The organism is Streptomyces olivaceus, assembly GCF_000721235.1.
Classification (GTDB): Bacteria; Actinomycetota; Actinomycetes; order Streptomycetales; family Streptomycetaceae; genus Streptomyces; species Streptomyces olivaceus.
On record NZ_JOFH01000012.1, the window covers coordinates 113,933 to 171,603 of the forward strand.

Consider the following 57,671-nt stretch of genomic DNA (forward strand, 5'->3'; position numbering starts at 1 on the left):
ACGTGCGCGTCGCCGACTGGGCGGACGCCGCGCAGGCGCTGCACGCGCCACTGGTCGTCGCCACGACCCCGGCCGGCACCACCGACGCACTCGCCGCCGCCGTCCCCGAGCGCCCCGCCACCCTCTTCGACGTGCTCTACGAACCCTGGCCCACCGCGCTGGCGGCCCGCTGGTCGGCGTACGGCGGCGCCGTCGTCAGCGGCCTCGACCTGCTGCTCCACCAGGCGGTGCTCCAGGTGGAGCAGATGACCGGCCGCGCCCCGGCCCCGCTCGCCGCGATGCGCACGGCGGGCGAGCACGCCCTCGCGAACCGCACCTAGACCGGCGCCCCCCCCGAGTCCCACCGCCCGTCCGTCTGATGGACCGGCGGCCGGGTCCGGCCCGCGGACGTGGGAGGATCGAAGGCGGCGGACCGGGGCCCGCGCACCCGGTCGGGCCGTCGCCGTACGCGGAGAAGGCGCGTACGGGCCTACCGGGGCGCGAGTACTGAGGAGCACCGTTGAGCAGGTTGCGCTGGCTGACCGCGGGGGAGTCCCACGGTCCCGCACTCGTCGCGACGCTGGAGGGTCTGCCCGCCGGCGTGCCGATCACGACGGACATGGTGGCGGACCATCTGGCGAGGCGGCGGCTCGGCTACGGACGCGGTGCCCGGATGAAGTTCGAGCGCGACGAGGTCACCTTCCTCGGCGGTGTCCGCCACGGCCGCACCCTCGGCTCCCCGGTCGCGGTGATGGTCGGCAACACCGAGTGGCCCAAGTGGGAGCAGGTCATGGCGGCCGACCCGGTGGACCCGGAGGTGCTGGCGGACCTGGCGCGCAACGCCCCGCTGACCCGGCCGCGTCCCGGCCACGCCGACCTCGCCGGCATGCAGAAGTACGGCTTCGACGAGGCCCGGCCCGTCCTGGAGCGCGCCTCGGCCCGTGAGACGGCGGCCCGGGTGGCGCTGGGGGCGGTGGCCCGGTCGTACCTGAAGGAGACGACCGGCGTCGAGATCGTCAGCCACGTCGTCGAGCTGTGCTCCGTGAAGGCCCCGGCGGGTGTGTACCCCACGCCGGCCGACGTCGAGAAGCTGGACGCCGACCCGCTGCGCTGCCTGGACGCACAGGCGTCGGAGGCGATGGTCGCCGAGGTCGACCAGGCCCACAAGGACGGCGACACCCTCGGCGGCGTCGTCGAGGTCCTCGCCCACGGCGTGCCGGTGGGCCTCGGCTCGCACGTCCACTGGGACCGGCGGCTCGACGCGCGGCTCGCGGGTGCGCTCATGGGCATCCAGGCGATCAAGGGCGTCGAACTGGGCGACGGCTTCGAGCTGGCCCGCGTGCCCGGTTCCCGGGCCCACGACGAGATCGTCGGCACGCCCGACGGCATCCGCCGGACCTCCGGCCGCTCCGGCGGCACCGAGGGCGGCCTGACCACCGGCGAGCTGCTGAGGGTGCGCGCCGCCATGAAGCCGATCGCCACCGTGCCGCGCGCCCTGCAGACGGTGGACGTGGCCACCGGCGAGGCGACGCAGGCGCACCACCAGCGCTCCGACGTCTCCGCCGTGCCGGCCGCGGGAATCGTCGCGGAGGCCATGGTGGCCCTCGTGCTCGCGGACGCCGTCGCGGAGAAGTTCGGCGGCGACAGCGTGGCCGAGACCCGCCGCAACGTGACCTCGTACCTCGACCACCTGGCCATCCGGTGAACGGGGCACCGCTGGTCGTCCTCGTCGGCCCGATGGGCGTCGGCAAGTCCACCGTCGGGCAGCTGCTCGCCGAGCGGCTCGGCGTCGGCTACCGCGACACGGACGAGGACATCGTCGCCGCGCAGGGACGGAGCATCGCCGAGATCTTCGTGGACGAGGGCGAGCCCGCCTTCCGCGAGCTGGAGAAGAACGCCGTGCGCACCGCGCTCGCCGGCCACGACGGCGTCCTCGCCCTCGGCGGCGGCGCGGTCCTGGACGCGGACACGCGTGCGCTGCTCGCCGGGCGGCGGGTCGTCTACCTCTCGATGGACGTCGAGGAGGCGGTCAGGCGCACCGGCCTGAACACGGCGCGTCCGCTGCTCGCGGTCAACCCGCGCAAGCAGTGGCGCGAGCTGATGGACGCGCGCCGGCACCTGTACGAGGGGGTGGCCGCGTCCGTCGTGGCCACGGACGGCCGTACACCCGAAGAAGTGGCCCAGGCCGCTTTGGACGCACTGGAGTTGAAGGAAGCATGAGCGAGGCAGTCACCCGGATCCAGGTCGGCGGCACCGCGGGGACCGACCCCTACGAGGTCCTGGTGGGCCGTCAGCTCCTGGGCGAGCTCGGCGGCCTGATCGGCACGGGGGCCAAGCGGGTCGCGGTGATCCACCCCGAGGCGCTCGCCGAGACCGGTGACGCCCTGCGCGCCGACCTCGCCGGCCAGGGCTACGAGGCGATCGCCATCCAGGTCCCCAACGCCGAGGAGGCCAAGACCGCCGAGGTCGCCGCCTACTGCTGGAAGGCGCTGGGCCAGTCCGGCTTCACCCGCACCGACGTCGTCGTCGGCGTCGGCGGCGGGGCCAGCACCGACCTGGCCGGATTCGTGGCCGCGACCTGGCTGCGCGGGGTGCGCTGGATCGCCGTCCCCACCACGGTCCTCGCCATGGTGGACGCGGCCGTCGGCGGCAAGACCGGTATCAACACCGCCGAGGGCAAGAACCTCGTCGGCTCCTTCCACCCGCCCGCCGGGGTCCTGTGCGACCTGGCCGCCCTGGACTCGCTCGCGGTCAACGACTACGTCTCCGGGCTGGCCGAGGTCATCAAGGCCGGCTTCATCGCCGACCCGGCGATCCTGGACCTGATCGAGTCCGACCCGCAGGCCGCGCGCACTCCGGCCGGTCGGCACACCGCCGAGCTGATCGTGCGCTCCATCAAGGTGAAGGCCGAGGTCGTCTCGTCCGACCTGAAGGAGGCGGGCCTGCGGGAGATGCTCAACTACGGCCACACGCTCGGTCACGCCATCGAGAAGAACGAGCGCTACAAGTGGCGGCACGGCGCCGCCGTCTCCGTCGGCATGCACTTCGCCGCCGAACTGGGCCGGCTCGCCGGGCGGCTCGACGACGCCACCGCCGACCGCCACCGCAGCATCCTGGAGGCCGTCGGGCTGCCGCTGCACTACCGGCACGACCAGTGGCCCAAGCTGGTCGAGAACATGAAGGTCGACAAGAAGTCCCGCGGCGACGTGCTGCGCTTCGTCGTCCTGGACGGCCTCGCCAAGCCCACCGTCCTGGAGGGCCCCGACCCGGCCGTCCTCCTCGCCGCCTACGGCGAGGTGGGCGAGTAGTACCCCGGCGCACCTTGCGCCCGATTCGCCCTGCCGGACGGGCACTCCGTACCGCCTCCGACCGTTCACCAAAGGACGGCCGGGGGCGGTACCGTTCGGTAGCGCGGGGAGGTCCCCCTCCCGCAGTCAGCGCCCATCGCCTGTACGAGACGGAGTGGCACCGGATGCAGCACGCAGTGGGTTCTCCGCTGCCGCCGCCCCATCAGCCGGGGCACGGACCGGCCGTCGGCTGGTCCCCGGCCGCACACCAACCGGGTCCGCCGCAGGGGCCCGTTCCCGTGCCACCGCCACCGCCTCCGGCGCCGGGGTACCCGACGGCACCGCTGCGTGCCCCGGCCCCGCACCCGGGTCCGGCCCCGGGCCAGGGGCCGCAGCAGCCGCACGCGGCTCCGGGGCAGGGAACGCAGCAGCCGTCCGCGGCTCCGCGCCAGGCTCCGGGGCCGCAGCAGCCGCCTGTCGCCCCGTCCGCCCCGTCCGCGCCGCCCGTGCCGGAGACCACCGGCCATGTGCCGCTGCCGCCCGGCGGGCCCGTGGCCGTGCCCAGCGTCCCCCCGGCCACCGCCGCCCCCGACCCCACCACGACCACCCTCGCGGTGCTGCTCATCGGCCCCGCGGGCGCCGGCAAGACCAGCGTCGCCAAGTACTGGGCCGACCACCGCCGGGTCCCCACCGCGCACATCAGTCTCGACGACGTCCGCGAATGGGTCCGCTCCGGCTTCGCCGACCCCCAGACCGGGTGGAACGAGCACAGCGAGGCGCAGTACCGCCTCGCCCGCCGCACCTGCGGCTTCTCCGCGCGCAACTTCCTCGCCAACGGCATCTCCTGCATCCTGGACGACGCGGTCTTCCCGGACCGTCCCGTCGTCGGCCTCGGCGGATGGAAACGCCACGTGGGTCCCGGCCTGCTCCCGGTCGTCCTGCTGCCGGGCCTGGACATCGTCCTGGAGCGGAACGCCGAACGGAGCGGCAACCGGCGCCTCACCGACGAGGAGGTCGCCCGCATCCACGGCCGCATGGCCGGCTGGTACGGCTCGGGCCTGCCCATCATCGACAACTCCCAACTCGACGTCCCGGAGACCGCCCACCTCCTCGACGAGGTCCTCTCCCGCTCGATAGCCAGCCCCCCGAACTGGTAGGTGGCCCGAGGGGCGCGCGGGGCCGCGTCGAGCGGCGGCCCCCCCGGCGGCGCGAGAGGCCCCGCCGGCGTGCAGACGCCACCCCGGGGCCCCCGCCCCGACTGGCGCACCCGGCATTCTCCGGCCCCGCCCACTCGGCCCACCCGAGCGGCGCACCCCCGGCGCAGCTCATACGCTCGGTCCATGTCAGAGGTCTACGCGGCCCGCCGGACACGCCTACGGGAACGCTGCAACGCGGGCGGCAGCGCGGCGGCGCTCGTCTCCCGGCCCGCCAACGTGCGCTATCTCGCGGGCGCCGCCCCGCACGGCGCCGTACTGCTGCTCGGCAGGACCGGCGACCTGCTCGTCTGCTCCGGCCCGCCGGACGACCGGCCGGACCGGGCCAGGCCCGACGAGTCACTGCCGGTACGGTCCCTCCCCGGACCCGGCGGCGACGCGGCCGTCGCCGCCACCGGCCTCGCCGAGGCCCAGGGCGCCGAGTCCCTCGCCACGGAGGACCACCACCTCACCGTGGTCCGGCACCGCGCCATGCGCTCGGTCGCGCCCCGACTGCGCCTGACCGACCTCGGCCAGGCCGTCGAGCAGTTGCGGGTGGTCAAGGACGAGGAGGAGATCTCCTGCCTGCGCATCGGCGCCGAGATCGCCGACCAGGCCCTCGGCGAGCTCCTGGAGTCCATCCTGGTGGGCCGCACCGAGCGGCACCTCGCCCTGGAACTGGAACGCCGGCTGGTCGACCACGGTGCCGACGGACCCGCCTTCGCCACCTCCGTCGGCACCGGCCCGAACTCCGGGTGCCGCGGCCACCGGCCCACCGACCGGCGCGTGGAGGAGGGCGACTTCCTCTCCGTCTGCCTCGGTGCGACCTACCGCGGCTACCGGTGCGAGATCGGCCGTACGTTCGTCATCGGCACCTCGCCGGCCGACTGGCAGATCGAGCTGTACGACCTCGTCTTCGCCGCTCAGCGGGCCGGCCGGGAGGCCCTCGTACCCGGTGCGGTCTGCCGCGACGTGGACCGCGCGACCCGCCAGCCACTGGACTCGGCGGGGTACGCGGAGAACCTCCCGGCCCTCAGCGGACACGGTGTCGGACTGGAAATCGACGAGGACCCTCAGTTGGCCCCCGCGGCCATGGGTAAACTGGACGCTTGTGTGCCGGTCACCGTCGAACCGGGGGTCCACCTCCCGGGTAGGGGCGGGGTCCGGATCGATGACACGCTCGTCGTGCGCCCCGAGGCGGACGGCGGACCCGAGCTACTCACCATCACGACCAAGGAGCTGCTCGCGCTCTAGCCTCGCCAGTGCGCGCATCCCCGAGGTCGTCCACGTCAGTCCAGTCCAGGAGATTCCCCAACCGTGGCTTCCACGAACGACCTCAAGAACGGCCTGGTGCTCAAGCTCGAAGGCGGCCAGCTCTGGTCCGTCGTCGAGTTCCAGCACGTCAAGCCCGGCAAGGGCCCGGCCTTCGTGCGCACCAAGCTCAAGAACGTGCTGTCCGGCAAGACCGTCGACAAGACCTTCAACGCCGGCGTCAAGGTCGAGACGGCCACTGTCGACAAGCGTGACATGCAGTTCTCGTACATGGACGGCGACTACTTCGTCTTCATGGACATGCAGACCTACGACCAGCTGCACATCGAGCGCAAGGTCGTCGGCGATGCCGCCCACTTCCTCATCGAGGGCTTCGAGGCCACCGTCGCGCAGCACGAGGGCGAGGTGCTCTTCGTCGAGCTGCCGGCCGCCGTCGAGCTGACCATCAAGGAGACGGAGCCGGGTGTCCAGGGTGACCGCTCCACCGGCGGCACCAAGCCCGCCATCCTGGAGACCGGCCACCAGATCAGCGTGCCGCTCTTCATCACCACCGGTGAGAAGATCAAGGTCGACACCCGTACGAGCGACTACCTCGGCCGGGTGAACAGCTAACCGTGGCTGCTCGCAACACGGCCCGCAAGCGCGCCTTCCAGATCCTCTTCGAGGGCGACCAGCGCGGCGCCGACGTCCTGACGGTGCTCGCCGACTGGGTCCGGCACTCCCGGTCCGACACCCGGCAGCCGCCGGTGAGCGAGTACACGATGGAGCTGGTCGAGGGCTATGCCGCGCACGCCGAGCGCATCGACGAGCTGATCGCGCAGTACGCGGTCGACTGGACGCTCGACCGGATGCCGGTGGTCGACCGCAACATCCTGCGCCTGGGCGCGTACGAGCTGGTCTGGGTCGACGCGACCCCGGACGCCGTCGTGCTGGACGAGATGGTGCAGCTGGCGAAGGAGTTCTCCACGGACGAGTCGCCGGCGTTCGTCAACGGTCTGCTCGGCCGGCTGAAGGATCTCAAGCCCTCGCTGCGTCGCGAATAGGCGGCAGTCGCCGCGCTCCACGACACGGCAAAACGCCGGGGTGGCCGGAACCGTCTGGTTCCGGCCACCCCGGCGGCACGTTTCTGCTGGGGTGGGCGAGGTCAGAGCTCCTCGTGGGACGCCACCGCGCGGCGCGCGTCCGCGTCCAGGACGCCCCAGCTGATCAGCTGCTCGGTGAGGACCGAGGGCGACTGGTCGTAGATGACGGCGAGGGTGCGCAGGTCGTCCTGGCGGATCGAGAGCACCTTGCCGTTGTAGTCGCCGCGCTGCGACTGGATCGTGGCCGCGTACCGCTGGAGGGGGCCCGCCTTCTCGGCCGGCACCGTGGCCAGCCGGCCCAGGTCGAGGACCAGCTTCGGCGGCGGCTCGGCGGCGCCGCCCGGAGTGGTGCCCGGCAGCAGCTCCTGCACGGGAACGCCGTAGAAGTCCGCCAGCTCGGCGAGGCGCTGCACGGTCACGGCGCGGTCGCCGCGCTCGTACGAACCGACCACCACGGCCTTCCAGCGGCCCTGGGACTTCTCCTCGACACCGTGGAGGGAAAGGCCCTGCTGGGTGCGGATGGCCCGGAGCTTGGCCCCGAGCTGTTTGGCGTATTCGCTGGACATATGGCTCCCGGGACAAGGTGTCGACGCGGTCGGCTCTGTATGTCGGCCGCGCGGCTGGTAACTCACTGTGAGGTTACGCAGCGTTACTCTCCTGCGTCAAGCCGAATGGTCCGCGCCGACGCTTCCGTGATATTCGCCCGCCGTTGGTCCGGACGGGTGACGCGAGTGCGGCGGAAGAGTGACGTGCGGGGAGGAGGGGGAGACGCGAGGGGGTGTCGGGGCGACTCTGCGCGCCTGCTACGCTGGGTGGCGCAAATCCGACGTCCTTTAAGGTCCGTCCCGTGAGGCGGAGAAGGGGGTCCGTTTCGTATGGACAAGCACCACACCGCACACGACGGCGGGCAGCAGGGCGCACCGTCCGAGGCCCGGCCCGTTCTGGAGGGGCCCGACATCGCACGGGTCCTGACCCGCATCGCCCACGAGATCGTCGAACGCGCCAAGGGCGCCGACGACGTGGTGCTCCTCGGCATCCCGACCCGCGGCGTCTTCCTCGCTCGGCGCCTCGCCGACAAGCTGGAGCAGATCACCGAGCGCACGATGCCGGTCGGCTCGCTCGACATCACCATGTACCGCGACGACCTGCGCATGCACCCGCCGCGCGCCCTCGCCCGCACCGACATCCCCGGCGACGGCATCGACGGCCGCCTCGTGGTCCTCGTCGACGACGTGCTCTTCTCCGGCCGCACCATCCGCGCCGCCCTCGACTCGCTGAACGACATCGGCCGCCCGCGCGCGGTGCAGCTCGCCGTGCTCGTCGACCGCGGCCACCGGGAACTGCCCATCCGCGCCGACTACGTCGGCAAGAACCTCCCGACGTCGCTGCGGGAGACGGTCAAGGTCCAGCTCGCCGAGGAGGACGGCCGCGACACCGTGCTGCTCGGCGCCAAGCCGGCCGCCCCGGGCGCCCACCCGTAGCACCGCGTACGCGCCCACCCGTGCCGTACGCCTGCTCGGCGCGCCCACGCGCGCCCGGCCGCCCGAATTATCCCGCTCTTCCGCATGACTCGCCCTACGGAGCCTGACAGATGCAGCGTCATCTCATCTCGGCCGCCGACCTCACCCGCGACGACGCCGTCCTGATCCTCGACACCGCCGAGGAGATGGCCCGGGTCGCGGACCGGCCGATCAAGAAACTGCCCACCCTGCGCGGCCGTACCGTCGTCAACCTCTTCTTCGAGGACTCCACCCGGACCAGGATCTCCTTCGAGGCCGCCGAGAAGCGGCTGTCCGCGGACGTCATCAACTTCACCGCCAAGGGCTCCAGCGTCTCCAAGGGCGAGTCCCTCAAGGACACCGCCCAGACCCTGGAGGCCATGGGCGTCGACGCGGTCGTCATCCGGCACGGCGCCTCCGGCGCCCCCTACCGCCTGGCCACCTCCGGCTGGATCGACGCCGCCGTGGTCAACGCCGGGGACGGCACCCACCAGCACCCCACCCAGGCCCTGCTCGACGCCTTCACCGTGCGCCGCCGCCTGGTCGGCCGCGACACCGGGCTCGGCAAGGACCTGGACGGCCGCCGGATCACCCTCGTCGGCGACATCCTGCACAGCCGCGTCGCCCGCTCCAACGTCGACCTCCTGCACACCCTCGGCGCCGAGGTCACCCTCGTCGCCCCGCCCACCCTGCTGCCGGTCGGCGTCGAGACCTGGCCCTGCGAGGTCTCCTACGACCTCGACTCGACGCTCCCCAAGTCCGACGCGGTGATGCTGCTCCGCGTGCAGCGCGAGCGCATGAACGCCGCGTTCTTCCCGACCGAGCGCGAGTACTCGCGCCGCTACGGACTCGACGGCGACCGGATGGCGAAGATGCCCGACCACGCCGTCGTGATGCACCCGGGACCGATGGTCCGCGGCATGGAGATCACCGCAGAGGTCGCCGACTCCGACCGCTGCACCGCCGTCGAACAGGTCACCAACGGCGTCTCCATCCGGATGGCCGTCCTCTACCTGCTGCTCGGCGGCAACGAGCCGGCCGTGTCCCACGCCCGCACCACCGAGGAGAAGTAAGAACATGAGCAAGACCCTGATCCGCGGTGCGAAGGTGCTCGGCGGCGACCCGCAGGACGTCCTGATCGACGGCGCCGTCGTCGAGGCGGTCGGCCGGAACCTGCCCGCCGAGGGCGCCGAGGTCGTCGAGGCGGACGGCAAGGTGCTGCTCCCCGGCCTGGTCGACCTCCACACCCACCTGCGCGAGCCCGGCCGCGAGGACTCCGAGACCGTCCTGACCGGTACCCGCGCGGCGGCGAGCGGCGGCTACACCAACGTCTTCGCCATGGCCAACACCTTCCCGGTCGCCGACACCGCCGGCGTCGTCGAGCAGGTCTGGCGGCTCGGCCAGGAGTCCGGCTACTGCGACGTGCAGCCCATCGGCGCCGTCACCGTCGGCCTCGAGGGCGCCAAGCTCGCCGAGCTGGGCGCGATGCACGAGTCCGCGGCCGGCGTCACCGTCTTCTCCGACGACGGCAAGTGCGTCCACGACGCCGTGATCATGCGCCGCGCCCTGGAGTACGTGAAGGCCTTCGGCGGCGTCGTCGCCCAGCACGCCCAGGAGCCCCGGCTCACCGAGGGCGCCCAGATGAACGAGGGCGTCGTCTCCGCCGAGCTGGGCCTCGGCGGCTGGCCCGCCGTCGCCGAGGAGTCGGTGATCGCGCGCGACGTGCTGCTCGCCGAGCACGTCGGCTCCCGCGTCCACATCTGCCACCTGTCGACCGCCGGATCCGTCGAGATCGTCCGGTGGGCCAAGTCCCGCGGCATCGACGTCACCGCCGAGGTCACCCCGCACCACCTGCTCCTCACCGACGAGCTGGTCCGGTCGTACAACCCGGTCTACAAGGTCAACCCGCCGCTGCGCACCGAGCGCGACGTCATGGCCCTGCGCGAGGCGCTCGCCGACGGCACCATCGACATCGTCGCCACCGACCACGCCCCGCACCCGCACGAGGACAAGGACTGCGAGTGGGCCGCCGCCGCCATGGGCATGGTCGGCCTGGAGACCGCGCTGTCGGTGGTCCAGGAGACCATGGTGGACACGGGCCTGCTGGACTGGGCCGGCGTCGCCGACCGGATGTCCTTCAAGCCCGCGCAGATCGGACAGGCCACCGGGCACGGCCGTCCCGTCTCGGCTGGTGAGCCCGCCAACCTCACCCTCGTCGAGTCGGCATACCGTGGCCAGGTGGACCCCGCGGGCTTCGCCTCGCGCAGCCGCAACACCCCGTACGAGGGTCGTGAGCTGCCGGGCCGTGTGACGCACACGTGGCTGCGGGGCAAGGCCACGCTCGTCGACGGGAAGCTCACGTGACATCTGTAGCACCGGTAATCCTGCTGGCCGCCGAGAAGGAATCGGCGGAAGTGACCGACTGGGCCGCCCGCGTCGGCTGGGTCGTCGGCCTCGGCCTCTTCGTCGCGCTCGTCTACTGGCTGATGCGCGAGGGCTGGAAGTGGCGCGGCACGCTCCAGAGCGACCTGCCCGAGCTGCCCGGCGCACCCGAGGCCCCCGGCCCGGCGCGCCTGTCCCTGAGCGGCCGCTACCACGGCTCCACCACCGCAGGGCACTGGCTCGACCGCATCGTCGCGCACGGCCTGGGCACCCGCAGCCGGGTCGAGCTGACCCTGACGGACGCGGGCCTTGACGTCGTACGGCCCGGAGCCGCCGACTTCTTCGTCCCGCTCGCCGCGCTCCGCGAGGCCCGGCTCGACAAGGGGATCGCCGGCAAGGTCCTCACCGAGGGCGGCCTGCTCGTCGTCACCTGGGCACACGGCGGCAAGGAGATCGACTCCGGCTTCCGCTCCGACCACGCGGCCGAGCACAACGAGTGGGTCGACACCCTGAACGACATGATCAACAAGACGGAAACGGAAGGCGCACGATGACGACCTCCACCAGGGGAGCCCACCGGACTCCCGCCGTACTCGTCCTGGAGGACGGCCGGATCTTCCGCGGCCGTGCCTACGGGGCCGTGGGGGCCACCTTCGGCGAAGCCGTGTTCTCCACCGGCATGACCGGCTACCAGGAGACCCTCACCGACCCGTCGTACCACCGCCAGGTCGTCGTCATGACCGCCCCGCACATCGGGAACACCGGCATCAACGACGAGGACATGGAGTCCAGGAAGATCTGGGTCTCCGGATACGTCGTGCGCGACCCCGCGCGCGTGCCGTCCAACTGGCGCTCCACGCGCTCCCTCGACCAGGAGCTGGCCGCCCAGGGCGTCGTCGGCATCTCCGGCGTCGACACCCGCGCCCTCACCCGCCACCTGCGCGAACGCGGCGCCATGCGCGTCGGCGTCTTCAGCGGGGACGCGATCCAGGACGACGCCGCACTGCTGGCCCGCGTCCAGAAAGCCCCCGAGATGACCGGCGCCGACCTCTCCGCCGAGGTCGCCACCACCGAGGCGTACGTCGTTCCGGCGGTCGGTGAGAAGAAGTTCACCGTCGCCGCCGTCGACCTCGGCATCAAGGGCATGACCCCGCACCGCATGGCCGAGCGCGGCATCGAGGTGCACGTCCTGCCCGCCACGGCCGGCGTCGAGGACGTCTACGCCGTCAACCCCGACGGCGTGTTCTTCTCCAACGGCCCCGGCGACCCCGCCACCGCCGACCATCCGGTCTCGGTCATGCGGGGCGTCCTGGAGCGCGGCACCCCGCTCTTCGGCATCTGCTTCGGCAACCAGATCCTGGGCCGCGCGCTCGGGTTCGGCACCTTCAAGCTGAAGTACGGCCACCGCGGCATCAACCAGCCGGTGCAGGACCGTACGACCGGCAAGGTCGAGGTCACCGCGCACAACCACGGCTTCGCCGTCGACGCCCCGCTTGACCAGGTCTCCGACACCCCCTACGGCCGCGCCGAGGTCTCCCACGTCTGCCTCAACGACAACGTGGTGGAGGGCCTCCAGCTCCTCGACCGGCCCGCGTTCAGCGTCCAGTACCACCCCGAAGCGGCAGCGGGCCCGCACGACGCCGCCTACCTGTTCGACCGCTTCGTGAACCTCATGGAGGGCCAGCGTGCCTAAGCGCACCGATATCCAGTCCGTCCTGGTCATCGGCTCCGGCCCGATCGTCATCGGCCAGGCCGCCGAGTTCGACTACTCCGGCACCCAGGCGTGCCGTGTGCTCAAGGCCGAGGGCCTGCGCGTCGTCCTGGTGAACTCCAACCCGGCGACGATCATGACCGACCCGGAGATCGCCGACGCCACCTACGTCGAGCCGATCACCCCCGAGTTCGTCGAGAAGATCATCGCCAAGGAGCGGCCCGACGCCCTGCTGCCCACCCTGGGCGGCCAGACGGCCCTCAACACCGCCATCTCGCTGCACGGCAACGGCGTCCTCGACAAGTACGGCGTGGAACTGATCGGCGCCAACGTCGAGGCCATCAACAAGGGCGAGGACCGCGACCTGTTCAAGGAGGTCGTCGAGGAGGTCCGCAAGAAGACCGGCCACGGCGAGTCCGCCCGCTCCTACATCTGCCACTCCATGGACGACGTCCTCAGGGGCGTCGAGGAACTCGGCGGCTACCCCGTCGTCGTGCGCCCCTCCTTCACCATGGGAGGCGCCGGCTCCGGCTTCGCCCACGACGAGGAGGAGCTGCGCCGCATCGCCGGGCAGGGCCTCACCCTCTCGCCGACCACCGAGGTGCTCCTGGAGGAGTCCATCCTCGGCTGGAAGGAGTACGAGCTGGAGCTGATGCGCGACAAGAACGACAACGTCGTGGTCGTCTGCTCCATCGAGAACTTCGACCCCATGGGCGTGCACACCGGCGACTCGATCACCGTCGCGCCCGCCATGACGCTGACCGACCGCGAGTACCAGGTGCTGCGCGACGTCGGCATCGCCATCATCCGCGAGGTCGGTGTCGACACCGGCGGCTGCAACATCCAGTTCGCGGTCGACCCGGCCGACGGCCGCGTCATCGTCATCGAGATGAACCCGCGCGTGTCGCGCTCCTCCGCGCTGGCCTCCAAGGCGACCGGCTTCCCCATCGCCAAGATCGCCGCCAAGCTGGCCGTCGGCTACACCCTCGACGAGATCCCGAACGACATCACGCGGGAGACCCCGGCCTCCTTCGAGCCGACCCTCGACTACGTGGTCGTCAAGGCGCCGCGGTTCGCCTTCGAGAAGTTCCCGAGCGCCGACTCCACGCTGACCACCACCATGAAGTCGGTCGGCGAGGCCATGGCCATCGGCCGCAACTTCACCGAGGCGTTCCAGAAGGCGCTGCGCTCGCTGGAGAAGAAGGGCAGCCAGTTCACCTTCGTCGGCGCGGCCGGTGACAAGGTGGAGCTGCTCAAGGACGCGGTCCGGCCCACCGACGGGCGCGTCAACGCCGTCATGCAGGCCATCCGCGCGGGCGCCACGCCCGAGGAGGTCTTCGCGTACACGAAGATCGACCCCTGGTTCGTCGACCAGCTCTTCCTCATCAAGGAGACCGCCGACGAGCTGGCCGCGGCACCCGAGCTGACCGCCGAGCTGCTCGCCGAGGCCAAGCGCCACGGCTTCTCCGACCAGCAGATCGGCGAGATCCGCGGCCTGCGCGAGGACGTCGTCCGCGAGGTCCGGCACGCGCTCGGCATCCGCCCGGTCTACAAGACGGTCGACACCTGCGCCGCCGAGTTCGCCGCGCGGACCCCGTACTTCTACTCCTCCTACGACGAGGAGAGCGAGGTCGCGCCGCGCGAGAAGCCCGCCGTCATCATCCTGGGCTCCGGGCCGAACCGCATCGGCCAGGGCATCGAGTTCGACTACTCCTGCGTCCACGCCTCCTTCGCACTCTCCGACGCCGGGTACGAGACCGTCATGGTCAACTGCAACCCGGAGACCGTCTCCACCGACTACGACACCTCCGACCGGCTGTACTTCGAGCCGCTCACCCTGGAGGACGTCCTGGAGATCGTCCACGCCGAGCAGCAGGCGGGACCGGTCGCGGGCGTGGTCGTGCAGCTCGGCGGCCAGACCCCGCTGGGCCTGTCCCAGGCGCTCAAGGACAACGGGGTGCCGGTCGTCGGCACCCCGCCCGAGGCCATCCACGCCGCCGAGGACCGCGGCGCCTTCGGACAGGTCCTGGCGCAGGCCGGGCTCCCCGCCCCCAAGCACGGCACCGCCACCACCTTCGCCGAGGCCAAGTCCATCGCCGACGAGATCGGCTACCCGGTCCTCGTGCGGCCCTCCTACGTCCTCGGCGGACGCGGCATGGAGATCGTCTACGACGAGACCCGGCTGGAGGCCTACATCGAGGAGTCGACCGAGATCAGCGCGTCCCGGCCGGTCCTCGTCGACCGGTTCCTGGACGACGCGATCGAGATCGACGTCGACGCCCTGTACGACGGCGAGGAGCTGTACCTCGGCGGCGTCATGGAGCACATCGAGGAGGCCGGCATCCACTCCGGCGACTCGGCGTGCGCCCTGCCCCCGATCACGCTCGGCGGCTTCGACATCAAGCGGCTGCGCGCCTCCACCGAGGGCATCGCCAAGGGCGTCGGCGTGCGCGGCCTGATCAACATCCAGTTCGCGCTGGCCGGGGACATCCTCTACGTCCTGGAGGCCAACCCGCGCGCGTCGCGCACCGTCCCCTTCACCTCCAAGGCGACCGCGGTGCCGCTGGCCAAGGCCGCCGCCCGCATCTCGCTGGGCGCGACCGTCGCGGAGCTGCGCGCCGAGGGCCTGCTCCCGGCCCGGGGCGACGGCGGCGACCTGCCGCTGGACGCGCCGATCTCCGTCAAGGAGGCCGTCATGCCGTGGTCCCGCTTCCGGGACGTCCACGGCCGCGGCGTCGACACGGTCCTCGGCCCGGAGATGCGCTCCACCGGCGAGGTCATGGGCATCGACTCCCTCTTCGGCACGGCGTACGCCAAGTCGCAGGCGGGCGCGTACGGGCCGCTGCCGACCAAGGGGCGGGCGTTCATCTCGGTCGCCAACCGCGACAAGCGCTCGATGATCTTCCCGGCCCGCGAGCTGGTCGCCCACGGCTTCGAGCTGATGGCCACCTCCGGCACCGCCGAGGTGCTCAGGCGCAACGGCATCAACGCCACCGTGGTGCGCAAGCAGTCCGAGGGCACCGGGCCGAACGGTGAGAAGACCGTCGTCCAGCTCATCCACGACGGCGAGGTCGACCTCATCGTCAACACCCCGTACGGCACCGGCGGCCGCCTCGACGGCTACGACATCCGTACGGCCGCCGTGGCCCGCTCCGTGCCCTGCCTGACCACGGTCCAGGCGCTGGCGGCGGCCGTCCAGGGCATCGACGCCCTGGGCCGCGGCGAGGTCGGAGTGCGCTCGCTCCAGGAACACGCCGAGTTCTTGACCGCGGCCCGCGACTAGCGCCGCAGAAAGGGGGACACCGGAAACGGTGTCCCCCTCGTTCATGAGGCCCTGAGCGGCTCAGCGGCTTCGGGCTCACAGAGGCTTCCCGAGGACACATGTACAAGATCTTCTTCAAGCTCGTCTTCTCCCGCACGGACCCCGAGCGGGCCCACCACCTCGCCTTCCGCTGGATCCGCCTGGCCGCCCGCGTCCCCGTCCTGCGCACCTTCGTGGCCGCCGCGCTCGCGCCCCGCCACAAGGAACTGCGCACCGAGGCCCTGGGCCTGCGCATGCACGGGCCCTTCGGGCTCGCCGCCGGATTCGACAAGAACGCGGTCGCGATCGACGGCATGGCCATGCTCGGCTTCGACCACGTCGAGATCGGCACCGTGACCGGCGAGCCGCAACCCGGCAACCCCGGGAAGCGGCTGTTCCGGCTGGTCGGCGACCGCGCGCTGATCAACCGCATGGGCTTCAACAACGACGGCTCACTGGCCGTCGCGGCCCGCCTCGCCTCCCGCACGCCCGCCTTCCGGACCGTCGTCGGCGTCAACATCGGCAAGACCAAGGTCGTCCCGGAGGAGGAGGCCGTCGACGACTACGTGAAGTCCGCCGAGCGGCTCGCCCCGCACGCCGACTACCTGGTCGTCAACGTCTCCTCGCCCAACACGCCCGGGCTGCGCAACCTCCAGGCGACCGAGGCGCTGCGCCCGCTGCTGAGCGCCGTCCGCGAGGCCGCCGACCGCGCGGTGACCGCCCGGCGCGTCCCGCTGCTGGTCAAGATCGCGCCGGACCTCGCCGACGAGGACGTGGACGCGGTCGCCGACCTGGCCGTGGAGCTGGGCCTCGACGGCATCATCGCCACCAACACCACCATCGCGCGCGAGGAACTCGGCCTGACCTCTCCGCCGGCCCTCGTCCAGGAGACCGGCGGCCTGTCCGGAGCGCCGCTCAAGGCGCGCTCCCTGGAGGTTCTGCGGCGCCTGTACGCGCGCGTGGGGGACCGGATCACCCTGGTCGGCGTCGGCGGCGTGGGGAGCGCCGAGGACGCCTGGCAGCGCATCCTCGCCGGTGCCACCCTGGTCCAGGGCTACAGCGCGTTCATCTACGAGGGGCCGTTCTACGCTCGCGGTCTCCACAAGGGGCTCGCCGCACGGCTGCGGCAGAGCCCGTACGCCACCCTCGCCGACGCGGTCGGCGCCGACGTGAGGAAGACGGTATGACCGAGCCCTTCGGTGCGCGCCTGCGCCGCGCGATGGACGAGCGCGGCCCGCTGTGCGTCGGCATCGACCCGCACGCCTCCCTGCTCGCCGAGTGGGGCCTGAACGACGACGTGGCCGGCCTGGAGCGGTTCAGCCGCACCGTCGTCGAGGCGGTGGCCGGCCGGGTCGCCGTCCTCAAGCCGCAGAGCGCGTTCTTCGAGCGCTTCGGCTCGCGCGGCGTCGCGGTGCTGGAGGAGTCGGTGCGGGAGGCGCGGGCGGCCGGCGCCCTGGTCGTCATGGACGCCAAGCGCGGCGACATCGGCTCCACCATGGCCGCCTACGCCGAGTCGTTTCTGCACAAGGACGCGCCGCTGTTCTCGGACGCGCTGACCGTCTCCCCGTACCTCGGCTACGGCTCGCTGAGGCCCGCCGTCGACCTCGCGCGCGAGAGCGGAGCGGGCCTGTTCGTGCTGGCGCTCACCTCCAACCCGGAGGGCGCCGAGGTCCAGCACGCGGTGCGGGACGACGGGCGCAGCGTCGGGGCGACGATGCTGGCGCACCTGGCCGCCGAGAACGCGGGGGAGGAGCCCCTCGGTTCCTTCGGCGCGGTGGTCGGGGCGACCCTCGGCGACCTGTCCGCGTACGACCTGGGCGTCAACGGTCCGCTGCTGGCGCCCGGCATCGGCGCCCAGGGCGCCACGCCCGCGGATCTGCCGCGGGTCTTCGGGGCGGCGGTGCGCAACGTGGTGCCCAGCGCCAGCCGGGGTGTTCTGCGTCACGGGCCGGATGTGGGCGCCTTGCGGACGGCCGCAGGCCGTTTCGCGGAGGAGATCAGGACCGCGGTCACGGGGTCCTGACTCCGCCCTGACTCTGGATACATCCTCAAATCAGAGGCAGTATGTCCTAAATGTCTGGCCTGGCAGAGGCTGACCAGGACTTTTCCGCTGTTCTCGCTGACTCTGGCGGACTTGACCGCTAGTCTCCGTCGAGAGTCAACGGGCGAGCGTGTTGCTCGTGGCTCACCAGGTGTGGGGCGACTAGGTTCCTCACCGGTCCGTATCCGACAGTTCGACATCCGAGGTGACGTAGGCGTGGCTCTTCCGCCCCTTACCCCTGAACAGCGCGCAGCCGCGCTCGAAAAGGCCGCCGCGGCTCGCCGGGAGCGGGCCGAGGTCAAGAATCGACTCAAGCACTCCGGCGCCTCCCTCCACGAGGTCATCAAGCAGGGCCAGGAGAACGACGTCATCGGGAAGATGAAGGTCTCCGCCCTCCTCGAGTCCCTGCCGGGCGTGGGCAAGGTCCGCGCCAAGCAGATCATGGAGCGTCTGGGCATCTCCGAGAGCCGTCGCGTGCGCGGCCTCGGCTCCAACCAGATCGCCTCCCTGGAGCGTGAGTTCGGCAGCACCGGCAGCTGAGTCCGGACCACTCCGGGATTGCTGGAATAATCGCCGCATGGCTGCAACACCCCGGGGGACGTCCCCCGTACCCCCGGACGCACGTCCGCGACTGACCGTGCTCTCCGGCCCCTCGGGGGTCGGCAAGAGCACGGTCGTCGCCCATATGCGCAAGGAACACCCCGAGGTATGGCTGTCGGTCTCGGCGACGACCCGCCGGCCCCGGCCCGGCGAGCAGCACGGTGTGCACTACTTCTTCGTCACCGACGAGGAGATGGACAAGCTGATCGCCAACGGCGAGCTGCTCGAGTGGGCCGAGTTCGCCGGCAACCGCTACGGCACGCCGCGCGCGGCGGTGCTGGAGCGCCTCGGTGCCGGTGAGCCGGTGCTCCTGGAGATCGACCTCCAGGGCGCCCGTCAGGTCCGCGAGTCCATGCCCGAGGCCCGGCTGGTCTTCCTGGCCCCGCCCTCCTGGGAGGAGCTGGTGCGCAGGCTCACCGGGCGGGGCACGGAGTCGCCGGAGGTGATCGAGCGCCGCCTCACCGCGGCCAGGGTGGAGCTGGCGGCCGAGCCCGAGTTCGACCAGACCCTGGTCAACACCTCCGTCGAGGACGTGGCGCGCGAGCTGCTAGCCTTGACGAACGTCGTGTGATCGTGAGTGGTCTGCTGATCGCGACCGATCAGCCGGCCGATCACCTCGACCGGTCATCCCGACCGAAATCTTTCCCATCCATCGGAAGGTAGAGCGTGTCCTCTCCCATCTCCGCGCCCGAGGGCATCATCAACCCGCCGATCGACGAGCTCCTCGAGGCCACGGACTCGAAGTACAGCCTCGTGATCTACGCGGCCAAGCGGGCCCGCCAGATCAACGCGTACTACTCGCAGCTCGGCGAGGGCCTCCTGGAGTACGTCGGTCCGCTCGTCGACACCCACGTGCACGAGAAGCCGCTCTCGATCGCCCTGCGCGAGATCAACGCGGGACTGCTGACCTCCGAGGCCATCGAGGGTCCGGCGCAGTAGCGCCAGCGGTTCAGCGCCACATCGGCGGTAAGATCTTCAGCCTTACGCTGACTTTTCCACAGGCCCGGCGGCCCGTCCGCGGGGCCTGTGGTGTGTGATGGGTCCTGCGCGGCTGCCGGGCGCCACGGCCGAGCGGGAGAGCCGGGCGCCGCGGCCGAGCGGGAGCAGAGTCGGAGAGAGGGCGGGAGAGACGGTGGACAAGACCGAGGTCGTTCTGGGGGTCAGCGGCGGCATCGCCGCGTACAAGGCCTGTGAGCTGCTGCGCAGGTTCACGGAGTCGGGGCACGAGGTCCGCGTCGTCCCCACCGCCTCGGCGCTGCACTTCGTCGGCGCCGCCACCTGGTCGGCCCTGTCCGGCAACCCGGTGTCGACCGAGGTGTGGGACGACGTCCACGAGGTCCCGCACGTACGCATCGGCCGCCACGCCGACCTGGTCGTCGTCGCCCCGGCCACCGCCGACATGCTCGCCAAGGCCGCCCACGGCCTCGCCGACGACCTCCTGACCAACACGCTCCTCACGGCCCGCTGTCCGGTCGTCTTCGCCCCCGCCATGCACACCGAGATGTGGGAGCACCCGGCCACCCGGGAGAACGTGGCGACGCTGCGCCGCCGCGGCGCGGTCGTCCTGGAGCCGGCCGTCGGCCGCCTCACCGGCGCCGACACCGGCAAGGGGCGGCTGCCGGACCCGGGCGAGATCTTCGAGGCCTGCCGCCGGGTGCTGGCCCGCGGCGTGCGGGAGCCCGACCTCGCCGGCCGGCACGTCGTCGTCAGCGCCGGCGGCACCCGGGAGCCCCTCGACCCGGTCCGCTTCCTCGGCAACCGCTCCTCCGGCAAGCAGGGCTACGCCCTCGCCCGTACCGCCGCCGCCCGCGGTGCCCGCGTCACGCTGCTCGCGGCGAACGCGGCGCTGCCCGACCCGGCCGGCGTGGACGTGGTGCCGGTGGGCACCGCCGTGGAGCTGCGCGAGGCCGTGCTGCGCGCCGCGGCGGACGCCGACGCCGTCGTCATGGCCGCGGCGGTGGCGGACTTCCGGCCGGCGACGTACGCCGGCGGGAAGATCAAGAAGCAGGACGGCCAGGAACCCGCGCCGATCGCCCTGGTGCGCAATCCGGACATCCTGGCGGAGGTCTCGGGCAGCCGGGCCCGCTCAGGGCAGGTGGTCGTCGGCTTCGCCGCCGAGACCGACGACGTCCTCGCGAACGGCCGGACCAAGCTCAAGCGCAAGGGCTGCGACCTGCTCGTGGTCAACGAGGTGGGCGAGCGCAAGACCTTCGGCGCCGAGGAGAACGAGGCCGTGATCCTCGGCGCCGACGGCAGCGAGACCCCGGTGGCCCACGGACCCAAGGAAGCCCTGGCGGAAACGGTGTGGGACCTCGTGGCGGAACGGCTCGGCCGGACGGACCCTTCACTCCACTGAACGAACCGTTCACCCCGCGGACCTCGTGAACCCCGTGTTTCGAGCGTGGCGCCCCTGGCCAAGAACGCCTCGTTCCGGGCAGAATGCCCGTGCCGCAGGTCACAGCCCTCCCGAGAGCTGAGACAGGTGGGCCCGTGGCAGAGTGCGACCGATAAACTGTTCTCGGACGTCGCCGGGTGCAGCTCCCCGTGCCGTCCACAACTGATCAGCCAGCAGCCGCTGCAACCCCAGGGAGCGTTGTGTCCCGTCGCCTGTTCACCTCGGAGTCCGTGACCGAAGGTCACCCCGACAAGATCGCTGACCAGATCAGCGACACGATTCTCGACGCGCTCCTGCGCGAGGACCCGACCTCCCGGGTCGCCGTCGAAACCCTGATCACCACCGGTCTGGTGCACGTGGCCGGCGAGGTCACCACCAAGGCCTACGCCGACATCGCCAACCTGGTCCGCGGCAAGATCCTGGAGATCGGCTACGACTCCTCCAAGAAGGGCTTCGACGGCGCCTCCTGCGGCGTCTCGGTCTCCATCGGCGCCCAGTCCCCGGACATCGCGCAGGGTGTCGACTCGGCCTACGAGAACAGGGTGGAGGGCGACGAGGACGAGCTGGACCGGCAGGGCGCCGGCGACCAGGGCCTGATGTTCGGCTACGCGTCCGACGAGACGCCGACGCTGATGCCGCTGCCGGTCTTCCTGGCCCACCGCCTGTCCAAGCGCCTCTCCGAGGTCCGCAAGAACGGCACCATCCCCTACCTGCGCCCGGACGGCAAGACGCAGGTCACCATCGAGTACGACGGCGACAAGGCCGTCCGCCTCGACACCGTCGTCGTCTCCTCCCAGCACGCGAGCGACATCGACCTCGAGTCGCTGCTGGCGCCCGACATCAAGGAATTCGTCGTCGAGCCCGAGCTCAAGGCGCTCCTGGACGACGGCATCAAGCTCGACACGGAGAACTACCGCCTCCTGGTCAACCCGACCGGCCGCTTCGAGATCGGCGGCCCGATGGGCGACGCCGGCCTGACCGGCCGCAAGATCATCATCGACACGTACGGCGGCATGGCCCGCCACGGCGGCGGCGCGTTCTCCGGCAAGGACCCGTCGAAGGTCGACCGCTCCGCCGCCTACGCGATGCGCTGGGTCGCCAAGAACGTGGTGGCCGCCGGCCTCGCCGCCCGCTGCGAGGTCCAGGTCGCCTACGCCATCGGCAAGGCCGAGCCGGTCGGACTCTTCGTGGAGACCTTCGGCACCGCCAAGATCGACACCGAGAAGATCGAGAAGGCGATCGACGAGGTCTTCGACCTCCGTCCGGCCGCCATCATCCGCGACCTCGACCTGCTCCGCCCGATCTACGCCCAGACCGCCGCGTACGGCCACTTCGGCCGGGAGATCCCCGACTTCACCTGGGAGCGCACGGACCGCGTGGACGCGCTGCGCAAGGCCACGGGACTGTAAGACTCCGGGCACACGCCCGACGGCACACGGCGAGGCCCGGTGTCCCCGAGTGGGCGCCGGGCTTCGCCGTGCGCACTCCGACACCGGTGCCCTTGTCCGAGGGCTTCTTGTCAGGGCTTCTTGCCCGGGGTCCTTGTCAGTGCGGCCGTTGTCAGTGCGGCCGTTGTCAGTGGGCTTTGCGAGAATGCACGCGTGAGCAGCGAGAACGAACCGGCGGGGGGCGGCGCGGACGACGCGCCGCCCGAGCAGCTCGCGCTCATCCGGGAGACGGTGCGCCGCGCGAAGACCCCGCGGGCCAAGCCGCGCACCTGGCGCGGAGCCGCGCTCGCCAAGGAACGGCCGGTCGCCAGGGTCCTCGTCGACAAGGGTGTGCTCCACCTCGACCGGTACTTCGACTACGCCGTACCGGAGGAACTGGACGGCGAGGCACAGCCCGGTGTGCGGGTGCGGGTCCGCTTCGGGGCCGGACGGCACCGGGTGCGGGACGGGCGGCGCGAGGGCGGGGGGCTCATCGACGGGTTCCTGATCGAGCGGCTCGCCGAATCCGACTACTCGGGCCCCCTGGCCGCCCTGGCCCAGGTCGTCTCGCCCGAGCGGATCCTCGACGAGGAGCTGCTGGGCCTCGTCCGCGCGGTGGCCGACCGGTACGCGGGCAGCGTCGCCGACGTCCTCCAGCTCGCCGTACCCCCGCGCAACGCGCGCGCCGAGAAGCGGCCCTCGCCGCAGCCCCTGCCCCCGCCGGCCCCGCCCGAGCCGGGATCGTGGACGCGGTACGAGCAGGGTGCCGCCTTCGTCGCGGCCCTCGCCGCGGGAAGCGCGCCCCGTGCGGTGTGGAACGCGCTGCCCGGACCGCAGTGGGCCGACGAACTGGCCCGTGCCGTGACGGCGACCCTCGCCTCGGGCCGGGGAGCGCTCGTCGTCCTGCCCGACGGCCGGGCGGTGGCCCGCGTGGACGCCGCGCTGACCGCCCTGCTGGGCGAGGGGCGCCACGCGGTACTCACCGCCGACGCCGGGCCCGAGAAGCGGTACGCGCAGTGGCTCGCGGTGCGCCGAGGCGCCGTGCGGGCCGTCGTGGGGACCCGCGCCGCCATGTTCGCGCCGGTGCGGGACCTCGGCCTGGTCGCCCTCTGGGACGACGGCGACGACAGCCACAGCGAGCCGCACGCCCCCCAGCCGCACGCCCGCGAGGTCCTGCTGCTGCGCGCCGCCCAGGACCGGTGCGCCTTTCTGCTGGGCGCCTGGAACTGCACCGTGGACGCCGCCCAGCTCGTGGAGACCGGTTGGGCCCGGCCCCTGGTCGCCGCCCGCGAGCAGGTGCGGGCCGCGGCCCCGCTGGTGCGCACCGTGGGGGACCAGGACCTGGCCCGGGACGAGGCCGCCCGCGCCGCCCGGCTGCCGACCCTCGCCTGGCAGGTCGTCAGGGACGGACTGCGCCACGGTCCGGTACTCGTACAGGTGCCCCGGCGGGGTTACGTACCGCGGATGGCGTGTGCGGCCTGCCGGACGCCCGCGCGGTGCCGGCACTGTGCGGGTCCGCTGGAGGGGCAGGAGTCCGCGTCCGTCCTGCGGTGCGGCTGGTGCGGGCGCGAGGAGGGCGACTGGCACTGCCCGGAGTGCGGCGGCTTCCGGCTGCGGGCGCAGGTCGTGGGGGCCCGGCGCACCGCGGAGGAACTGGGCCGGGCCTTCCCGGCGGTGCCGGTGCGCACCTCCGGCCGGGAGCAGGTGCTGGACACCGTGTCGCAGGCGCCCGCACTGGTCGTCAGCACACCGGGGGCCGAACCCGTCGCCGAGGGCGGCTACACGGCGGCGCTGCTGCTCGACGGCTGGGCGATGCTCGGCCGGCCCGATCTGCGCGCCGGTGAGGACGCGCTGCGGCGCTGGCTGGCCGCCGCCTCCCTGGTCCGGCCGCAGAGCGCCGGGGGCACCGTCGTCGCGATCGCCGAGCCGACCCTGCGGCCGGTGCAGGCGCTGGTGCGCTGGGACCCGGTCGGCCACGCCGTACGGGAACTGGGGGAGCGGGCGGAGCTGGGCTTTCCGCCGGTGTCGCGGATGGCGGCCGTGACGGGGCCCCCGGAGGCCGTGGCCGGCTTTCTGCGCGCCGTCGAGCTGCCGGGCGAGGCGGAGGTGCTCGGCCCCGTGCCCCTGCCGGTCACGGCGGAGGGGCGGCCCCGGCGGGTGGGGGCGCCGCCGCCCGGTGAGCACTGGGAACGGGCGCTGGTCCGGGTGCCTCCCGGACGCGGGGCGGCGCTGGCCGGCGCGCTGAAGACCGCGCAGGCGGCGCGGACGGCACGGACGGCGCGCGGGAGTCGGGGGAGTGAAGAGGCGGTCTGGGTGCGTATCGATCCGCCCGACATCGGGTGAGGGGGTGGGCCGTGGCCCAGGGCCGAGTGCCTGGGGCGCGCCCGTTCGGCGTCCGGCGCGTCCGGCGCCGGGGGCGGGGCGCGGACACGCCGCGGCCCTCCCCGTTCGCGGATGCCCGAGAGTGGGGTGCCCGAGAGTGGGAGGGCCGACGTGTCGTCGCGGCTCGGCCGCCGGGGTTCAGCCGTTGCGCGGGCCGGGGAAGGCCGTCGGGCGGACCTCGTCGCGCAGGGCCGGACTGCCCGACGTCGGCTGGGTCGGCATGGAGCGGGCCGCCGGAACCGTGGGTGCGGGGGGAAGACCGACGTTGACCGGGCGGGTGCCGGGGGCTTCCGGCGCCTGCTCGTCGGGGGCCTCGGCGGCGGACGCCGTCGGCGCGGCGGCGCGGCGGGAGCCGTAGCGACGGTGCACCGCCTGCTTGGTGACGCCGAGCGCGGAGCCCACCGCGTCCCACGAGAAGCCGAGCGAGCGGTCGAAGTCCACGGCGGCCGTGACGAGGGTCTCGACACTGTCCCGCAGCTCCTGCGCGAGACGGACCGTCGGGGCGGGGGCGCGCCCGTAGACGACGAAGCCCGTGGAGGGGCCGGAGCGACGCGGGCGGTAGACGTTGCCCAGCTGGGCGGTGAGGGTGCGCAGTGCGTCCACCTGCCGGCGGACCCGCTCGATGTCCCGCACCAGCAAGTGCAGGCTGGCCCGAGCCTGGGCGTCGTGGGTTGCGTGGTCGGCCATGAACAAGCCTCTCGAACCGGCGTTGAAAGGAATCGGACCGCGCGGGCGGTCCGGTGTGTCAACTCTTTCTTGACCAACGTGCGGGTGCGTCGTTGGTCACGGGGTGGGGGCGCGGAAGCGTGTGCGTGCGCCTGCCTCCGGGGGCGGGTGCGCCTCGGGCCTGTCCGGTCCGTGTCCGGGCCCGTCGGTCCGTGCCCGGGCCCGTCGGTCCGCGTCCGGTCGCGCCGGTTCCCCGTCCGGCCCACCCTGGCCTCCGTCCGGTTCGCCGGTCCGGGTCCGGTCCACCCGGGGCCTCCGCCCGGCCCCCGGGCCTCCGTCCGGTCCACCGGTCCGCGTCCGGCCCCCGGTCCTCCGTCCGGTCCACCGGTCCGCGTCCGGCCCCCGGTCCCCGTCCGGTCCCTACGGCTACTCGTCCGGTCCGCCCCGGCCCTCGCCCGGCTCCCAGGGGCCTCGTCCGGGCCACCGGGTTCCTGTCCGGTGCCACCCCATCCGCGTCCCGTCCGCGCCGGCCGGGGCCCGGTGGGTGGGTGCCGGGCCGTCTGAGGTCGTCCGTCGGCGGCGGGCTCGTAGACTGGTGCGTCGCCCGCAACCACCCCCGCCCGAGAGGCCCGTCCCACCCATGAAGCTGGTCTTCGCCGGTACCCCCGAGGTCGCCGTTCCCGCCCTGGACGCCCTGATCGCCTCCGAGCGGCACGAGGTGGCCGCCGTCGTCACGCGGCCCGACGCTCCGGCCGGGCGCGGGCGACGGCTGGTCGCCTCTCCCGTGGCCGAGCGGGCCGAGGAGGCGGGGATCGAGGTGCTCAAGCCCGCGAAGCCCCGCGACCCCGGTTTCCTGGAGCGGCTGCGCGAGATCGCGCCCGACTGCTGCCCCGTCGTCGCCTACGGCGCCCTGCTGCCCCGTGTCGCCCTGGACGTGCCCGCCCGCGGCTGGGTCAACCTGCACTTCTCGCTGCTGCCCGCCTGGCGCGGTGCCGCCCCCGTGCAGCACGCGCTGATGGCCGGCGACGAGCTGACCGGCGCGTCCACGTTCCTGATCGAGGAGGGCCTAGACTCCGGCCCCGTCTACGGCACGGTCACCGAGACCGTCCGCCCCACCGACACCAGCGGCGACCTGCTGACCAGGCTGGCCTTCGCCGGCTCCGGCCTGCTCGCGGCCACCATGGACGGCATCGAGGACGGCAGCCTCAAGGCCGTACCGCAGCCGGCCGAGGGCGTCACCCTCGCTCCCAAGATCACCGTCGAGGACGCCCGGGTCGACTGGACCGCCCCGGCGCTGCGCGTCGACCGCGTCGTGCGCGGCTGCACCCCGGCACCCGGCGCCTGGACCACCTTCCGCGGCGAGCGGCTCAAGCTCGTCCAGGCCGTGCCTCTGCCGGAGAGGACCGACCTCGCCCCCGGGCAGCTCGCGGCAGGCAAGAACAACGTGTACGTCGGCACCGGCTCGTACGCCGTCGAGCTGCTGTGGGTGCAGGCCCAGGGCAAGAAGCCGATGCGGGCCGCCGACTGGGCGCGCGGCGCGCGGATCACCGAGGGCGCGCAACTCGGCGACTGACCCGCGCCCCGGCAACGCCGCGGCACCCGTCCCGCCCCCGCATCGGCCCACCGCCCCGTGCCGCGCCCGGCGTACGCTGGTGAGCGCACTTCACCCCACATCCGGAGCACCTTTTTCGTGAGCGAGCAGCCCCGCCGTCCCCGCAAGCCCGGCAAGCCGTACCGCAGGCCCCAGAAGGACCCCGTCCGCCTCCTCGCCTTCGAGGCGCTCAGGGCCGTGGACGAGCGCGACGCGTACGCCAACCTCGTGCTGCCGCCGCTGCTGCGCAAGGCGCGTGAGAAGGAGGGGCCCGAGAAGTTCGACGCCCGGGACGCCGCGCTCGCCACCGAGCTGGTGTACGGGACGCTGCGCAGGCAGGGGACGTACGACGCGGTCATCGCCGACTGCGTGGACCGGCCGTTGCGCGAGGTCGACCCGCCGGTCCTGGACGTGCTCAGCCTGGGCGTGCACCAGCTGCTCGGCACCCGGATCCCCACCCACGCCGCCGTCTCCGCCTCCGTGGAACTGGCGCGGGTCGTGCTCGGCGACGGACGGGCCAAGTTCGTCAACGCCGTGCTGCGCAAGGTCGCGCGCGACGACCTCGACGGGTGGCTGGCGCGGGTCGCGCCGCCCTACGACGAGGACCCCGAGGACCACCTGGCCGTCGTGCACTCGCACCCGCGCTGGGTGGTCTCCGCGCTGTGGGACTCGCTCGGCGGTGGCCGGGCCGGCATCGAGGAACTGCTCGCGGCCGACAACGAACGGCCCGAGGTCACGCTCGTCGCGCGGCCGGGCCGGGCCACCCGCGACGAACTGCTCGGCGAGGAGGCCGCCGTCGCGGGCCGCTGGTCGCCGTACGCGGTGCGGCTGAGCGAGGGCGGCGAGCCCGGAGCCGTGGAGGCGGTGCGGGAGGGGCGCGCCGGTGTGCAGGACGAGGGCAGTCAGCTGGTCGCCCTGGCCCTCGCCGACGCGCCCTTGGACGGACCCGACCGGCGCTGGCTCGACGGGTGCGCGGGCCCCGGCGGCAAGGCCGCGCTCCTCGGTGCCCTGGCCGCCGAACGGGGCGCCTTCCTGATCGCCTCCGAGAAGCAGCCGCACCGGGCGGGCCTCGTGGCCAAGGCGCTGGCCGGCAACCCGGGGCCGTACCAGGTGATCGCCGCCGACGGCACCCGTCCGCCCTGGCGCCCCGGCAGCTTCGACCGGGTCCTGGTCGACGTGCCGTGCACCGGTCTCGGCGCCCTGCGCCGCCGTCCCGAGGCACGCTGGCGGCGCCGCCCCGAGGACCTCGACGGCTTCGCGCCGCTCCAGCGCGGCCTGCTGCGCGAGGCCCTGGAGGCCGTACGCGTCGGCGGCGTCGTCGCCTACGCGACCTGCTCGCCCCACCTCGCCGAGACCCGCGCGGTCGTCGCCGACGTCCTCAAGCGTCGGCCCGGTGCCGAACTGCTCGACGCCCGGCCCCTGCTGCCCGGCGTCCCCGCGCTGGGCGAGGGCCCCGACGTCCAGCTCTGGCCGCACGTGCACGGCACGGACGCCATGTACCTGGCGCTCGTCCGCCGGACCTCCTGAGGGCCTCGTGACCGGCGCCGGGTGCCGGCGGCGCCGACCCGGCCCTACCGCCGGCTGACCTTCACCCGGTCCCCGCCGGGCAGCTCCGGTTTCAGGTCCACCTGGACCTGATGGGTGGTCTGGTGGTCGACCGAACCGCCGAGTTCGGCCGTCACCACGCCGATCCGGACACCGCCGCGGCCGCTGCCGGAGCGGTGCACCTGCACCGTGAAGGTCAGGCTCACGTTCTCCACGGCGAAACCGAGGTCCCTGCCCTCCGCCTCGGCGCGGGCCTCGTCCAGCTCGCCCCGGATCCGGCCGATGACCTCGGCCAGACCCACGAACTCCTGTTCGCTCGTCAACTCGCCCCCATACACAGAGTGTTCACTCTTGTCGCGTCAGTATGCGGCAGGAGCACCCGCCCGTATAGTTCGTATATGGCTGCTGGCGGGGGAGCCCCGGCCGACTCGTGGATGAGAACGCCGAGCTGGGCGGTCCGGATCCGGGGAGCGGACGGGGAGATTGCGGGAGCCGGCATTCTGCTGACTCCGGACCGGGTGCTCACCTGCGCCCATGTGGTGGACCGGACGGCGGACCGGATGACCGCGGAGTTCGTCGGCGCGGCCGACCGCAGCGTGCCCGCGGTCCCCGCCCGGCTGGACGGCGACGCCTACGTGCCGGAGACCCGGGACGCCGACGGCGACCCCAGCGGCGACGTGGCGCTGCTGCGGCTGGAGCGGCCCCGCCCCGCCGAGGACTCGGTACGGCTGCGGAAGCTGTCCACGTCCACCCGCGAGGTGCGGATGTACGGCTTCCCGTACGAGCACAACGGCGGCATCTGGTTCCGCGCCACCGCCGTCGGCGGCTGCGGACGCGACGGGCAGGTCCAGCTCGTCCCGGCCAGTCCGGGTGAGCTGGCCAGCCCCGGGTGCAGCGGAGCGGGCGTCGCCGACAGCGACACCGGCGAGGTCATCGGCATGGTGCTCAGCGGCCAGGAGGACCGGCACGGCAACCGGTTCACCTTCATGAGCCCCGCCGACACCATCGTCGGCCACCTGCCCCGGCTGGAATCCGTCACCACGGGACTCAGCGGCCTCGACCCCCGGTTGCGCTCCACCAGCGACGACGTCGTCCCCGGCCTGCTCGACGAGCCGTTCGCCCAGCGCCTCGCAGCCTGGCTCAGCGACGACGGCAGCCGGGTGAAGATCAGCGTCGTCCGGCACGGGGACGCGGCGCGCGAATCCACCCTGCGCCGCGCCATCACCCTCGCCGACCGCGAGTCGCGTCCCCCGGTCTCCGTCGACCGCGCCTTCCTCGATCCGCCCGGCACCGTCCCGTCCGTCGGCGGCCACGACCTCGCCGTCCACGCGAGCGGACGGACCTCGGCCCGGATCGCCGAGCGGATCGCCGAGCGCATGGGGTTGTGGCAGCGCCCGGAGGACCCTCCGCTCGACCGTGTCCGCGCCGCGAAGGGCACCCTCAACCTGGTCGTCGTCGGCGTCGACGAGGCGGTCGACCCGCCCGCCGTCCTCGACCTGCTCGCCGTGCTGCGCGCCGGCGGCAGCCGTCTCCTGCTGGTCTTCCGCACGGACGGCGACTGCTGCCGCCGGGCACGCGACCAGCTGCTCGTCCGGCCCGCGCGGGAGCGTCGCGCCCGGCTCGTCGACCGGCTCAGGGAGATCACCGGTCCGCTCGCGGGAGAGCTGCACGAACGTCTCTCCGCCGTCGTCCCGCAGGACGCGCGCTCCTTCGGCAGGGAGCTGGACAGGGAGCTGGTGGCCGCCCAAGCGGCCCTCGCCGACCTGCGTCGCGCGGACGACCGAGACCGGGAACGCGACCGGGAGGGGGATCGCCACGGCCCCGGCCACGGCCCCGGCGCCGACCCGGACCGCTACGAACGGCTGGCCGACCGGGTCGCGGGCCGGCTGGCGACGAGCCTCGCGGAGCTGGACCGGCTCCGCGACCGGCGCGACGAACTCACTGGCCGCCTGCGCAGTTACCAGGTCCTGCTCCAGCACCGGCTGCAGGGCGAGGAGGATCCCGCGGTGGACGACCTCTACCTGCGGGCCCACGCCCTGCTGAGCGCCAGACCCTGCGACGTACGGGAGGCGGAGGCGGCGGTGGACGCCTACACGCACCGCGTCGACGGGTACGGCGACGACCGCGGACAGGGCGGGTACGACGATCGCCCCGGACGCGACGGGTACGGCGACCATCCCGGACGCGGCGGTTACGGCGACCAACGGGGAGGCGGCGCGTGACGGCGCCGCGCACCTCCCCGGCCGGTCCGTGCCCGCCCACGGCCTCACGAGGAGCCCCGGCATGAGCGAGACGGCCTGCGCCAGAACCGGCTGCCCGGGCCGCGTCATGGTCACCGGGTTCTGCGACACCTGCTACCGCCGTCCGCCCGCCCCCGAACCCCCGTCCGCGGGAGTCGCCGCAGGCCCGACCGGTGCCGTCCCGTCCGCCGAGACCCCGGAGGGCCCCACCGGGCCGGCCGCCGGCGGACTGGACCGGGACGGACTGCCGGCCCTGCCCCACCTGTCCTCCCCGGACCCCGCGGAAGCCGCCGACACCGTCGCCCGGCCACCCACCGGCGGCCGGCGCTGCGGTGTCGACAACTGCGCCGGAACCATCGGTGTCTCCTACGACGGCGGTCCCGCGCCCGACCACGGGTACTGCCCGGACTGCGGCCGGAAGTACTCGTTCCTGCCGAAGCTGCGTCCCGGCGACCGGGTCGGCGGCCACTACGAGGTACTGGGCTACCTCGCCGTCGGCGGCCACGGCTGGGTCTACCTGGCCGAGGACAACCGCGTGCCCGGCCTGCACGTCGTCCTCAAGGGGCTGATCAACACCGGCGACGCCGTGGCCCGGCGGGTGGCGGTGGAGGAACGCCGCTCGCTCACCACGCTGCACCACCGCGACATCGTCCGCATTGTCACCCACGTGCAGCACCGGGCGCCCGGCGACGCGGAGCCGACCGGCTACATCGTGATGGAGTACGTCGGCGGCCGCTCCCTCGCCTGGATCCGCTTCGCCCCCGAGGACGAGCTGACCCGGCTCTTCGGGCCGGGCGGTCTGGAGTTCGGGCACGTCATCACGTACGGCTGCAAGATCCTCGGGGCACTGGAGTACCTGCACGACCGAGGGCTGCTCTACTGCGACATGAAGCCCGAGAACGTCATCCACTACGGCCGCGAGATCAAGGTCATCGACCTGGGCGCCGTCCGCCGGATCGACGACCGCTCCTCCGGGCTCGTCCATACCCAGGGCTATGCCCCGCCGAAGCAGGAGCGCGACGAACGCGGCCTCGACACCGACAGCGACCTGTACACCGTCGGACGGACCCTGAAGGTCCTCGCCGAGCGCGCCGCCCGGCCCGCCGGACTGGCCGCCCGCTCCTTCGAGGCGCTGATCCGCCGGGCCACGCACCACGAGCCCGCCGCCCGGTTCCGTTCCGCCGCGGAGATGTCCCGGCAGCTGTGGGAGGTGCTGCGCGAGCACCAGGCGCTCGGCGGGCACGAGCCGTACCCGGAGCGCTCCACCCGGTTCGAGCCCACCGCCGCGGTCTTCGGCGCCGCCCTCGGCACGGTCCCGCCGCTGGAGCGGTGGACCCGCGCCCCCGGCACCGACGCACCCGGGCTGCCTGCCGGGGCGCCCGAGCCCCGGGCGACCACGCGTGCGCTGCCGGTCCCCCTGCCCGACGCCTCCGACCACGCGGCCGTACTGCTCGGCGGGCTGGCCGCGGACACCCCCGACCGCATCGCCGCCCGCGCGGAGGGCGACCCGGCGCTGCGCACCGTCGAGACCGCGCTGTGGCTGTGCCGCGCCTACCTGGACGCCGGGAACGCGGGACGGGCCGCGGAGTGGGTGGACCGGGCCAAGGGGTGGACCGGCGACTACGACTGGCGAATCTTCTGGCACCGGGGTCTGGTCCACCTCACGCGCGGCGCGGTCGACCGCGCGGAGGACGAGTTCGCCGCCACCTACGCGGCGCTGCCCGGCGAGGCGGCGCCGAAGCTGGCGCTCGGATACTGCGCCGAGTACCTGGCCGAGCGGCTGCGGGAGGCCACCGAGCCCCAGGCGGCGCAGGCACGGGACCGCGCGGCGCAGGCCGAGGAGTTCTACGAAGCCGTTCTGCGGCGCGACCCCACGCAGGGCAGCGCCGCCTTCGGGCTGGCCCGCGTCCGGCTGCGCCACGGCGGACGCCGCGCGGCCGTCGAGGTGCTGGACGGGGTGCCGACCACCTCCCGGCACTACGACACCGCCCGCCTGGCGGCCGTGCGGATCCTGGCCGGCCGGCTGACCGGCGGAGCCGGACCGCTCGCCGCCGAGCTGAGCGAGGCCGCCGAACGGCTGGCCGGACTGAACCTGGACGGCAGCGGCTCCTGGGACCGGCTGGTGGCCGAGCTGCGGGAGCACGCGCTGGCCTGCCGCCCGGCCGGTGGCTGGGGGAGCGGGTTCCCCGCCGGTGAGCTGTTCGGCCGGGAGGACACCGAGGAGGCGCTGCGCGGGCTGCTGTCCCGTTCTCTGAGACGGCTCGCCGCCCAGGCGGGCAGCGCGGGCGAGCGCGGAGACCTGCTGGACGCGGCGTATGCGGTGCTCCCGGAACCGGCCGGCCTGCTGGAGCTGCTGCGGGGCCGGGGCGGGGGCCGGGGCCGGGGACGAAGCAGAGGACCGGAAGAGGGGCAGCGGGGAGGGCGGGGAGCGGGGCCTGGACGGCGCCGTACGGCGTGAGCGCGCGGCGGAGCGAGGAGCGACGACGAGCGACGACGAGCGACTGCGAGGTCGAGGGGGCACGGGCAGCGTGGACACGGGAACACCCCGGACGGGCGGGAAGACCGGCGGAACGGCTGGGAGGGCTGGGACCGGCGGGAGGGCCGTCGGGGCTGACGGGGCCGCGGCGACGGGCGGGGCCGCTGGGCCGGCCCAGCGGCGCGCGGAGGCAGGTGCGGAGACCGGCCCCGGCGTCGGCCTGGAGGTCAGCCAGTGGAAGTACCTGTCCACCGCGGCGGGCGACCCGCAGATGCACGCCATCCTCAGCGTGCGCGTGGACGGCACCGGGGCCGGTGCCCGCCCGGGCGGCCCGGTGCTCGCGCAGGTGCTCGCCGTGGACTGCTCCAGTTCGATGACCTGGCCGGTCGAGAAGCTGCACGCGGCGCAGCAGGCGGCCGTCGCGGCGGTCCGCAGGCTGCCCGACGGCACCCCGTTCGCGGTGGTCCGGGGCAACGAGCAGGCGACCGTGGTGTACCCGGACACCCCGGGCATGGCCCGCGCCTCGGACCGCACCCGCGCACGGGCGGAGCGGGCCGTGCACGGGATGGTCGCGGGCGGCGGCACCTGCATCGGAGCCTGGCTGGACCTGAGCCGCCGGCTGCTGGCGGAACAGGACGCGCCCCTCGGGCACGTCCTGCTGCTCACCGACGGCAAGAACCAGCACGACGAGCAGATGCCGCTGGCCCGGGTGCTGGACGAGTGCGCGGGCCGTTTCGTGTGCGACGCCTGGGGCATCGGGGACGGCTGGGACGGCCGGGAACTGCTGCGGATCGCCCGCAGGCTGCACGGCAGCGCCTCCTCGGTGCGCGAGGAGGCGGCCCTGCCGGGGGAGTACGAGCAGCTGATGAACCGTCTGCTCACCAAGACCGTCCCCGAGCTGACCGTCCGGGTGACCGCGATGCCCGGGTGCGCCGTGCGCTACCTCAAACAGGTCTTCCCCACCGAGGTGGAGCTGAGCGACGAGGACGGCACCGGACGGTTCGTCACCCGGGCCTGGGGCGACGAGACCCGCCGTTACCACCTGTGCCTGGCCGCCGACCCCGCCGGCCGGCCGCGCCGGGAGGACCTCCAGCTCGCCGTGGCCGCCGTCGACGTACCCGGCGACGACGCGGTGCGGCTGCCGCCGCCGCAGCCCTGCCTGGTGCACTGGACCGACGACCCGGCCCTGTCCGGGCACACCGACGCCCAGGTCGAGCACTTCGAGCAGCACCAGCGGCTCGGCGAGGCGGTCGCCGCCGCCACCGACGCGCACCGCCGCGGGCAGTCCGAGTCGGCCGAGCAGTGGCTGGGCCGGGCCGTGCAGCTCGCCCACGCCATGGGCGCCGAGGAGCAGCTCGGCCGGCTGGCCCGGCTGGTGCGGATCGACGACGCGCAGGAGGGCCGGGTCGCCCTGCGCCCCGGTGCGGTGGCCGTCGACTTCCACCACCTGATCACCGCGAGCAGCCACAGCACCTACGGTCCCGCGTCCGGCACCGGCACCGGCACCGGCACCGGCACCGGCGGCGGCACCGCGGGCACCGCGCGGGGCGGCGCGGCCACCGTGCGCTGCCCCGTCTGCACCCACGGTGCGCCGGCGGCCGCCCGGTTCTGCCCGACCTGCGGTCACTCCTTCGGGGAACGGGCGTGAGCACCACCGGCCGGGACCTGGCCCGACGGCTGAGGCTGCTGCTGGTCCTCGGCACGGTCACCACCCTCGCGCTGTTCTTCGCCTACCGGGGCGTGCACGACGACACCGTGCCGCTGTCCACCGAGAGCGCGCCCGGCATCCTCGCCGTCGACACCGCGCAGGGCGCGCTGCGCGAAGCACACAGGGTGGTCCGCGGCACCGGGGCCGAGGGCGACACCAGCGGCGAGTTCCTCACCCAGGTCTCGGTCGCCCAGCAGAGCCTCGCCCTGGCCGCCTCCGAGAACGTCACCGGCGTCGCGGGCCGGCACGACGTCCAGACCGTCACCGGACTGATAGCCGTCTACTCGGGATGGGTGGAGCGCCGGGGCCGCGAACCGGACGGCTCGCCCCTGCGCGCCGCCTACCTCCACTACGCCGAGAAGGTCCTCGGCCTGGAGGCCGAACCGGGAACCGAGGGCGACATCATGAGCCGCCTGGACGCCCTGCGCGGCGCACAGCTGGCCGAGGCCCGGCGGCAGGCCGCCTTCCCCTGGCAGCTGTGGTTCGGCTGGTGCACGGTCGCGGTGCTGTACGCGGCCCTGTGCGGAGCGCTCCTGGAGACCCAGCGGTACCTGCGGCGCCGGTTCCGGCGTCCCCTGCACCTGCGGTTGCTGGCCGCCACCGCGGTGTGCGCCCTCGGCGTGCCCCTGCTGGCCCGGCACACCCTCGCGGCGCACCGCGCGATGACCGACTCCGTCGCCGACGTACGGGTGCCGGCCCGCCCGGACGCCGTCCCCGAGGTGGCCGGCGAGGTGCAGGGCGCGCTCGCCGACGCCGGGTTCTGGACCTCACTGTCCGACTGGGTACTGCTCGGAGGAGCCGTGGTGGTGGCGCTGACGGTGTGGGGACTGTGGCCGCGGATCGCCGAGTACCGCTTCCGGGGCCCCCGATGAGGCGCCCGGGGGCCCGCACGCTCGGCGTCCTCTGCCTCTGCCTGGTCCTGCTCGGTGCGGGCGTGTACGCCGGGGTCCGCTGGGCGCGCGACTGGCAGGGCTCGGTCACCCTGCTCGCCAACTGGAGCGGCGCGGAGCGCGCGGAGTTCGAGGAGCACGTCGTCGAGCCGTTCGAGGAGAAGTACCGGATCGACGTCGTCTACCAGGGCAGTTCCGCGCTCAGCCAGGTACTGGCCGCCGACATGGCGGCCGGCGACCCGCCCGACGTGGCGGTGCTGCCCGGCCCCGGCGAGCTGCTCGCCTACGCCGTCGACGGGCAGCTCCACCCGCTGGACGGACTCTTCGACGCCGCGGACTACGACCGGTTCTGGGCCCCCGAGGTCACCGTGCGGGGGCAGGGCGCCCACACCTACTGGCTGCCTGTGAAGACCGGCCTGAAGAGCATGGTCTGGTACACCGGACAGGCTCCCACCGCGAAGTCGGCGGGGCCTGCTGCACGCTGGTGCGCCGGCTTGGAGTCCGGCGCGACCTCCGGCTGGCCCGGCACCGACTGGGTGGAGGACATCCTGCTCCAGCAGGCCGGCCCGCAGGTGTACGAGGACTGGGCCAACGGCAGGCTGCCGTGGACCGACGAGGCCGTGCGCAGGGCCTGGACGACCTGGGCCGGCCTGGTGGGCGCGGGCGACGGCGCCCGGGTCGAGCAGGTGCTGACCACCGCCTTCGACGCGGACTGCGCGCCGGGCAGCCTGGAGCACCAGGGCTCCTTCCGCGCCGGTCACTGGCGGCAGGCGGGCGGCGACCACGTCCACTCCTCCGCGGTCGTGCCCGGCGCCGGGCCGGACGCCGGCGCCTGGGAGGTCTCCGGCGACCTCGCGGCCGTACTGCGGCCCACGCCGGAGGCCGAGCAGCTGATCCGCTACCTCGCCGATCCGGACACCGCGCTGCCCGAGTACACCGCGAACCGGGCGGCGGCCCCGGCCGAGGGCCAGGACGCCACCGGGCGGGAGATCGGCACCGTCCTGCGCGACCCCGGCCGGGCCCGCTGCTGGGACGCCTCCGACGCGATGCCCCGCACCGTCCGCGACGCCTTCCACCAGGCCGTACTGCGCCACTTCGCCGACCCGTCCGACCTGGACACCCGCCTGGAGGAACTGGAGCGCCTCCGCACACCCCAGAACCTCCCCGTCTGCGGCCCGAGCTGATCGCGCCTGCAGGGAGCGCCCCACAGGCGCGCGGCGAACCGCGCGGCCGACCCCGCCACTGGCCCACCACCGGCCCGCTACCGACCCACCACCGGCCCACCACCGGCCCGCGGCCGGCCAACAACCTCGCCCCCCCAGGCCCCATCCGACGCCACCCCCGGAGGGCATGGCAGGCTTGGCGGCATGGCCGCGCAGATCAACCCCAGCATCCTGTCCGCCGACTTCGCCCGCCTCGCGGACGAGGCCGAGGCGGTCCGGGGAGCCGACTGGCTCCACGTCGACGTCATGGACAACCACTTCGTCCCGAACCTCACGCTCGGCGTGCCGGTCGTGGAGTCCCTGGCCCGCGCGACGGACACCCCGCTGGACTGCCACCTGATGATCGAGGCCCCCGACCGCTGGGCGCCGCAGTACGTGGAGGCGGGTGCCGGTTCCGTCACCTTCCACGTCGAGGCGGCCGCCGCGCCGGTGCGGCTGGCGCGGGAGATCCGGGCCAAGGGCGCCCGCGCGTCCATGGCGCTGAGGCCCGCGACGCCGATCGAGCCGTACGAGGACCTGCTGCCGGAACTCGACATGCTGCTGATCATGACGGTTGAACCCGGCTTCGGCGGGCAGGCGTTCCTCGACATCATGCTCCCCAAGATCCGCCGCACCCGTGAGCTGATCAGGAAGCACGGTCTGGAGCTGTGGCTCCAGGTCGACGGCGGGGTGTCGGCGTCGACGATCGAGCAGTGCGCCGAGGCCGGCGCGGACGTCTTCGTCGCGGGCTCCGCCGTCTACGGGGCGTCCGACCCGGCCGAGGCGGTACGTGCACTGCGCACACAGGCCGAGACGGCGACCGCCGGGGCGTCCTGGGTGTGCGACCACTGAGGAACAGAACGTGAACGGCTCCCATCAGGGCTGATCAAGTGCGCCGAATCTGCAAGGATGAACGGCGTATCCAGAGTGTGAACAGCAGTGAGGAGAACGCCGTGTCGGGTATGTCGGCGGGCCGTTCAGCCATGCGGATGGGACCCGCTGAGCTGGTCCAGGCGGCGGCCATGGCCCGCCGCTTCTACCTCGAGGGCAAGTCAAAGATCCAGATCGCGGAGGAGTTCGGCGTCAGCCGCTTCAAGGTGGCCAGGGTTCTCGAGACCGCCCTCGAGAGAGACCTTGTACGAATCGAGATCCGGGTGCCCGCGGAACTGGACGCCGAGCGTTCGGACGCCCTGCGCGCCCGCTACGGGCTCAAACACGCCGTCGTGGTGGAGTCCCCGGCGGACGCCGAGGAGACGCCCGACCCGGAGAACCTGGGCGAGGTGGCCGCCGACCTGCTCGGCGAGCTGGTCACCGAGGGCGATGTGCTGGGCCTGGCCTGGGGCCGGTCCACCATCCACATGGCGGCGGCCCTCGACCGGCTGCCGCCCTGCACCGTGGTGCAGCTGACGGGCGTCTACGACGCGGGCACCGCCGAGCGCGGCTCGGTCGAGGCCGTCCGCCGCGCCGCCCAGGTGTCCGGGGGAGACGCGCACCCCATCTACGCGCCCATGCTCCTGCCGGACGCGGCCACCGCGCAGGCGCTGCGGCACCAGACCGGGATCGCCCGGGCCTTCGAGTACTTCGACAAGGTCACGGTCGCCTGCGTCTCCATCGGCTCCTGGGAGCCCGGCATCTCGACGGTGCACGACATGCTCAGTGACGAGGAGCGCGCGCACTACGCCTCGCTCGGTGTCGCCGCCGAGATGTCCGCGCACCTCTTCGACGCGGAGGGGCGCCGGGTCGGGCGGGACCTGGGGGAGCGGTGCATCACGGTCAAGGCCGACCAGCTCCGCCGCATCCCCGAGGTCGTGGCGATCGCGGGCGGCCAGCGCAAGGCCGCGGCCATCGACGCGGTACTGCGCTCCGGTCTCGTCACCAGCCTGGTGACGGACACGTCGGCCGCGGACTACCTGATGACGGCGGGCTCGGCCCCGAAGTCGACGCTCAACCGGGTCGACCCCGACGGGATCTGACACCCGGTCGGCACCGGAAACGCAGCAGGAAGGGACGGCACGGCATGACCGGGGACTCCGCGGGGCGGCTCGTGGTGACGCTGGACCTCGGCGGGGTCACGGACCAGGCGGGTTTGATGGACCGCTGCGCCCGTGACCTGGCGCTGCCCGACGGTTTCGGCCGGGACTGGGACGCGCTCGCCGACTCCCTCGCCGACCCCTCCGTCTGGCCCTCGGGCACGGCGGACCGGGGGCTCGTCCTGAGCGTCGAGGGCTGGCGGGCGTACGCCGAGGCGCGGCCCGACGAGTGGTCCGTCGTCCAGGAGGTCTTCGCCGAGGCCACCGACCGCGGCCCGGGGCTCTTCGTCGCCCTCGGCCCTGGAGGTTCCTCCAAAGAGGGTCCTGACCAGCCTGGATGATCTGCCCGGGGGTTGCGGACGGCCGGCCGTGGGACAATGAAGTACGTGCTCTTTCCCCCTGGCTGACCTGTCCGGGGGCCACCTCTGATCGACTGGGATGTGCAGCACGTGCGTTTCCTCAATGACATACAGCCCTCGTACGACCTGACGTACGACGACGTGTTCATGGTCCCGAGCCGCTCCGCCGTCGGCTCCCGGCAGGGCGTGGACCTCGGCTCGCCGGACGGCACGGGCACCACCATCCCGCTCGTCGTCGCGAACATGACCGCCATCGCGGGCCGCCGGATGGCCGAGACGGTGGCCCGGCGCGGCGGGCTCGTGGTCCTCCCGCAGGACATCCCGATCGAGGTCGTCACCGAGGTCGTCACCTGGGTGAAGGGCCGCCACCACGTCCTGGACACCCCGATCGTGCTGGCCCCGCACCAGACCGTCGCCGACGCGCTGTCCCTGCTCCCCAAGCGCGCGCACGACGCCGGGGTCGTCGTCGACGAGGACCACCGGCCGGTCGGAGTGGTCACCGACGCCGACCTGAGCGGCGTGGACCGCTTCACCCAGCTCGAAGAGGTCATGTCCAAGGACCTGATCCTCGTCGACGCCGACACCGACCCCCGCGAGGCCTTCAACACCCTCGACGCCGCCAACCGGCGCTACGCGCCCGCCGTCGACAAGGACGGCCGCCTCGCCGGCATCCTCACCCGCAAGGGCGCCCTGCGGGCCACCCTCTACACCCCGGCCGTCGACGACGCCGGCAAGCTCCGGATCGCCGCCGCGGTCGGCATCAACGGCGACGTGGCCGGCAAGGCCAAGCAGCTCCTCGACGCGGGCGTGGACACCCTCGTCATCGACACCGCGCACGGCCACCAGGAGTCGATGATCAGCGCGGTCAGGGTGGTGCGCGACCTCGACCCGCAGGTCCCGATCGTCGCCGGCAACATCGTCTCCGCCCAGGGCGTGCGCGACCTGGTCGAGGCGGGCGCCGACATCATCAAGGTCGGCGTCGGACCCGGTGCCATGTGCACCACCCGCATGATGACCGGCGTCGGCCGGCCGCAGTTCTCCGCCGTCCTGGAGTGCGCCGCCGAGGCGAAGAAGTACGGCAAGCACGTCTGGGCCGACGGCGGCGTCCGCCACCCGCGCGACGTGGCGATGGCCCTCGCGGCCGGCGCGTCCAACGTGATGGTCGGCTCCTGGTTCGCCGGCACCTACGAGTCCCCGGGCGACCTCCAGCACGACGCCAACGGCCGCGCCTACAAGGAGTCCTTCGGCATGGCCTCCGCCCGCGCGGTGCGCAACCGCACCTCGGAGGAGTCGGCGTACGACCGGGCCCGCAAGGCGCTGTTCGAGGAGGGCATCTCCACCTCGCGGATGTTCCTCGACCCGGCCCGGCCCGGCGTCGAGGACCTGATCGACGCGATCATCGCGGGCGTCCGCTCCTCCTGCACCTACGCCGGTGCCGGCTCGCTGGAGGAGTTCGCCGAGAAGGCGATCGTCGGCATCCAGAGCGCCGCCGGTTACGCCGAGGGCAAGCCGCTGCACGCCAGCTGGAGCTGACCGCGCCCGGAAAGTCCGCAGGGTTCCGTCAGGGTGGCTTGACGCCAAGCCACCCTGACGTGACGCTGGACGCATGACCACGCCGCAGAGCACCGAGCCGCAGCACACCCTGCTGACCGCCGTGGCCCGCCTCGACGAACTGCGGGCCCGCGAGTCCCTCGCCGGATTCGGCAGCGACGACGAGGCACTCGGCCGCCCCGAGCTGCTTGAACTGCTCGCGCTGAGCGAGGTGGTCGCCCGCAAGGCCGCCTACGGGCGTCAGCTCACCGTCCGCGCCGCCCGCGAGGCCGGGGCGTCCTGGGCGCAGATCGGGGCGGCGCTCGGCACCAGCAAGCAGGCAGCCTGGGAGGCCCACCTGCGCTGGATCGACGCCCAGGAGGCCGCCCGCGGCCGGCCCGGGGAGATCGGCTTCGACGCGGCGGACGCGGCCGAGGCGCGCGCCGTCGCGGGCGAACCGGACGGCGGCTGACCCGGCCGGGCCATGCTCGGCCCCGTGTTCTCCTTCGGGTGCGGCCTCCGCCCTCCCGACCTGCCACGCCGGACCCGTACGGGCCCCGGCGCACCGGAAGCGAAGTGAACGACCCCCTGTGCTGAACGATCTCGACGAACGCATCGTGCACGCCCTCGCCGAGGACGCCCGCCGCTCCTACGCGGACATCGGGCAGTCGGTCGGCCTCTCCGCGCCCGCCGTGAAACGGCGCGTGGACCGCCTGCGCGCCACCGGGGCCATCACCGGCTTCACCGTACGGGTCGACCCCGCCGCGCTCGGCTGGGAGACCGAGGGGTTCGTCGAGATCTTCTGCCGCCGCAACACCTCGCCGGAGACCATCCAGCGGGGCCTGGAGCGCTACCAGGAGGTCGTCGCCGCGTCCACCGTCACCGGGGACGCCGACGCGGTCGCCCAGGTCTTCGCCGCCGACATGCGGCACTTCGAGCGCGTCCTGGAGCGCATCGCCGGGGAACCGTTCGTCGAGCGCACCCGGTCGGTACTGGTGCTCTCGCCGCTGCTGCGGCGCTTCTCGTCGGGCTCACCCACGTAATCCGATGGGCAGGACGTCCGCCGCCGTCTAGGGTCGACGGCATGACCCGACGACATTGATCCACCCGCAGAGCCACCTCTGGGCCCACCTGTGAACCCACCTGCGGGTACCGCCGCAGAGCCGCCCGCAGGACCTTTCGTGGTGCCTGTTCCCGAGGGCCGCCCCGGACGCCGTACCTCCGGTGTCCGATCCGCCCCCTCGGGAAGGCCCCATGACTCTCTCACCCCCGCCCCGGCGTGCCCGCCGCCCCGCCGCCACCCGGCGGCTCGCGCGCACGCTGTACGCCTCGGCGTTCTGCGACGAGTTCATCCTGCTCTACCCGGTGTACGCGCTGCTGTTCAGCGACACCGGCCTGTCCGTCTGGCAGATGGCCTCACTGTTCGCCCTGTGGTCGCTGACCGGCGTGCTCCTGGAGGTGCCCTCCGGCGTCTGGGCCGACGCCGTCTCCAGGCGGCTGCTGCTGGTCCTCGGCCCGCTGCTCACCGCCACCGGCTTCGCCCTGTGGGTGCTCGTGCCCTCCTACGGCGCCTTCGCGCTCGGCTTCGTGCTGTGGGGCGCCGGCGGAGCGCTCGGATCCGGCGCGCTGGAGGCGCTGGTCTACGACGAGCTGGAGCGGACCGGCGAGGCCGGGCAGTACGCCCGGCTGATGGGCCGGGCCCGGGCGCTCGGGATCGCCGCGACCATGACCGCCATGGGTCTGGCCGGTCCGGTGTTCGCCCGGGGCGGCTACCACGCCGTGGGCGCCGCGAGCGTGCTGGCCTGCCTGGCCGCGGCGGCGGTGGCGACCCGGTTCCCCGAGCACCGCGCCCCTTCCGCGGGCGGCGAGCGCTGGACCGCGACCCTGCGCGCCGGACTCGCCGAGGCCCGCGCCGACCGGTCCGTGCGCGGCGCCCTGGTGCTCGTACCGGCCGTGACCGCCGTGTGGGGCGCGCTCGACGAGTACACACCGCTGCTGGCGCTCGAAACCGGCGTGGCGCCCGGCGCGGTGCCCTGGCTGCTGCTGATGATCTGGGCCGGGGCGACGGCCGGCAGCCTGCTGGCCGGGGCCGCGGAGAGCCTGTCCGCCCACGGCTTCGCCGCCCTGCTCGCCGGGTCCGCGCTCGCCCTGGCCGTGGGCGCCCTGGCCGGCACCCCGGCCGCCCTGGTCCTGGTCGCGCTCGCCTTCGGCGGATTCCAGCTGGCGACCGTGCTGGCCGACGTCCGCCTCCAGCGGCGTATCGACGACACGGGCCGGGCCACGCTCACCTCGGTCGCGGGCCTGGGCACCGAGCTGGGCAACCTCGCCACCTACGGCGCCTACGCCGCGGTGGCCACGTACGCCGGGCACGGCACCGCCTTCGCCCTGTCCGCGGTGCCGTACCTGCTGACGGCCCTGCTGCTGACGGGCGCGGCCCGCGTCGCGGTGCGGGCCGCAGCGGCGAAGAGGAGCTGAGCGCGGGGGCGCGGGGGATGCGGCGGGTGCCGTGCTCGTGACGAGGGGACGGGCGGGCCCTGAGGCGGGTGCCGGGACGGGGCGCAACGAATCGCCGCGGTCGGCCGGGCGGACGCAATGAACCGCGCACCGGCGCGCAACGGGTCCTCCTTGTCCGGCCGAGCCCGCCGACCGTACCGTCTATCTCGCCCCCGACCTCCCCTTTCACCGCTGAGGAACACGCATGCGCACCGCCCTGCTCCAGAGCTCCGGCCGGCCCGGCTCCACCGCCGAGAACCTCAGGGTCCTCGACGAGGCCGCGGGCCGCGCCGCCGCCGCGGGCGCCGGGCTGCTGGTGACCTCGGAGCTGTTCCTGACCGGGTACGCGATCGGCGACGCCCTCGGTGTCCTCGCCGAACCCGCCGACGGCGACTCGGCCGACGCCGTCGCGGAGATCGCCGGGCGCCACGGCCTCGCCGTCGCGTACGGCTACCCGGAGCGGGACGGCGAGCACGTCTTCAACTCCGTCCAGCTGATCTCCGCCGACGGCGCCCGGCTGGCCGGCCACCGCAAGACCCACCTCTTCGGGTGCTTCGAGCGAGACCACTTCACGCCCGGGGAACAGCCCGTCGCCCAGGCGGAGTTGAACGGCCTCACCGTCGGCCTGTTGATCTGCTACGACGTGGAGTTCCCGGAGAACGTCCGCGCCCACGCCCTGGCGGGCACGGATCTGCTGCTGGTGCCGACCGCCCAGATGCACCCGTTCCAGTTCGTCGCGGAGTCCGTCGTGCCGGTCCGGGCCTTCGAGAACCAGATGTACGTGGCGTACGTCAACCGGGCAGGCCGCGAGGGCGAGTTGGAGTTCGTCGGGCTGTCCGTGCTCGCCGCACCCGACGGGACCGCCCGGGCCCGCGCCGGACGCGGCGAGGAACTGCTCCTCGCCGACGCCGACCCGGCGTTCCTCGCCGCATCCCGCGGGGCCAACCCGTATCTGAGGGACCGCCGTCCGGGCCTCTACGGTTCGCTCGTCTAGAACCCCGGCCGCCACGCCCACCACCCGCATCCCGCCCGAGCAAGGAGTCCGTACCCCATGACGTCCACCGTGCCCAACGCGATCGAGCACGCCTCCGGGCGGCAGCCGCCGATCACCATGTTCGGGCCGGACTTCCCGTACGCGTACGACGACTTCCTCGCCCACCCCGCCGGACTCGGCCAGGTACCCGCGACCGAGCACGGCGCCGAGGTCGCGGTGATCGGCGGCGGCCTGTCCGGCATCGTGGCCGCCTACGAGCTGATGAAGATGGGCCTCAAGCCCGTCGTGTACGAGGCGGACCGGATCGGCGGCCGGCTGCGCACCGTGGGCTTCGACGGCTGCGACCCCTCGCTGCTGGCCGAGATGGGCGCGATGCGCTTCCCGCCGTCCTCCACCGCCCTCCAGCACTACATCGACCTGGTGGGCCTGGAGACCCGCCCCTTCCCCAACCCGCTGGCGGAGGCGACCCCTTCGACCGTCGTCGATCTCAAGGGCGAGTCGCACTACGCCGAGACGCTCGACGACCTGCCGCAGGTCTACCGGGACGTGGCCGACGCCTGGGCGAAGTGCCTGGAGGAGGGCGCCGACTTCTCCGGCATGAACCGCGCCCTGCGGGAGCGGGACGTCCCCCGCATCCGGGAGATCTGGTCGAAGCTGGTCGAGAAGCTCGACAACCAGACCTTCTACGGCTTCCTCTGCGACTCCGAGGCGTTCAGGTCCTTCCGGCACCGCGAGATATTCGGGCAGGTCGGCTTCGGCACCGGAGGCTGGGACACCGACTTCCCCAACTCCATCCTGGAGATCCTGCGCGTCGTCTACACCGAGGCCGACGACCACCACCGCGGCATCGTCGGCGGCTCCCAGCAACTGCCGACCAGGCTCTGGGAACGCGAGCCGGAGAAGACCGTCCACTGGCCGCACGGCACCTCGCTGCGGTCCCTGCACGCGGACGGCGAGCCGCGCCCGGCCGTGACCCGGCTGGACCGCACCGCCGGCAACCGCATCACCGTGACCGACGCCGACGGCGACATCCGCACCTACCGGGCGGCGGTCTTCACCGCGCAGTCCTGGATGCTGCTCTCCCAGATCGCGTGCGACGACTCGCTCTTCCCCATCGACCACTGGACCGCGATCGAGCGCACCCACTACATGGAGAGCTCCAAGCTCTTCGTCCCGGTGGACCGCCCCTTCTGGCTGGACAAGGCCGTCGACGACAGGGGGAACCCGACGGGCCGGGACGTCATGTCGATGACGCTCACCGACCGGATGACCCGCGGCACCTACCTCCTCGACGACGGCCCGGACCGGCCCGCCGTCATCTGCCTCTCCTACACCTGGTGCGACGACAGTCTGAAGTGGCTGCCGCTGTCCGCGCACGAGCGGATGGAGGTCATGCTGAAGTCGCTCGGCGAGATCTACCCGAACGTCGACATCAGGAAGCACGTCATCGGCAACCCGGTGACGGTCTCCTGGGAGAACGAGCCCTGCTTCATGGGCGCGTTCAAGGCCAACCTCCCCGGTCACTACCGCTACCAGCGGCGCCTGTTCACCCACTTCATGCAGGAGCGGCTGCCGGAGGACAAGAGGGGCATCTTCCTCGCCGGCGACGACATCTCCTGGACGGCCGGCTGGGCCGAGGGCGCCGTCCAGACCGCGCTGAACGCGGTCTGGGGCGTCATGCACCACTTCGGCGGTGAGACCGACGCGGCCAACCCCGGTCCGGGCGACCTCTACGACGAGATCGCGCCGGTCGAACTCCCCGAGGACTGACCCGGGCCGGGGCCTTCCCCTAGATCCCGGCCGCCCGCGCCTTCTCGTACACCTCGGCGGCGACGTCCTTCAGCTCCTCGGCGTCCCGGGTGGTGCTCTGGAGGTCGAGGAGGATCTCGTCGAGACCGAGCCCGGCGTACGCCGTGAGGTCCTCGACGATCCGGTCGACGCCGCCGTGGAACTCCCGGCGCTCCGCACCGGCGGCGGCCGCGGCGCCGTAGCGGGCGTTGACCCGCAGCGTCGTCGCGATGGGCTCCGTGCGCCCGCGCTCGGCCGCCAGGTCCCGCAGCTGCCGCAACTGGTCGGCGACGGCCCCGGCGCCGATGCCGGTGGGCATCCAGCCGTCGGCGCGGTCGACGAGCCGGCGGCGGGCCCGGCCGCTGCTCGCCGCCAGCAGGATCGGGATCGGCCGGGCGGGCTTGGGCCCGACCGCGGCGGACGCGATCCTCGTGACCTCGCCGTCGTACACCACCGGGTCGGGGCCCCAGACCGCGCGGCACACCCCGATCAGCTCGTCCAGCGCGGCGCCCCGCTCGGCGAACGGCCGTACGGACGCCGCCGCGTACTCGTCGTGGGACCACCCCGTGCCGAGGCCCGCCACCACCCGGCCGCCGCTCGCCGCGTCCAGCGTGGCCAGCGACTTGGCCAGCTGGAAGGGGACGTGCAGCGGGGCGATGAGGACGCTGGTGCCCAGCAGGGCCCGTTCGGTGGCCGCGGCGGCGAGGGTGAGGCTGACCAGCGGCTCCGCCACACCCCGGTACCCCTCCGGCCAGGGCAGGCCCTCGACGCCGTACAGCCCCTGGGTGGGAGGGTCGGGGAACAGGGCCCGCTCGAAGACCCACAGGCTCTCGTACCCCGTCCGTTCGGCGGCGCGGGCCACGTCGGGGATGTCCTTGCCGATGTCGTACTGCCGCATCTGGGGGAGGCCGAGTCCGAGCCGGATCGTCATGCCGGGTGCTCCTTCGCGGTCGGGATGCCGGGGGCGGTGCTGCCTGGGCCGCAACCGGCTTCAACGTACAACGACCGGGACGGAGCCGGGGTGGACGTGCGCGGGGACCGCCGCGGATCAGTCCGGCAGCGGGGTGAGCAGCATGCGGCCCGCGAAGCCCACCGCCGCGTCCAGCCGCTCCGTGAACTCCCCGGCGACGTCCGGCAGTCGACGCAGCGCCCACAGGGCACGGGCCGCGGACCAGGTGGCGTCGAGGGCGCGCTCAAGGCTCCAGGAGCCGAGCAGATGGGTGAGCGGGTCGGTGACCCGGAGGAGGTCGGGGCCCGGCAGCAGCTCCTCGCGGACGTGCTCCTCCAGCGCGGCCAGGAGATCGCCCACCCGGTCGAACTCGGCCTCCAGCTCGACGGGTTCGCAGCCGAGCGTACGACAGGTGTCCACCACGGCGAGCGCGAGATCGTGCCCGACGTGCGCGTTGATGCCCGCCAGCGCGAACTGCGGCGGACGTACGCCGGGATGGCGGCGGAACTGGAACAGGGGGCGCCAGCAGGCGGGCGGACGGCGGGCGTCCTCCGCCGCGTCCACGGCGGCGAGGTAGCGCTCCGCGAACCGCACGTCCAGCGCGGTCGCCGCCGCCACCTCCCCGGGCCGCCCGCCCCGGAGGTGCGGGTGGGCCTCCCGGGTGGCCGCCAGGTAGACACGGTGGAAGACGGCCACGCCGTCACGGGCGGGCAAAGCCGTGTCGAGGGCGCGCATCCTCGACAGGACCGTGTCCGCCGCCAGGGCGGCCGTCGGGACGTGCTCGCAGTGCGCCATGGCGGCAGCGTCGCAGCTGCCGGCCGACGGCAGGGCCGGGGGCCCGACGCTTCCCCAGAACGAGGGAACGACCGCCGCGCAGGGGGAGGGGAGGGACAGCGAGGGGGAAGCGCGCCTTACGTGTCGGGCTCCGGTGCCCGGCAGGCGCACACCGCCGTACGCCCACGGCCCGGTGCGCTGCGCCGCGCTCCGCGCTCCGCGTCGATGTGAACGATTGACCGCTCATCTTGTACTTTCCGTTCGGTACGTACATGAACGGAGAGCAAAAATGTCCGGTTTCGGATGGAAGCTGCATGGAGACGGCAGGACTCTGGGCCCGGGTGAGGTCGTCCGGCCGAACGAGCGGCTCACCTGGACCCGGACGATCGGGCTGGGAGCGCAGCACGTCGTCTCGATGATCGGCGCCTGTTTCGTCGCCCCGGTCCTCATGGGGCTCGACCCGAGCCTCGGTCTGATGGCCTCGGGGGTGGCGACCCTGCTGTTCCTGGTCCTCACCCGCGGACGAGTCCCCAGCTACCTCGGCTCCTCGCTCTCCTTCGTCGGCGTCGCCGCCGTCATCGGCAGCCAGGGCGGCGGACCGGCGGAACTCACCGGTGCCCTGTTCGTCGTGGGGCTCGCCCTGGCCGTGGTCGGTCTCGTGGTCCGGCGCCTGGGCGCCGGGGTGATCCACGCGGTGCTGCCGCCGGCGGTGACGGGGGCCGTCGTCATGCTGATCGGCTTCAACCTGGCCCCGGTGGCCGCGGGGACCTACTGGCCGCAGGACCAGTGGACGGCGCTGGCCACCATGCTGTTCACCGGGCTCGCTCTCGTCGTCCTCCGCGGCTTCTGGTCCCGTGTTGCCATCTTCCTCGGCCTGGTCTTCGGCTACCTGCTCTCCTGGATCCTCGACCTCGCCCTGGGCAAGATCCACTCCGTCGACGCGACCGGCAAGGTCGTGGACCACTGGCGCCTGGACCTGACGTCCGTCAAGGAGGCCGCCTGGGTCGGCTTCCCCGACACGCACGCGCCCTCGTTCAGCGCGTCGGCGATCATCGTGGCCCTCCCCGTGCTGATCGCCCTGGTTGCCGAGAACACGGGGCACGTCAAGGCGGTCGGCGAGATGACCGGCGACCCCCTCGACGACCAGCTCGGCACCGCCATCGCGGCGGACGGGGCGGCGACGATGGTCTCCACGGTCGCCGGCGGCCCCGCCACCACCACCTACGCCGAGAACATCGGCGTCATGGCCGCCACGCGCGTGTACTCGACCGCCGCCTACATGTGCGCCGCGTTCGTCGCCCTGCTCTTCGGCCTGTGCCCGAAGTTCGGCGCGTTCGTCGCCGCCATCCCGGGCGGAGTACTGGGCGGCATCACCGTCATCCTCTACGGCATGATCGGCCTGCTCGGCGCCCAGATCTGGGTACGCAACAAGGTCGACTTCAGCCAGTCGCTCAACCTGATCCCGGCCGCCGCCGGCGTCATCGTCGGTATCGGCGGAGTGACACTGAAGATCACCGACAACTTCGAGCTCAACGGCATCGCCCTGGGCACACTCGTGGTGCTCACCGGCTACCACTCGCTCCGCTGGCTCTCCAGGGCCGCGGGCACCTCGCAGGGCGGACTCCTCGACGCCGGAACGACGAGCTACGACGACTCGGACACGAGCTATGACGACTCGGACGGGGAAAGCGGAAGGACGGGCTGACGCCGGAGCAACGTACCGGGAGGCGTCGCGGCTTTCGGGCCCGGCGGCCGGACAACTGAATTCGGGCGCAATAGCGAAGCACTTATGAGGACCCGGTTGTTCCGGGTCTCTCGGTCTTCTCCTTCTGAAACACTCGGTGTCCACGGAACACCCGTGTTCGCCGAAGAGAGGAAGAAATGCCATGCGCAGCCACCGTCTTCCGCCCGGTCGTCGCACTGTACTCGCGGGCGGCCTGATATTACTCACCGCCAAACCCGCGCTCGCCGCGGACCGGAATTCCGGCTCCGGATCCGTCTGGACAGGTATCTGGGCGGCGGCACCCACCGGAGCGCCCGCGAGTGCGGACGTCGCCTTCGAGGACCAGACGCTGCGTCAGGTGGTGCACACGAGCATCGCGGGCGACACGCTGCGTGTGCGGCTGACGAACGAGTTCGGCGACGAGCCGCTGGTCATCGGTGAGGCGCACCTCGCGCGCAGAGCGAACGGCGGTTCCGGCGCCGGAACCGAGCCCGGCAGCGACCGGGTGCTGCGCTTCGGCGGACGTAGGTCCCTCACGCTGACCGCGGGCACCGCGCGGTGGAGCGATCCCGTCCCGCTGCACGCCCCCGCGGACTCGGACCTGGTCGTCAGCGTCCACCTGCCGCGCCGCACCCGCGCGACGACCGTCCACTCCGCCGCGCACCAGCACGCCTACGTCGCCGCGGGCAACGTCACCGGAGAGCCGGACGTGGAGGTGGTGTCCACCAACACCAGCTGGCACTTCCTGTCGGGCGTCGCCGCCGACACGGCCGGCGCGGGACGCCACTCGGGCGCCGTCGCCGTCCTCGGCGACTCCATCACGGACGGCACGGGCAGCACCGCGGACGCCAACCGCCGCTGGCCCGACCAGTTCGCCCGGCGGCTGCGGGAGTCCCCGCGCCGGGGACCGCTCGGCGTCCTGAACGGGGGCCTGGGCGGCAACCGCCTGCTGCACGACGCCAACCCGATCCCCGGCACTCCCGCCGAGGAGTTCGCCGCCTACCACGGTCAGAGCGGCCTCAACCGTTTCGACCGCGACGTGCTGGACCAGCCGGGCCTGCGCTACGCCGTCGTCGCGCTCGGCATCAACGACATCATGCACCCGGGCTTCATGGCACCCGCCGACGAGGAGGTCACGACAGCCGAGCTGATCGCCGGGCACCGGCAGCTGACCGCCCGCGCGCACGCCCGCGGGATCAGGATATTCGGCGCCACGCTCACCGCCTTCAAAGGCATCGTCCCTCCCCCCGACCTCCCGGTCGAGGACATTCCCGACTTCGAGCCGCTGGAGGCCAAGCGCCAGGGCCTCAACCACTGGATCCGCACCACCCGTGCGTACGACGGCCTCATCGACTTCGACGCCGCCACGCGCGATCCCCGAGATCCGCAACGCCTCAACCCCGAGTACGACAGCGGCGACCACCTCCACCAGAACGACGCGGGCATGGCAGCCATGGCCGAGGCCGTCCCCCTGCGTCTGTTCCGCTGAGGCGGACCCGCGCGGACGACGCGCGCCGCCGGGCCGCACCGGCCGTCCTCGCCGGACCCGGGCAGCGGGGCACGACCCCTCTTGCCGGTTCGTCCTGCCGGATTGCCCGAACGTACGTACCGGAGCCGAACACGGCCGAAGGGGTGGGGTTAACCCCCCATGCTTTCAGGGGGCGGCCCTGATCGATCCGGGACCGGTCCCTCCGTAGCGTCGTACACGCAGAGCAACGACGGCTTCATTGGGGGAGACGAGCATGAACGTACACGACGCGAGGTTTCGGGCGGGTGCCTTAGCCGGCGGCGCGCTGGTCGCGCTGGGAGCGCTGACCGCGTGCGGCGGGTCGGTCGACGACGACGGTCCGGAGAAGCGGGACTTCGCCCTGACCGGTGGCGAGCTGACCATCAAACGCAACAGCGGGGACCTCGAGGTCCGGCCCGCGGACGTGGACCAGGTCGAGGTGACGCGGTGGTTCTCCGGCTGGTCCGCCGTCGGAGGCAAACCCAAGGCGTCCTGGGAACTCGACGGCGCCCAACTGAAGCTGAACGCCGACTGCGGAGCGGTCATCAACGACTGCACCACCCGGTACGAGGTGCGCGTCCCCAAGGACGTGGCGCTGTCCGTCGAGGGCGACAACGGCAAGACCGACGCCGCCGGCTTCGGCAAGGGGCTGCGCATCAGCTCGGACAACGGCGCGGTCCACGTCTCGGACGTCTCCGGTGACGTCGCGCTGCACAGCGGCAGCGGGGAACTGAAGGCCACGGGCCTCGCCGCGGGCCGGGTCGAGGCCGAGTCTGACAACGGCAAGGTCGACCTCTCCTTCGCCTCGGTCCCCGACCAGGTGGACGTCTCCACCGAGAACGGCGAGGTGACGGTGGAGGTGCCGGACGCCCCGTACAAGGTGACGACGGAGACGGAGAACGGGGACGTGCGGGCCGACGTGCCGACCGACGGGAACAGCGCCCACGCGATCTCGGTGCGCACCGAGAACGGCGCGATCACCCTGCGCACCGCGGACTGACCCGCCGGCATCGGCACGAGGAGCAGATGATGCAGTTCCCACCGACGCCCCAACCGGCACCGCGGCACGGTACTTCGGGTATCGAGTACTCCGAGTCTCCACCCGGAGCGGGGCCCTTCCCGGATCCCGCCGCGGGGCCGGTCCCGCGCGTGCCCCGCGACGAGGTGCGCCGCCGGCTGCTGGCCGCGGCCGCGCAGTCGTTCGCCGAGCGCGGCTACGAGGACAGCAAGCTGGAGGACATCGCTCACACCGCCGGTTTCACCAAGGGCGCCGTCTACTCGAACTTCGCCGGCAAGGCGGAGCTCTTCGGCGCCGTGCTCGGAGCCGGAGCGGACACCGAGTTCAGCCTCGTCATGGACGAGATCCGGGACACCGAGCACTTCGCCGAGGCGGTCGGCGCGGCCTCCCGGACCGTCGCCCGGCGCATCGTCGGCGATGCCGGACGAGGGCAGCTCGCGCTGGAGTTCGCCGCGCGTGCCGCTCGTGACGAGGGGACCAGGGAGATCCTGACCCCGCTGCGCCGCCTCCAGCGGGCGGCGGCGAGCCGGTCGATCGGTCAGGTCGCCGAGCACACCGGCGCCGAGCTGGTCGCGGCCCCGGACGTCGCGGCGCTCATCCTGCACTGCCTGTGCAACGGCCTGTCGAACGAACGGATCGCCGACCCCGAGGCCATCGACGCCGCCGCCGTGGAACAGGCGCTGACCACGGTGCTCACCGCGCTGGTGGTCCGCCCCGCCGAGACCGACACCGAGACCCCGAGGAACCCGTGATGGCAACCCTGCTCTACCAGCTGGGCCGGTCGGCCTTCCGTCGCCGCGGCCGCTTCCTCGCCGGCTGGTTGCTCCTCCTCGCCCTGGTGGGCGGCGGGCTGGCGGCGTTCGGCTCGCACCTGGACAGCGAGGCGACCATCCCCGGTTCGCAGTCGCAGAAGGGCATCGACATCCTGGAGAAGTCGCTGCCGTCGTCGACCGGCGTCACGGCCCAGATCGTCTTCGTGGCGCCGCGCGGCTCGACCGTCGACGACGCCCGCTACCGCTCCGTCATCGAGAAGACCGTCGAGACCGCCGGTGGGGCACCGCAGGTCGAAACCGCGGTGGACCCGTTCGAGGCGGAGTCCGTCTCGGCCGACCGGCGGACCGCGATGGCCCAGGTCCTGTACCCCGTCAAACGCGACGCGCTGCGGGACACCAGTGTCGAAGAGCTGGAGCGGATCGCCTTCGACGCCCGGTCCAGCGGCCTTCAGGCCGAGGTGGGCGGCACGATCTACAGCACGGCCGGCCTGGAGGTGGGGATCGGCGAGGTGATCGGCCTCGCCGTCGCCGTCGTCGTACTCCTCGTCACCTTCGGCTCGCTCCTCGCCGCCGGACTGCCCCTGCTGACCGCGCTGCTCGGCCTCGTCGTCGGGCTGGCCGGACTACTGCTGGTGTCGAACATCGCCACGGTGTCGTCCACGGCACCCAGCCTCGCCCTGATGATCGGCCTCGCCGTCGGGATCGACTACGCGTTGCTCATCCTGTCCAGGCACCGTACCCAGCTGGCGTCCGGCATGGACCCCGAGGAATCCGCGGGGCGGGCGACCGGCACCGCGGGCAGCGCCGTGGTCTTCGCCGGTCTCACGGTGATCGTCGCCCTGTGCGGGCTGACGGTCGTCGGCATCCCCTTCCTGAGCGTCATGGGTCTGGCGGCGGCCGGCACCGTCCTGCTGTCGGTCCTGGTGGCGGTGACACTGCTGCCCGCCCTGCTGGGCTTCGCCGGAGCACGGCTGCGCCCCCGGTCCGGCTCGCGCACCGACCGCAGGGAACGGGCCACGCAGGACGGACACCGCAGGACCGGCGGCGAACGCTGGGCCCGGCTGGTGACCCGGCGCCCCCTGGTCACCGTGGTGGCCGTCGTCATCGGCCTCGGAGTGATGGCCCTGCCCGCCGCCCAACTGTCGCTGGCCATGCCGGACAACGGCACCGCGGCGCCCGAGTCGACTCAGCGCAAGGCGTACGACCTCATCTCCGACGCCTTCGGCCCCGGCCGCAACGGGCGGCTGCTCGTGCTCGTGCAGACCGACGGCGCCGACCCCGGGGCCGCCGCCGGCACCGTCGCGCGCGGCATCGACGACCTCGGCCTGCCCGAGGTGCTGTCCGTCAGCGCGCCCCAGACCGCCACGGACGGCCGGACGGCGATCGTGACCGTCGTGCCCAAGGCCGGGCCCCGCGCGGACGAGACGGTGGGGCTGGTCCGGGACATCCGCGCCGCCACGCCCGCCCTGGCCGACCGGACGGACTCCGACGTCCTGGTCACCGGTTCGACCGCCGCCGCGATCGACGTCTCCGACCGACTCAAGGACTCGCTGCTGCCGTTCGCCGTGATCGTCGTCGGCCTCGCCCTGCTGCTGTTGCTGCTGGTCTTCCGCTCGATCGTGGTGCCCCTCAAGGCGGCCTTCGGCTTCCTGCTCTCCGTGGCGGCGTCGTTCGGCGCGGTCGTCGCCGTCTTCCAGTGGGGCTGGCTCGCCGACCGGATCGGCGTCCCGACCACCGGCCCCGTCTTCAGCTTCATGCCGATCGTTCTGATGGCCGTGCTGTTCGGACTGGCGATGGACTACGAGGTCTTCCTCGTGTCGCGCATGCGGGAGGAGTACGTCCACACCGGCCGGCACGGTGCCTCCGTGATCTCCGGCGCGCGGCACGCGTCGCGGGTCGTCACGGCCGCCGCGCTGATCATGTTCGCGGTGTTCGCGAGTTTCGTGACGGCCGAGGACCTCACGCTCAAACCGATCGCCCTGGGTCTCGCCGTCGGTATCCTGGTGGACGCCGTGGTGGTTCGGATGACCCTGGTACCGGCCATTCTCGCCCTGGTCGGGGAACGGTCCTGGTGGCTTCCCCGATGGCTCGACCGGATGCTGCCCGACCTCGACATGGAGGGCGCCAGACTGAGCGCGCCGACCCGGCCGGAGGACTCCGGACCGGCCCCCGCCCCATCCCAGGAGAATCAACGGGGCCTGTCCGACAACTACATGGCCTGATTTCGGTTGTGGAGGTTTCCTCCCGTCTCTTGTGTGACTGAAGTGCGGCCCTGTACATACTCACCAAAGGTATGTACAGGGCCTGATTTCGATCAGTCACGGGGGAGAGCATGTCCGAAAAGGCGAGTTCAGGTATCTACGAGATTCTGGACGACCGGTTTCTCATTCCGGCGAACGGCGACAAAAGACTGGAGTTGCTGTTCGACGGATCCCGCTGGACAGAGGGGCCGGTCTACCTCCCGGCCTGGCGGCAGGTAATTTTCAGCGACATTCCGAATGACCGGATGATGCGCTGGGACGAGGCGACGGGATCGGTCGGCGTCTTCCGCGCGGCGGCCGGCAACACCAACGCGCACACCCTGGACCGCGAGGGCCGGCTGATCACCTGCGAGCAGGGGCGGCGCCGGATCACCCGTACCGAGCACGACGGTTCGATCACCGTCCTGGCCGAGCGCTTCCAGGGCAAGCGGTTCAACGGCCCCAACGACGCCGTCGTGCGGTCCGACGGTTCGATCTGGTTCACGGACCCCGTCTTCGGCATCATCAGCGACTACGAGGGCGAGCGCGGGGAGAGCGAGATCGGGGCGAGCAACGTCTACCGCCTGGACCCGGAGAGCGGCGACCTGCGGATCGTCGCGGAGGGGTTCGGCACTCCGAACGGCCTGAGTTTCACCCCCGACGAGCGGCAGCTCTTCGTCTCGGACACCCTGGCCGGCGAGATCCGCTGCTACATGGTGCGCGGCCACAAGAGACTGACCGACGGCAGGGTCTTCGCGCAGTCACCCCTCGAAGAGGCGCAGTTCGACGGGGTCAAGTTCGACGACGAGGGACGGCTGTGGGCGGCGGCGGGACGCAGCGGGCTGCACTGCTACGACCCCGACGGCACCCTGATCGGCCGGATCCTCTTCCCCACGCCGGTCTCCAACTTCACCTTCGGCGGTCCGAAGAACAACCGCCTCTTCATCTCCTCGGCGTCGAGCCTGTACTCGCTGATGGTGGCCGTCACCGGGGCACCGCGCGTCGGCGGACCGGCCGTCGCCGCGCGCAAGCGCGTGGCGCGCGAAGCCGACATCTCGGTGGCGAGGATCAGGCTCCGGATGAACGCCGGTCTGCCCGAGACCGAGTTCACCGGCTGACTCCCGGCCGTTCTCCGCCTCCCGCGCCCGTTCCGGACGCGGGAGGCGACCGCTTGGTCAGCCGCGCGGAAGGAACGCGGGGGCTCCGGTGACGACCGCCGTGGCCAGCTCCACCCGGGAGCGGATCTCGGTGCGGCGGAACATGCGGTTCAGCCGGCTGGAGACGCTGGTCTCGCTGACGTCCAGGGAGGTCGCCAGCTGACGGTTGGACAGGCCCTCGGCCACCATGCGGGCCACGAGCAACTCCATCTCCCGTGCCGCGTCCCTGGGCCCCGGCACCGGGACACCGGCGTCCTTCATGGCGAGCCGGGCCCGGTGCCGCCAGAGCAGCGCGTCCAACCGCCCGAAGTGTTCGTAGGCCTCCCACAGCAGCTGCCGACGGCCGGCGCCCGTGCCGGGCGCCGCCGTGGCCGCCAGGAGCAGCGTGACGGCCAGCTCGTACGGCTGCCCCAGGTGCCGTGCGAGGCCGACGGCCTCAGGCCCGTCCGAGGAGACGTCGGGCAGGTGCCGGCGGAGCGGGACGCAGAGGGCCGCCGCCTCCAACCGCGTGCGCAAGTGCAGCAGACGGCCGATGTCGTCGGCGGCCCCGCCGGCCCGGCGCAGTTCCTCGAGGCACGTGAGGGCGGCCTCGGGGTGCCCGTCGGCTGCCTCCTGGACCGCCAGGGCCGACCAGAGCGGTCCGGTGCCGCGGACCCGGTCGCCGGCCGCCGCTTCGGCGAGTCCGCGCCGCAGTACCTCCCGCACCTTCGGAGCCCGGTGGTGGAAGCGGTGGATCGCGGCCTCCTCGGCGGCCGGTGGACAGCTCACGGGCCCGCCCGCGGACCGTGCGAGCCCGAGGACCGTCCGGGCCCGCGCGGGCCACCCCTGAGCGAGCAGGATGCACGACATCCTTCCGTGCAGGAGGCTGTTCACCGGCGCCCGCCCGGCGGGCGCGCTGTCGACCAGCAGCCTGCGCCCGTTCTCCATGGCCTCGCTCCAGGCCCCGCGCAGGAACTGCTCCAGGAAGACGTCGTGCCGGGGCAGCCGGTCCGCCGTCAGCCCGTGCCGCCGCAGGCAGGCCGTCAGGCCCCGCAGATCGCCCAGGGCCAGCAGGGCCTCGCACCGCGCCAGCGTGCTCCCCAGGGGGCCGTACAGGGCGGAGAGGACGGGGCTGAGGGCCGGTGGCTCCCGAAGTCCCCGGTACAGCTCGGCCGGGTCGCCGCACATCGCCCTCGCGGTCTCCCGGACCACGGTCACGAAGGCCCGGTCGGGATCCTGGTGGTCCCGGTCCAGCCCCCCGCGTTCGATCAGCCCCAGGGCCTCGGACCACCTGCCCAGCAGGGACGCCGCCAGGACAGCCAGCACGGCGGCGCCGGTGCCGGTGGCGGCGAGCTGGGCCCGGTAGTGCGCGCAGAGGCCCGCGAGGTCCCCGGCGGCCGCGGTCCTGGCGATCGCGATGGCGGCCAGTGCCCGGTCGGCCGGCACGTCGGCCCGCGCCTGGGCACGCACCAGCGTATGGACCGTCGC

50 protein-coding genes (2 of these 50 running past the window's edge) are annotated in these 57,671 nt (G+C 73.1%); 44 read left to right on the plus strand and 6 right to left on the minus strand.

Annotated elements, in window-relative coordinates:
- From IG94_RS0115015 to nusB, 8 genes are all read left to right on the plus strand, one after another.
- Positions 1-320: the 3' portion of a shikimate dehydrogenase gene (locus tag IG94_RS0115015; RefSeq protein ID WP_211269669.1), read on the plus strand. The gene continues 526 nt to the left of window position 1, outside the view; the window shows 320 of its 846 coding nt (coding positions 527-846); its start codon lies beyond the left edge, outside the window; its stop codon occupies positions 318-320.
- Between the two features lie 179 nt (positions 321-499).
- Complete coding sequence (gene aroC, locus IG94_RS0115020) at positions 500-1,684, plus strand: chorismate synthase (RefSeq protein ID WP_031035743.1); 1,185 nt, start codon at positions 500-502, stop codon at positions 1,682-1,684.
- Between the two features lie 32 nt (positions 1,685-1,716).
- Positions 1,717-2,199: a shikimate kinase gene (locus tag IG94_RS0115025; protein WP_107060568.1), complete on the plus strand. Its 483-nt coding sequence runs from the start codon at positions 1,717-1,719 to the stop codon at positions 2,197-2,199.
- The gene (gene aroB, locus IG94_RS0115030; protein WP_031035745.1) at positions 2,196-3,287 is read left to right on the plus strand and encodes a 3-dehydroquinate synthase; all 1,092 of its coding nucleotides are present in this window, start codon (positions 2,196-2,198) and stop codon (positions 3,285-3,287) included. The genes IG94_RS0115025 and aroB overlap by 4 nt, the downstream gene beginning before the upstream one ends.
- 164 nt (positions 3,288-3,451) lie before the next feature.
- A complete protein-coding gene (locus IG94_RS39950; RefSeq protein ID WP_063763387.1) occupies positions 3,452-4,423 on the plus strand; it encodes a Pro-rich N-terminal domain-containing protein in 972 nt (323 codons plus the stop codon).
- Between the two features lie 183 nt (positions 4,424-4,606).
- Complete coding sequence (locus IG94_RS0115040; protein WP_031035747.1) at positions 4,607-5,713, plus strand: aminopeptidase P family protein; 1,107 nt, start codon at positions 4,607-4,609, stop codon at positions 5,711-5,713.
- A gap of 63 nt (positions 5,714-5,776) precedes the next feature.
- Positions 5,777-6,343, plus strand: coding sequence for an elongation factor P (gene efp / locus IG94_RS0115045; RefSeq protein WP_031035748.1), 567 nt, complete (start codon positions 5,777-5,779; stop codon positions 6,341-6,343).
- A gap of 2 nt (positions 6,344-6,345) precedes the next feature.
- The gene (gene nusB / locus IG94_RS0115050) at positions 6,346-6,774 is read left to right on the plus strand and encodes a transcription antitermination factor NusB (RefSeq protein ID WP_031035749.1); all 429 of its coding nucleotides are present in this window, start codon (positions 6,346-6,348) and stop codon (positions 6,772-6,774) included.
- Positions 6,775-6,875: 101 nt separating this feature from the next.
- Here the strand turns inward: nusB and bldD are convergent, their stop codons facing one another.
- Complete coding sequence (bldD, locus tag IG94_RS0115055; protein ID WP_031035750.1) at positions 6,876-7,379, minus strand: transcriptional regulator BldD; 504 nt, start codon at positions 7,377-7,379, stop codon at positions 6,876-6,878.
- A gap of 309 nt (positions 7,380-7,688) precedes the next feature.
- Between bldD and pyrR the strand changes: the two genes are divergently transcribed.
- The 14 genes from pyrR (at position 7,689) to IG94_RS0115125 (ending at position 24,512) form a co-directional block, all read left to right on the plus strand.
- The gene (gene pyrR / locus IG94_RS0115060; RefSeq protein ID WP_031035751.1) at positions 7,689-8,294 is read left to right on the plus strand and encodes a bifunctional pyr operon transcriptional regulator/uracil phosphoribosyltransferase PyrR; all 606 of its coding nucleotides are present in this window, start codon (positions 7,689-7,691) and stop codon (positions 8,292-8,294) included.
- A gap of 110 nt (positions 8,295-8,404) precedes the next feature.
- Complete coding sequence (locus IG94_RS0115065; RefSeq protein ID WP_031035753.1) at positions 8,405-9,385, plus strand: aspartate carbamoyltransferase catalytic subunit; 981 nt, start codon at positions 8,405-8,407, stop codon at positions 9,383-9,385.
- A gap of 4 nt (positions 9,386-9,389) precedes the next feature.
- A complete protein-coding gene (locus IG94_RS0115070) occupies positions 9,390-10,676 on the plus strand; it encodes a dihydroorotase (RefSeq protein ID WP_031035755.1) in 1,287 nt (428 codons plus the stop codon).
- On the plus strand, positions 10,673-11,248 hold the full coding sequence (locus IG94_RS0115075) for a PH-like domain-containing protein (protein WP_031035757.1): 576 nt from the start codon (positions 10,673-10,675) through the stop codon (positions 11,246-11,248). Before IG94_RS0115070 ends, IG94_RS0115075 begins: the two co-directional genes overlap by 4 nt.
- Positions 11,245-12,387: a glutamine-hydrolyzing carbamoyl-phosphate synthase small subunit gene (gene carA, locus IG94_RS0115080; RefSeq protein ID WP_031035758.1), complete on the plus strand. Its 1,143-nt coding sequence runs from the start codon at positions 11,245-11,247 to the stop codon at positions 12,385-12,387. The genes IG94_RS0115075 and carA overlap by 4 nt, the downstream gene beginning before the upstream one ends.
- Positions 12,380-15,688, plus strand: coding sequence for a carbamoyl-phosphate synthase large subunit (gene carB, locus IG94_RS0115085; RefSeq protein ID WP_031035760.1), 3,309 nt, complete (start codon positions 12,380-12,382; stop codon positions 15,686-15,688). The genes carA and carB overlap by 8 nt, the downstream gene beginning before the upstream one ends.
- A gap of 98 nt (positions 15,689-15,786) precedes the next feature.
- Entirely contained in the window at positions 15,787-16,893 is a 1,107-nt protein-coding gene (locus IG94_RS0115090; protein WP_031035763.1) for a quinone-dependent dihydroorotate dehydrogenase, read from the plus strand.
- Positions 16,890-17,729, plus strand: a complete 840-nt coding sequence (gene pyrF / locus IG94_RS0115095; RefSeq protein WP_031035765.1) for an orotidine-5'-phosphate decarboxylase — start codon at positions 16,890-16,892, stop codon at positions 17,727-17,729. Before IG94_RS0115090 ends, pyrF begins: the two co-directional genes overlap by 4 nt.
- Positions 17,730-17,963: 234 nt before the next feature.
- On the plus strand, positions 17,964-18,287 hold the full coding sequence (locus tag IG94_RS0115100) for an integration host factor (protein WP_003977346.1): 324 nt from the start codon (positions 17,964-17,966) through the stop codon (positions 18,285-18,287).
- 37 nt (positions 18,288-18,324) lie between these two features.
- Positions 18,325-18,918 (plus strand): guanylate kinase, encoded by a 594-nt coding sequence (gene gmk, locus IG94_RS0115105; protein ID WP_052410695.1) that lies wholly within the window; start codon positions 18,325-18,327, stop codon positions 18,916-18,918.
- Positions 18,919-19,013: 95 nt separating this feature from the next.
- Positions 19,014-19,286 (plus strand): DNA-directed RNA polymerase subunit omega, encoded by a 273-nt coding sequence (rpoZ, locus tag IG94_RS0115110; RefSeq protein WP_031035771.1) that lies wholly within the window; start codon positions 19,014-19,016, stop codon positions 19,284-19,286.
- A 193-nt stretch (positions 19,287-19,479) separates the two neighbouring features.
- Positions 19,480-20,703 (plus strand): bifunctional phosphopantothenoylcysteine decarboxylase/phosphopantothenate--cysteine ligase CoaBC, encoded by a 1,224-nt coding sequence (gene coaBC, locus IG94_RS0115115; protein WP_031035773.1) that lies wholly within the window; start codon positions 19,480-19,482, stop codon positions 20,701-20,703.
- A 239-nt stretch (positions 20,704-20,942) separates the two neighbouring features.
- Positions 20,943-22,151 carry a methionine adenosyltransferase gene (metK, locus tag IG94_RS0115120; protein WP_031035774.1) on the plus strand — a complete coding sequence of 403 codons (1,209 nt, stop codon included), beginning with the start codon at positions 20,943-20,945 and terminating at the stop codon, positions 22,149-22,151.
- 192 nt (positions 22,152-22,343) lie between these two features.
- The gene (locus tag IG94_RS0115125) at positions 22,344-24,512 is read left to right on the plus strand and encodes a primosomal protein N' (RefSeq protein ID WP_031035776.1); all 2,169 of its coding nucleotides are present in this window, start codon (positions 22,344-22,346) and stop codon (positions 24,510-24,512) included.
- A gap of 177 nt (positions 24,513-24,689) precedes the next feature.
- Here IG94_RS0115125 and IG94_RS0115130 read toward each other — a convergent pair whose 3' ends face one another.
- Positions 24,690-25,238, minus strand: coding sequence for a hypothetical protein (locus IG94_RS0115130; protein ID WP_031035778.1), 549 nt, complete (start codon positions 25,236-25,238; stop codon positions 24,690-24,692).
- A gap of 619 nt (positions 25,239-25,857) precedes the next feature.
- On the opposite strand from IG94_RS0115130, the gene fmt reads away from it, so the two are divergent.
- Together fmt and IG94_RS0115140 are read left to right on the plus strand one after the other, a co-directional pair.
- Positions 25,858-26,790: a methionyl-tRNA formyltransferase gene (gene fmt / locus IG94_RS0115135; protein WP_031035780.1), complete on the plus strand. Its 933-nt coding sequence runs from the start codon at positions 25,858-25,860 to the stop codon at positions 26,788-26,790.
- A 117-nt stretch (positions 26,791-26,907) separates the two neighbouring features.
- Positions 26,908-28,335, plus strand: a complete 1,428-nt coding sequence (locus IG94_RS0115140) for an RsmB/NOP family class I SAM-dependent RNA methyltransferase (protein WP_031035782.1) — start codon at positions 26,908-26,910, stop codon at positions 28,333-28,335.
- Between the two features lie 44 nt (positions 28,336-28,379).
- On the opposite strand, the gene IG94_RS0115145 is transcribed toward IG94_RS0115140, so the two are convergent.
- Positions 28,380-28,676, minus strand: coding sequence for a trypco2 family protein (locus tag IG94_RS0115145; RefSeq protein WP_031035784.1), 297 nt, complete (start codon positions 28,674-28,676; stop codon positions 28,380-28,382).
- A gap of 75 nt (positions 28,677-28,751) precedes the next feature.
- Between IG94_RS0115145 and IG94_RS0115150 the strand changes: the two genes are divergently transcribed.
- The 14 genes from IG94_RS0115150 (at position 28,752) to IG94_RS0115215 (ending at position 46,045) form a co-directional block, all read left to right on the plus strand.
- Positions 28,752-30,575 carry a S1 family peptidase gene (locus IG94_RS0115150; protein ID WP_078892303.1) on the plus strand — a complete coding sequence of 608 codons (1,824 nt, stop codon included), beginning with the start codon at positions 28,752-28,754 and terminating at the stop codon, positions 30,573-30,575.
- Between the two features lie 61 nt (positions 30,576-30,636).
- Positions 30,637-33,051: a tetratricopeptide repeat protein gene (locus tag IG94_RS0115155; RefSeq protein ID WP_078892304.1), complete on the plus strand. Its 2,415-nt coding sequence runs from the start codon at positions 30,637-30,639 to the stop codon at positions 33,049-33,051.
- Between the two features lie 70 nt (positions 33,052-33,121).
- Complete coding sequence (locus IG94_RS0115160) at positions 33,122-34,717, plus strand: VWA domain-containing protein (RefSeq protein WP_224326285.1); 1,596 nt, start codon at positions 33,122-33,124, stop codon at positions 34,715-34,717.
- A complete protein-coding gene (locus IG94_RS0115165; RefSeq protein WP_031035793.1) occupies positions 34,714-35,649 on the plus strand; it encodes a hypothetical protein in 936 nt (311 codons plus the stop codon). The genes IG94_RS0115160 and IG94_RS0115165 overlap by 4 nt, the downstream gene beginning before the upstream one ends.
- Entirely contained in the window at positions 35,646-36,851 is a 1,206-nt protein-coding gene (locus IG94_RS0115170) for an extracellular solute-binding protein (RefSeq protein WP_031035794.1), read from the plus strand. The genes IG94_RS0115165 and IG94_RS0115170 overlap by 4 nt, the downstream gene beginning before the upstream one ends.
- Positions 36,852-37,034: 183 nt before the next feature.
- On the plus strand, positions 37,035-37,721 hold the full coding sequence (gene rpe, locus IG94_RS0115175; RefSeq protein WP_031035796.1) for a ribulose-phosphate 3-epimerase: 687 nt from the start codon (positions 37,035-37,037) through the stop codon (positions 37,719-37,721).
- 77 nt (positions 37,722-37,798) lie between these two features.
- The gene (locus IG94_RS0115180; RefSeq protein ID WP_078535841.1) at positions 37,799-38,842 is read left to right on the plus strand and encodes a sugar-binding transcriptional regulator; all 1,044 of its coding nucleotides are present in this window, start codon (positions 37,799-37,801) and stop codon (positions 38,840-38,842) included.
- Positions 38,843-38,886: 44 nt separating this feature from the next.
- Positions 38,887-39,240, plus strand: coding sequence for a barstar family protein (locus IG94_RS0115185; RefSeq protein ID WP_031035800.1), 354 nt, complete (start codon positions 38,887-38,889; stop codon positions 39,238-39,240).
- 108 nt (positions 39,241-39,348) lie between these two features.
- On the plus strand, positions 39,349-40,791 hold the full coding sequence (locus tag IG94_RS0115190; RefSeq protein WP_031035802.1) for a GuaB1 family IMP dehydrogenase-related protein: 1,443 nt from the start codon (positions 39,349-39,351) through the stop codon (positions 40,789-40,791).
- A gap of 73 nt (positions 40,792-40,864) precedes the next feature.
- On the plus strand, positions 40,865-41,260 hold the full coding sequence (locus IG94_RS0115195) for a hypothetical protein (protein ID WP_031035804.1): 396 nt from the start codon (positions 40,865-40,867) through the stop codon (positions 41,258-41,260).
- Between the two features lie 118 nt (positions 41,261-41,378).
- A complete protein-coding gene (locus tag IG94_RS0115200) occupies positions 41,379-41,831 on the plus strand; it encodes an Lrp/AsnC family transcriptional regulator (RefSeq protein WP_031035806.1) in 453 nt (150 codons plus the stop codon).
- Positions 41,832-42,042: 211 nt separating this feature from the next.
- Complete coding sequence (locus IG94_RS0115205) at positions 42,043-43,263, plus strand: MFS transporter (RefSeq protein WP_031035808.1); 1,221 nt, start codon at positions 42,043-42,045, stop codon at positions 43,261-43,263.
- Positions 43,264-43,486: 223 nt separating this feature from the next.
- Positions 43,487-44,275 carry a carbon-nitrogen hydrolase family protein gene (locus tag IG94_RS0115210; protein ID WP_031035810.1) on the plus strand — a complete coding sequence of 263 codons (789 nt, stop codon included), beginning with the start codon at positions 43,487-43,489 and terminating at the stop codon, positions 44,273-44,275.
- 57 nt (positions 44,276-44,332) lie between these two features.
- Complete coding sequence (locus IG94_RS0115215; protein ID WP_031035812.1) at positions 44,333-46,045, plus strand: flavin monoamine oxidase family protein; 1,713 nt, start codon at positions 44,333-44,335, stop codon at positions 46,043-46,045.
- Between the two features lie 19 nt (positions 46,046-46,064).
- On the opposite strand, the gene IG94_RS0115220 is transcribed toward IG94_RS0115215, so the two are convergent.
- Positions 46,065-46,994 carry an LLM class F420-dependent oxidoreductase gene (locus IG94_RS0115220; protein WP_031035814.1) on the minus strand — a complete coding sequence of 310 codons (930 nt, stop codon included), beginning with the start codon at positions 46,992-46,994 and terminating at the stop codon, positions 46,065-46,067.
- Positions 46,995-47,111: 117 nt separating this feature from the next.
- Positions 47,112-47,807 carry a DUF5995 family protein gene (locus tag IG94_RS0115225; RefSeq protein WP_031035823.1) on the minus strand — a complete coding sequence of 232 codons (696 nt, stop codon included), beginning with the start codon at positions 47,805-47,807 and terminating at the stop codon, positions 47,112-47,114.
- Positions 47,808-48,075: 268 nt separating this feature from the next.
- Here IG94_RS0115225 and IG94_RS0115230 point away from each other — a divergent pair, with 268 nt between their 5' ends.
- From IG94_RS0115230 to IG94_RS0115255, 6 genes are all read left to right on the plus strand, one after another.
- Positions 48,076-49,491, plus strand: coding sequence for a uracil-xanthine permease family protein (locus IG94_RS0115230; RefSeq protein ID WP_031035824.1), 1,416 nt, complete (start codon positions 48,076-48,078; stop codon positions 49,489-49,491).
- A gap of 181 nt (positions 49,492-49,672) precedes the next feature.
- Positions 49,673-50,998 carry an SGNH/GDSL hydrolase family protein gene (locus IG94_RS0115235; RefSeq protein WP_031035827.1) on the plus strand — a complete coding sequence of 442 codons (1,326 nt, stop codon included), beginning with the start codon at positions 49,673-49,675 and terminating at the stop codon, positions 50,996-50,998.
- Between the two features lie 253 nt (positions 50,999-51,251).
- Positions 51,252-52,016, plus strand: coding sequence for a DUF4097 family beta strand repeat-containing protein (locus IG94_RS0115240; protein ID WP_031035829.1), 765 nt, complete (start codon positions 51,252-51,254; stop codon positions 52,014-52,016).
- Positions 52,017-52,165: 149 nt separating this feature from the next.
- Positions 52,166-52,786, plus strand: a complete 621-nt coding sequence (locus IG94_RS0115245; RefSeq protein ID WP_224221703.1) for a TetR/AcrR family transcriptional regulator — start codon at positions 52,166-52,168, stop codon at positions 52,784-52,786.
- Positions 52,786-55,029 (plus strand): MMPL family transporter, encoded by a 2,244-nt coding sequence (locus IG94_RS0115250; protein ID WP_031035834.1) that lies wholly within the window; start codon positions 52,786-52,788, stop codon positions 55,027-55,029. The genes IG94_RS0115245 and IG94_RS0115250 overlap by 1 nt, the downstream gene beginning before the upstream one ends.
- A gap of 110 nt (positions 55,030-55,139) precedes the next feature.
- On the plus strand, positions 55,140-56,165 hold the full coding sequence (locus IG94_RS0115255; RefSeq protein WP_078892306.1) for an SMP-30/gluconolactonase/LRE family protein: 1,026 nt from the start codon (positions 55,140-55,142) through the stop codon (positions 56,163-56,165).
- Between the two features lie 57 nt (positions 56,166-56,222).
- On the opposite strand, the gene IG94_RS0115260 is transcribed toward IG94_RS0115255, so the two are convergent.
- Positions 56,223-57,671, minus strand: the final stretch of a protein-coding gene (locus IG94_RS0115260) for a helix-turn-helix transcriptional regulator (RefSeq protein WP_169752357.1). It continues 1,467 nt past the right edge of the window; only the last 1,449 of its 2,916 coding nucleotides appear in the window; its start codon lies beyond the right edge, outside the window; its stop codon occupies positions 56,223-56,225.

What these genes read in the sequence shown, in the direction of transcription:
- IG94_RS0115255 (WP_078892306.1), top strand. Translation starts at nt 55,140, where the DNA reads ATGTCCGAAAAGGCGAGTTCAGGTATCTACGAGATTCTGGACGACCGG.
- IG94_RS0115065 (WP_031035753.1), top strand. Translation starts at nt 8,405, where the DNA reads ATGCAGCGTCATCTCATCTCGGCCGCCGACCTCACCCGCGACGACGCC.
- IG94_RS0115230 (WP_031035824.1), top strand. Translation starts at nt 48,076, where the DNA reads ATGTCCGGTTTCGGATGGAAGCTGCATGGAGACGGCAGGACTCTGGGC.
- IG94_RS0115210 (WP_031035810.1), top strand. Translation starts at nt 43,487, where the DNA reads ATGCGCACCGCCCTGCTCCAGAGCTCCGGCCGGCCCGGCTCCACCGCC.
- IG94_RS0115240 (WP_031035829.1), top strand. Translation starts at nt 51,252, where the DNA reads ATGAACGTACACGACGCGAGGTTTCGGGCGGGTGCCTTAGCCGGCGGC.
- aroB (WP_031035745.1), top strand. Translation starts at nt 2,196, where the DNA reads ATGAGCGAGGCAGTCACCCGGATCCAGGTCGGCGGCACCGCGGGGACC.
- IG94_RS0115215 (WP_031035812.1), top strand. Translation starts at nt 44,333, where the DNA reads ATGACGTCCACCGTGCCCAACGCGATCGAGCACGCCTCCGGGCGGCAG.
- IG94_RS0115250 (WP_031035834.1), top strand. Translation starts at nt 52,786, where the DNA reads ATGGCAACCCTGCTCTACCAGCTGGGCCGGTCGGCCTTCCGTCGCCGC.
- pyrF (WP_031035765.1), top strand. Translation starts at nt 16,890, where the DNA reads ATGACCGAGCCCTTCGGTGCGCGCCTGCGCCGCGCGATGGACGAGCGC.
- IG94_RS0115170 (WP_031035794.1), top strand. Translation starts at nt 35,646, where the DNA reads ATGAGGCGCCCGGGGGCCCGCACGCTCGGCGTCCTCTGCCTCTGCCTG.
- IG94_RS0115205 (WP_031035808.1), top strand. Translation starts at nt 42,043, where the DNA reads ATGACTCTCTCACCCCCGCCCCGGCGTGCCCGCCGCCCCGCCGCCACC.
- IG94_RS0115225 (WP_031035823.1), bottom strand. Translation starts at nt 47,807, where the DNA reads ATGGCGCACTGCGAGCACGTCCCGACGGCCGCCCTGGCGGCGGACACG.
- IG94_RS39950 (WP_063763387.1), top strand. Translation starts at nt 3,452, where the DNA reads ATGCAGCACGCAGTGGGTTCTCCGCTGCCGCCGCCCCATCAGCCGGGG.
- IG94_RS0115150 (WP_078892303.1), top strand. Translation starts at nt 28,752, where the DNA reads ATGGCTGCTGGCGGGGGAGCCCCGGCCGACTCGTGGATGAGAACGCCG.
- rpe (WP_031035796.1), top strand. Translation starts at nt 37,035, where the DNA reads ATGGCCGCGCAGATCAACCCCAGCATCCTGTCCGCCGACTTCGCCCGC.
- IG94_RS0115040 (WP_031035747.1), top strand. Translation starts at nt 4,607, where the DNA reads ATGTCAGAGGTCTACGCGGCCCGCCGGACACGCCTACGGGAACGCTGC.
- IG94_RS0115235 (WP_031035827.1), top strand. Translation starts at nt 49,673, where the DNA reads ATGCGCAGCCACCGTCTTCCGCCCGGTCGTCGCACTGTACTCGCGGGC.
- bldD (WP_031035750.1), bottom strand. Translation starts at nt 7,379, where the DNA reads ATGTCCAGCGAATACGCCAAACAGCTCGGGGCCAAGCTCCGGGCCATC.
- IG94_RS0115185 (WP_031035800.1), top strand. Translation starts at nt 38,887, where the DNA reads ATGACCGGGGACTCCGCGGGGCGGCTCGTGGTGACGCTGGACCTCGGC.
- pyrR (WP_031035751.1), top strand. Translation starts at nt 7,689, where the DNA reads ATGGACAAGCACCACACCGCACACGACGGCGGGCAGCAGGGCGCACCG.
- carA (WP_031035758.1), top strand. Translation starts at nt 11,245, where the DNA reads ATGACGACCTCCACCAGGGGAGCCCACCGGACTCCCGCCGTACTCGTC.
- IG94_RS0115025 (WP_107060568.1), top strand. Translation starts at nt 1,717, where the DNA reads ATGGGCGTCGGCAAGTCCACCGTCGGGCAGCTGCTCGCCGAGCGGCTC.
- IG94_RS0115090 (WP_031035763.1), top strand. Translation starts at nt 15,787, where the DNA reads ATGTACAAGATCTTCTTCAAGCTCGTCTTCTCCCGCACGGACCCCGAG.
- IG94_RS0115070 (WP_031035755.1), top strand. Translation starts at nt 9,390, where the DNA reads ATGAGCAAGACCCTGATCCGCGGTGCGAAGGTGCTCGGCGGCGACCCG.
- IG94_RS0115155 (WP_078892304.1), top strand. Translation starts at nt 30,637, where the DNA reads ATGAGCGAGACGGCCTGCGCCAGAACCGGCTGCCCGGGCCGCGTCATG.
- fmt (WP_031035780.1), top strand. Translation starts at nt 25,858, where the DNA reads ATGAAGCTGGTCTTCGCCGGTACCCCCGAGGTCGCCGTTCCCGCCCTG.
- gmk (WP_052410695.1), top strand. Translation starts at nt 18,325, where the DNA reads ATGGCTGCAACACCCCGGGGGACGTCCCCCGTACCCCCGGACGCACGT.
- IG94_RS0115195 (WP_031035804.1), top strand. Translation starts at nt 40,865, where the DNA reads ATGACCACGCCGCAGAGCACCGAGCCGCAGCACACCCTGCTGACCGCC.
- IG94_RS0115220 (WP_031035814.1), bottom strand. Translation starts at nt 46,994, where the DNA reads ATGACGATCCGGCTCGGACTCGGCCTCCCCCAGATGCGGCAGTACGAC.
- IG94_RS0115130 (WP_031035778.1), bottom strand. Translation starts at nt 25,238, where the DNA reads ATGGCCGACCACGCAACCCACGACGCCCAGGCTCGGGCCAGCCTGCAC.